The organism is Salinicola halophilus, from assembly GCF_003206155.1.
Lineage (GTDB): Bacteria > Pseudomonadota > Gammaproteobacteria > Pseudomonadales > Halomonadaceae > Salinicola > Salinicola halophilus.
The window spans coordinates 684,941-742,611 of the sequence record NZ_PZJV01000001.1 but is presented as its reverse complement, the minus strand read 5'-3'; the positions used below and the strand labels follow the sequence as shown (position 1 = coordinate 742,611).

Annotated in this window: 42 protein-coding genes and 4 tRNA genes (2 of these 46 running past the window's edge); 34 read left to right on the top strand and 12 right to left on the bottom strand. The window is 61.1% G+C overall.

The annotated features are described in order from the left end of the window. Nucleotides 1–360, bottom strand: the 5' end (the start) of a protein-coding gene (locus DOM33_RS03325; RefSeq protein WP_110667471.1) for a glycerophosphodiester phosphodiesterase family protein. Its footprint begins 429 nt before the window's first position; the window shows 360 of its 789 coding nt (coding positions 1–360); its start codon is at nt 358–360; its stop codon lies beyond the left edge, outside the window. Nucleotides 361–832: 472 nt separating this feature from the next. On the opposite strand from DOM33_RS03325, the gene DOM33_RS03320 reads away from it, so the two are divergent. The 4 genes from DOM33_RS03320 (at nt 833) to DOM33_RS03305 (ending at nt 5,180) form a co-directional block, all read left to right on the top strand. Further along, nucleotides 833–1,411: a hypothetical protein gene (locus DOM33_RS03320; protein WP_110665784.1), complete on the top strand. Its 579-nt coding sequence runs from the start codon at nt 833–835 to the stop codon at nt 1,409–1,411. Nucleotides 1,412–1,491: 80 nt separating this feature from the next. Further along, on the top strand, nt 1,492–2,469 hold the full coding sequence (locus DOM33_RS03315) for an NADPH:quinone reductase (RefSeq protein ID WP_110665781.1): 978 nt from the start codon (nt 1,492–1,494) through the stop codon (nt 2,467–2,469). A gap of 182 nt (nt 2,470–2,651) precedes the next feature. Further along, entirely contained in the window at nt 2,652–4,517 is a 1,866-nt protein-coding gene (locus DOM33_RS03310; RefSeq protein WP_110665779.1) for an SLC13 family permease, read from the top strand. A gap of 108 nt (nt 4,518–4,625) precedes the next feature. Then, nucleotides 4,626–5,180, top strand: coding sequence for a septal ring lytic transglycosylase RlpA family protein (locus DOM33_RS03305; protein WP_110665777.1), 555 nt, complete (start codon nt 4,626–4,628; stop codon nt 5,178–5,180). Between the two features lie 206 nt (nt 5,181–5,386). Here DOM33_RS03305 and DOM33_RS03300 read toward each other — a convergent pair whose 3' ends face one another. The 7 genes from DOM33_RS03300 to betI form a co-directional block, all read right to left on the bottom strand. Further along, nucleotides 5,387–8,074, bottom strand: coding sequence for an acyl-CoA dehydrogenase (locus tag DOM33_RS03300; protein WP_110665775.1), 2,688 nt, complete (start codon nt 8,072–8,074; stop codon nt 5,387–5,389). A gap of 224 nt (nt 8,075–8,298) precedes the next feature. Continuing rightward, nucleotides 8,299–11,394, bottom strand: a complete 3,096-nt coding sequence (locus DOM33_RS03295; protein ID WP_110665773.1) for an efflux RND transporter permease subunit — start codon at nt 11,392–11,394, stop codon at nt 8,299–8,301. Beyond that, nucleotides 11,391–14,549: an efflux RND transporter permease subunit gene (locus tag DOM33_RS03290; RefSeq protein ID WP_110665771.1), complete on the bottom strand. Its 3,159-nt coding sequence runs from the start codon at nt 14,547–14,549 to the stop codon at nt 11,391–11,393. The genes DOM33_RS03295 and DOM33_RS03290 overlap by 4 nt, the downstream gene beginning before the upstream one ends. Continuing rightward, nucleotides 14,546–15,802, bottom strand: coding sequence for an efflux RND transporter periplasmic adaptor subunit (locus DOM33_RS03285; RefSeq protein ID WP_110665769.1), 1,257 nt, complete (start codon nt 15,800–15,802; stop codon nt 14,546–14,548). The genes DOM33_RS03290 and DOM33_RS03285 overlap by 4 nt, the downstream gene beginning before the upstream one ends. A gap of 531 nt (nt 15,803–16,333) precedes the next feature. Then, on the bottom strand, nt 16,334–18,025 hold the full coding sequence (gene betA / locus DOM33_RS03275; protein WP_110665766.1) for a choline dehydrogenase: 1,692 nt from the start codon (nt 18,023–18,025) through the stop codon (nt 16,334–16,336). Between the two features lie 69 nt (nt 18,026–18,094). Then, nucleotides 18,095–19,564, bottom strand: a complete 1,470-nt coding sequence (betB, locus tag DOM33_RS03270) for a betaine-aldehyde dehydrogenase (protein ID WP_110665764.1) — start codon at nt 19,562–19,564, stop codon at nt 18,095–18,097. Nucleotides 19,565–19,692: 128 nt separating this feature from the next. After that, a complete protein-coding gene (betI, locus tag DOM33_RS03265) occupies nt 19,693–20,331 on the bottom strand; it encodes a transcriptional regulator BetI (RefSeq protein ID WP_110665762.1) in 639 nt (212 codons plus the stop codon). Nucleotides 20,332–20,633: 302 nt separating this feature from the next. On the opposite strand from betI, the gene DOM33_RS03260 reads away from it, so the two are divergent. From DOM33_RS03260 to DOM33_RS03240, 5 genes are all read left to right on the top strand, one after another. After that, nucleotides 20,634–21,656, top strand: coding sequence for a choline ABC transporter substrate-binding protein (locus DOM33_RS03260; protein ID WP_110665760.1), 1,023 nt, complete (start codon nt 20,634–20,636; stop codon nt 21,654–21,656). Nucleotides 21,657–21,762: 106 nt separating this feature from the next. Beyond that, nucleotides 21,763–21,839 (top strand) — tRNA-Met (locus DOM33_RS03255). 468 nt (nt 21,840–22,307) lie between these two features. Beyond that, a tRNA-Asn gene (locus tag DOM33_RS03250) sits at nt 22,308–22,383 on the top strand. 26 nt (nt 22,384–22,409) lie between these two features. Then, nucleotides 22,410–22,485, top strand: a tRNA-Asn gene (locus DOM33_RS03245). A gap of 31 nt (nt 22,486–22,516) precedes the next feature. After that, nucleotides 22,517–22,592: transfer RNA gene (locus DOM33_RS03240), tRNA-Asn, on the top strand. 398 nt (nt 22,593–22,990) lie between these two features. On the opposite strand, the gene DOM33_RS03235 is transcribed toward DOM33_RS03240, so the two are convergent. From DOM33_RS03235 to DOM33_RS03220, 4 genes are all read right to left on the bottom strand, one after another. Continuing rightward, entirely contained in the window at nt 22,991–23,302 is a 312-nt protein-coding gene (locus tag DOM33_RS03235; protein WP_110665758.1) for a hypothetical protein, read from the bottom strand. 60 nt (nt 23,303–23,362) lie between these two features. Then, entirely contained in the window at nt 23,363–23,875 is a 513-nt protein-coding gene (locus tag DOM33_RS03230) for a ferritin-like domain-containing protein (RefSeq protein WP_110665756.1), read from the bottom strand. Between the two features lie 321 nt (nt 23,876–24,196). After that, on the bottom strand, nt 24,197–25,072 hold the full coding sequence (locus tag DOM33_RS03225) for a DMT family transporter (protein ID WP_110665754.1): 876 nt from the start codon (nt 25,070–25,072) through the stop codon (nt 24,197–24,199). Between the two features lie 102 nt (nt 25,073–25,174). Next, complete coding sequence (locus tag DOM33_RS03220) at nt 25,175–26,920, bottom strand: sodium:solute symporter family protein (RefSeq protein WP_110665752.1); 1,746 nt, start codon at nt 26,918–26,920, stop codon at nt 25,175–25,177. Nucleotides 26,921–27,184: 264 nt separating this feature from the next. Here DOM33_RS03220 and DOM33_RS03215 point away from each other — a divergent pair, with 264 nt between their 5' ends. The 25 genes from DOM33_RS03215 to DOM33_RS03110 form a co-directional block, all read left to right on the top strand. Next, nucleotides 27,185–28,948 carry an SLC13 family permease gene (locus DOM33_RS03215; protein WP_110667469.1) on the top strand — a complete coding sequence of 588 codons (1,764 nt, stop codon included), beginning with the start codon at nt 27,185–27,187 and terminating at the stop codon, nt 28,946–28,948. Nucleotides 28,949–29,436: 488 nt separating this feature from the next. Continuing rightward, on the top strand, nt 29,437–29,856 hold the full coding sequence (locus tag DOM33_RS03210) for a DVU3141 family protein (protein ID WP_110665750.1): 420 nt from the start codon (nt 29,437–29,439) through the stop codon (nt 29,854–29,856). Nucleotides 29,857–30,051: 195 nt separating this feature from the next. Further along, nucleotides 30,052–31,797, top strand: a complete 1,746-nt coding sequence (locus DOM33_RS03205; protein ID WP_110665748.1) for a polysaccharide biosynthesis/export family protein — start codon at nt 30,052–30,054, stop codon at nt 31,795–31,797. Nucleotides 31,798–31,989: 192 nt separating this feature from the next. Continuing rightward, complete coding sequence (locus tag DOM33_RS03200; RefSeq protein ID WP_204352594.1) at nt 31,990–32,802, top strand: ABC transporter permease; 813 nt, start codon at nt 31,990–31,992, stop codon at nt 32,800–32,802. Between the two features lie 10 nt (nt 32,803–32,812). Beyond that, complete coding sequence (locus tag DOM33_RS03195) at nt 32,813–33,478, top strand: ABC transporter ATP-binding protein (protein WP_110665746.1); 666 nt, start codon at nt 32,813–32,815, stop codon at nt 33,476–33,478. An 8-nt stretch (nt 33,479–33,486) separates the two neighbouring features. After that, on the top strand, nt 33,487–34,614 hold the full coding sequence (locus DOM33_RS03190) for a KpsE/RkpR family capsule polysaccharide export protein (protein WP_110665744.1): 1,128 nt from the start codon (nt 33,487–33,489) through the stop codon (nt 34,612–34,614). Nucleotides 34,615–34,616: 2 nt separating this feature from the next. Next, nucleotides 34,617–35,015, top strand: a complete 399-nt coding sequence (locus tag DOM33_RS16110) for a hypothetical protein (RefSeq protein ID WP_162617878.1) — start codon at nt 34,617–34,619, stop codon at nt 35,013–35,015. Between the two features lie 24 nt (nt 35,016–35,039). Further along, nucleotides 35,040–37,838, top strand: coding sequence for a hypothetical protein (locus DOM33_RS16105; protein WP_162617877.1), 2,799 nt, complete (start codon nt 35,040–35,042; stop codon nt 37,836–37,838). A 29-nt stretch (nt 37,839–37,867) separates the two neighbouring features. After that, nucleotides 37,868–38,866 (top strand): UDP-N-acetylglucosamine 4,6-dehydratase (inverting), encoded by a 999-nt coding sequence (pseB, locus tag DOM33_RS03185; RefSeq protein WP_110665742.1) that lies wholly within the window; start codon nt 37,868–37,870, stop codon nt 38,864–38,866. Further along, nucleotides 38,866–40,023, top strand: coding sequence for a UDP-4-amino-4,6-dideoxy-N-acetyl-beta-L-altrosamine transaminase (pseC, locus tag DOM33_RS03180; protein WP_110665739.1), 1,158 nt, complete (start codon nt 38,866–38,868; stop codon nt 40,021–40,023). Before pseB ends, pseC begins: the two co-directional genes overlap by 1 nt. Further along, nucleotides 40,023–40,727: a pseudaminic acid cytidylyltransferase gene (gene pseF / locus DOM33_RS03175; RefSeq protein WP_110665737.1), complete on the top strand. Its 705-nt coding sequence runs from the start codon at nt 40,023–40,025 to the stop codon at nt 40,725–40,727. Before pseC ends, pseF begins: the two co-directional genes overlap by 1 nt. Nucleotides 40,728–40,735: 8 nt before the next feature. Continuing rightward, nucleotides 40,736–41,836: a UDP-2,4-diacetamido-2,4,6-trideoxy-beta-L-altropyranose hydrolase gene (gene pseG, locus DOM33_RS03170; RefSeq protein ID WP_204352593.1), complete on the top strand. Its 1,101-nt coding sequence runs from the start codon at nt 40,736–40,738 to the stop codon at nt 41,834–41,836. Nucleotides 41,837–41,845: 9 nt separating this feature from the next. After that, nucleotides 41,846–42,358 carry a UDP-4-amino-4,6-dideoxy-N-acetyl-beta-L-altrosamine N-acetyltransferase gene (pseH, locus tag DOM33_RS03165; protein ID WP_110665733.1) on the top strand — a complete coding sequence of 171 codons (513 nt, stop codon included), beginning with the start codon at nt 41,846–41,848 and terminating at the stop codon, nt 42,356–42,358. Between the two features lie 3 nt (nt 42,359–42,361). Beyond that, nucleotides 42,362–43,429: a pseudaminic acid synthase gene (gene pseI / locus DOM33_RS03160; protein WP_110665731.1), complete on the top strand. Its 1,068-nt coding sequence runs from the start codon at nt 42,362–42,364 to the stop codon at nt 43,427–43,429. Continuing rightward, nucleotides 43,422–44,492 carry a glycosyltransferase gene (locus DOM33_RS03155; RefSeq protein WP_110665729.1) on the top strand — a complete coding sequence of 357 codons (1,071 nt, stop codon included), beginning with the start codon at nt 43,422–43,424 and terminating at the stop codon, nt 44,490–44,492. The genes pseI and DOM33_RS03155 overlap by 8 nt, the downstream gene beginning before the upstream one ends. Further along, nucleotides 44,489–44,656, top strand: a complete 168-nt coding sequence (locus DOM33_RS16100) for a hypothetical protein (RefSeq protein ID WP_162617876.1) — start codon at nt 44,489–44,491, stop codon at nt 44,654–44,656. The genes DOM33_RS03155 and DOM33_RS16100 overlap by 4 nt, the downstream gene beginning before the upstream one ends. A gap of 120 nt (nt 44,657–44,776) precedes the next feature. Continuing rightward, complete coding sequence (gene glmM / locus DOM33_RS03150; protein ID WP_110665727.1) at nt 44,777–46,123, top strand: phosphoglucosamine mutase; 1,347 nt, start codon at nt 44,777–44,779, stop codon at nt 46,121–46,123. A gap of 77 nt (nt 46,124–46,200) precedes the next feature. Beyond that, entirely contained in the window at nt 46,201–47,367 is a 1,167-nt protein-coding gene (locus DOM33_RS03145) for a nucleotide sugar dehydrogenase (RefSeq protein ID WP_110665725.1), read from the top strand. Continuing rightward, the gene (locus DOM33_RS03140; RefSeq protein ID WP_162617875.1) at nt 47,368–48,255 is read left to right on the top strand and encodes a class I SAM-dependent methyltransferase; all 888 of its coding nucleotides are present in this window, start codon (nt 47,368–47,370) and stop codon (nt 48,253–48,255) included. A 211-nt stretch (nt 48,256–48,466) separates the two neighbouring features. After that, on the top strand, nt 48,467–49,258 hold the full coding sequence (locus DOM33_RS03135; protein WP_110665722.1) for a hypothetical protein: 792 nt from the start codon (nt 48,467–48,469) through the stop codon (nt 49,256–49,258). Between the two features lie 43 nt (nt 49,259–49,301). Then, nucleotides 49,302–50,165, top strand: a complete 864-nt coding sequence (locus DOM33_RS16095; RefSeq protein WP_162617874.1) for a glycosyltransferase family A protein — start codon at nt 49,302–49,304, stop codon at nt 50,163–50,165. 82 nt (nt 50,166–50,247) lie between these two features. After that, the gene (rfbA, locus tag DOM33_RS03125; RefSeq protein WP_110665719.1) at nt 50,248–51,126 is read left to right on the top strand and encodes a glucose-1-phosphate thymidylyltransferase RfbA; all 879 of its coding nucleotides are present in this window, start codon (nt 50,248–50,250) and stop codon (nt 51,124–51,126) included. A gap of 98 nt (nt 51,127–51,224) precedes the next feature. Next, nucleotides 51,225–53,906, top strand: coding sequence for a glycosyltransferase (locus DOM33_RS03120; RefSeq protein WP_110665717.1), 2,682 nt, complete (start codon nt 51,225–51,227; stop codon nt 53,904–53,906). 139 nt (nt 53,907–54,045) lie between these two features. Beyond that, nucleotides 54,046–56,208 (top strand): coiled-coil domain-containing protein, encoded by a 2,163-nt coding sequence (locus tag DOM33_RS03115; protein WP_110665716.1) that lies wholly within the window; start codon nt 54,046–54,048, stop codon nt 56,206–56,208. After that, nucleotides 56,205–57,671: the start of a glycosyltransferase gene (locus DOM33_RS03110; RefSeq protein WP_110665714.1), read on the top strand. It continues 1,614 nt past the right edge of the window; the window shows 1,467 of its 3,081 coding nt (coding positions 1–1,467); it begins with the start codon at nt 56,205–56,207; the stop codon falls past the right edge of the window. Before DOM33_RS03115 ends, DOM33_RS03110 begins: the two co-directional genes overlap by 4 nt.

Sequence of the window (57,671 nt, the reverse complement as noted above, 5' to 3'; positions counted from 1 at the left end):
GAGGTTGAGGCCCATGCCGAGCTCGTCGATCAGGGCGAGCATCTGCTCGAGGGTCGCCATCCGCTCGCCGCGAAACGACTCGCCGAACCAGGCACCAACGTCGAGCCGCGCGGCCCGTCTCACGTCGAGGTCGACCAGCTTGCCGCGGGCGTCGGAGCAGCGTTTGAGCCCGGCGTCGTGCCAGATCACCGGCGTGGCGTCACCGAGTAGCTGGACGTCGAGTTCGACCCAGTCACAGCCCGCCTCGTGTGCCGCGCGGACGGCCGCCAGCGTGTTCTCGGGGGCCTGCGCGGAGAGACCGCGATGGGCGATGTAGCGCGGGGCGTCGGCAAGCGTGGGGGCGAGGGGGGCGGAACTCATGCTCATGCAGTGACGGACTCCGGGCGGGCAAAGGGAGAGGCGGCGACGGCGAAGCGCTCGCGCGGCGCCTAGGGGCGGCGCTCAGCGGTTGACCTTCCATCACCGCGCCCGTGGCGTCAAGGCGGGAGACGCCCGAGGTACGCCCGTCTCGATGTTCGCGATGCGCGCCCTCGCAGACTCGAGCAGAAGCGTAGTGGCCGGCGATTGCCGCGGGATGACACGCGCGCTGATGAAGCGGCGTTCCACGTCGTCCTCGCCACGTCCGATGCCATCACGGCCGACCCCGTCAGGCTGGGTACCGCCCCGCTCGTCCTTCCGGATTCGATCGCCGTGCACTCGCCCGCACCCAGGCTGGCGGTGTCGGCCGGGCCGGTTGTGCTACGCTGCGCGCCTTTGCCAGCGTCTTTCCGCCCGCCGCCCCTGAGCGGGGTGGCGGGCGGAAAGCGATCCGAGAGTCGAAGCGGAGAGTCCGATGAAAGTCGTCCATGTAAAAGATCCCGATAGCCGTGAGGCGTGTCTCGCCCAGCTCTGCGCCGATGTCTACGGTCAGGATGCGGGGCTGACGCCGCTGGTCACCTTCGCCGGCACCCTCGGTGTGCTGTTCGAGCAGCAGGCCGCAAGACTGTTCGCGCTGACGGACGATGAAGGCCACGCCCTGGCGATGGCGCTGCTCTCGTCCGACGTGGACGGGCAGACCATGGAGCTGGCGATGCTCTCCACGCCGCCGGGCGATGGGGTACAGACCCACGGTCGCGAGCTGGTCGAACAGCTTGCCGCCAAGGCACCGCTTCGCGTTCTGGCTCAAGACGAGGCGGGCGAGGCTTTCTTCAAGAGCGCCGGCATCGAGCGCTGGGTCGACGCTGCCGAGGGTGGCCCTCGGGTCGGCCTCGGCCCGCGTCACCCGACGCCTGACGGCGATGCGCTGCCCAAGATGGTGCGCTTCGACGGCGAAGGGATCGTCAAGACCTTCAAGCAGCAGCCGGAGGCGTTCGAGAACTACAAGACGCGCTTTCTCGAAGCGCTCGAGCGCTATCCCCGCGTCACGCTCTGAGCCCGCCGTCGCCGCGGCTTGACCGGTGGCCCATTAGGCGCTTCGATGAACAGCGATCCATTCAACGGCAGGGACAGTCCATGGCCAAGCGTATCCAGTTTGCCCGCACCGGCGGGCCGGAAGTTCTCGAACTCATCGATGTAGAGCCCGCCGCGCCCGGCGCGGGTGAGGTTCGCATCAAGAATCACGCCATCGGCCTCAACTTCATCGACATCTACTTTCGCACCGGGCTCTATCCGGCGCCGAGCATGCCCTCGGGGCTCGGCACCGAAGGCGCGGGTGTCGTCGAGGCGGTCGGCGAAGGGGTCGATCATCTGGAGGTGGGGGACCGCGTCGCCTACGCGCAAGGCCCGCTCGGCTCCTACGCCGAAGTGCACGTGCTGCCGGGTGAGAAAGTGGTCAAGCTACCCGAGGATATCGACTTCGAGACCGCGGCGGCCGGCATGCTCAAGGGGCTGACCGTTCAGTACCTGCTGCGCCAGACTTTCCCGCTCGAGGGCGGCGAGACGATTCTCTTCCATGCCGCAGCCGGAGGGGTCGGCTCCATCGCCTGCCAGTGGGCCAGCGCGCTGGGGGTGAAAGTGATCGCCACCGTGGGCTCGGCGGAGAAGGCGGAGATCGCCAAGCGCAACGGCGCCTGGGCGACGATCAACTACCGCGAGGAGAACGTGGTCGAGCGGGTGCGCGAACTGACCGACGGGGCGATGGTGCCGGTGGTCTACGACTCGGTGGGCAAGGATACCTGGGCGATCTCGCTCGACTGTCTCGCCCCGCGCGGGCTGATGGTGAGTTTCGGCAACGCCTCCGGCGCAGTCGAGGGAATCAACGTCGGCATTCTCAACCAGAAGGGCTCGCTCTATCTGACGCGGCCGAGCCTCAACGGCTACGCGGACAGCCGCGAGCGGCTCGAGGAGATGTGCCTGGACCTGTTCGACATGCTGGAGAGCGGCAAGGTGCGCATCGACATCGGTCAGCGCTTCGCCCTTGCCGAGGCGGGCAAGGCGCAGGAGTCCCTCGCCTCGCGCGGGACCACCGGGTCGACCGTTCTCATCCCTTGAGAAAGCCCGTCGGCGCGCCGCTCATTCGATGAGCGTGCGCGCCGGATTCGTCCAGTCTCTTTTCAGAAAGGTCTAGGATAGCCGAGCCGGCGCCGCGACTTCGCGACGCCGGCTTTTTCGATGCCGCGCGGTCGTCGCCGCCCGTCGTCGTATCGGGATCTCATCGCGTCGGGAGAAGCGGCATGCAGGATGCGTACGTGGTATTCGCGATACTCGGGTTGACCCTGGTGGGCTTCGTCTGGGGGCGCTTTCGCTACGATCTGGTGGCGATGGCGGCGCTTTTGGCGAGCGTACTGCTCGGCGTGGTACCGGCGGAGGAGGCGTTCTCCGGATTCGGTCATCCGGCGGTGATCACCGTCGCCGCAGTGCTGATCTTGAGCCGGGGCTTCGAGCACGCGGGGCTGGTGGACTGGATCGCCGAGAAGACGCTCGCCGCCGCCAGCCATCCGACCTGGCAGCTGGCGGTGCTGACCGCGACGGTGATCCTGCTTTCGGCGGTCATGAACAACGTCGGCGCGCTGGCGCTGCTGCTGCCGGTGGCGGTTCGCGTCGCCCGCGAGCACGGCACCTCGCCGTCGATGCTGCTGATGCCGCTGGCCTTCGGCTCGCTACTTGGCGGGCTGATCACGTTGATCGGGACGCCGCCCAACATCATCATCAGCGCGTTTCGGGCGGGCCAGGGAGAAGGGGCGTTTCGCATGTTCGACTTTGCCCCGGTCGGCGGTCTGGTGGCGCTCGCCGGCTTCGCCTTCATGCTGCTGATCGGCTGGCGCTTCATTCCGCATCGCAAAGGGCAGGCCTCCGCGGACACGCTGTTCGAGACCTCGGCCTATCTGAGCGAGCTGACGGTGGCCGAGGACGCCAAGGCGGTCGGCTGGACACTGCGTCAGCTTCGCGAGGTGTGCAGCGACCCGGTGCCGATTCTCGCCGTGCTTCGCGGCGAGACCCGCCATCCCGGCCACCGCTTCTACGGCACGCTGGCGGCGGGCGACATCCTGCTGCTGGAGGCCGGCACCGAAGACCTGCAGCAGCTCGAGGACAAGGCGGGACTGACGTTCGGCGCCGCACGCGCGGCAACGGCAAACCCGCAAGCGTCGGGTGGGGCTGGCGAGGCCGATCAGCCAGCGACGGACGCGGCAGCGGCAGCGGCGGGCGACGGCGACGAGTCGACTGCGCCGCTGGACACGGAGGATCTGCAGCTGGTGGAGGCGGTGGTGCGAGCGGATTCGATGCTGATCAACCGCACGGTCGCCCAGCTGCGCCTGCTCAACCAGCACGGACTGCATCTGGTGGCGGTTTCCCGCGATGGCGCACGCCTGAAGCAGCGCCTGCGCGAGGTGCGATTCAAGACCGGGGACGTGCTGCTGCTCCAGGGCGACGAGAACGGACTCAGCGAGAGTCTCGCCGAGCTCGGCTGTCTGCCGCTCGCCAGTCGCAAGCTCACCCTGGGCCGGCCGCGTCAGCTGGCGCTCTCGCTTTGCATCTTCGCGCTTGCCATCGCCGCGATGCTGCTCGATCTGCTGCCGGCCGCAGTGGCGCTGTCGACGGCGGCGCTGATCACCCTGGCGGTCGGGGTCCTGCCGCTACGCGAGGGGTACGATGCCATCGAAGGCTCGGTGATCGTGCTGCTGGCGGCGATGCTGCCGGTGGGTCAGGCGCTCGACACCAGCGGCGGTGCCAGGATGATCGCTGACACCATGCTCGCGGTCGGCAGCGGCTGGCCGCCGATCATCACGCTCTGCGCGCTGTTTCTGCTGACGATGTTACTCTCCAACGTGGTCAACAACGCCGCCGCTGCGCTGCTGATGGCGCCGATCGCGGCGAGCCTCGCCAGCGGGTTTTCACTGTCGCTGGACCCGTTTCTGATGGTGGTGGCGGTGAGCGCCTCCTGCGCCTTTCTCACCCCGATCGGCCACCAGTCGAACACGCTGGTGATGGGCCCCGGCGGCTACCGGTTCCAGGACTACTGGAAGCTGGGCCTGCCGCTCTCGGCGCTGACGATGCTGGTGGCGATTCCATCGATTTTGCTTTTTTGGCCGCTTGCCTGAGCCGTGCATCGGGTATCATGCGGCGATCCCCGTTACCGGCGAGGCGCGTCGGGATCGCGCCGGCCATTTTCTTCGACGAGACGACGTCATTTTCGACGACACGACGCTATGAACCTTCACAACGATTCGGCCTCACCGACATCCTCGATTCGACGACGCGGTACTGCGGTAATCGCCGGGCTCTGCGCGGCACTGGTGCTGGCGGGCTGCGTCAGCACCTCGCAGCCCCACGAGCGTTCGAGCGGTCAGCCACCGGGCGTCGCCGCGCCGGCGAAACCCACGGCCAAGGCAGTGCCCAAGCGCAAGGTGTCGCCCCCGGTCGCCGACGACGCCCAGCGACAGCCGCCGAGCGAGCGACCGGTAGCCAACCAGCGTCGCCGGGTGGGCGAGGCGACCTACTACGCCAGCTATTTCCAGGGGCAGCCGACTGCCAGTGGCGAGCCCTACGACGGTCAGGCGATGACCGCTGCGCACAAGACGCTGCCGTTCGGTACCAAGGTTCGCGTCACGCTGCTCGACTCCGGTGAAACGGCCGTGGTGCGCATCAATGACCGTGGTCCCTTCGTTCCCGGTCGGATCATCGACGTCTCCGAGCGTGCCGCCGAACAGCTGGGGCTGGTGGATGCCGGGACGGCCGAGGTACGCCTGCAGGTGCTCGAGTAGTTCGAGCCGTTCAAACCGTTCGCGAGACGACCGAGACGATCGAACCGTTCGAACAGCGTGAGTCCGTACCGGGAGGGCAATGCGACGGCACGAACGACGACGCCCCGNNGGGGCGTCGTCGTTGAGAGTGGTGGTGGCGCGGGTGACGAAGGGCGCGACGTGTCCCGAGCGCCGACGGTTGCCGGCGCCCGAAAACTCATTGCGCCTCAGGCACCTCGGTCATCGCGGCGGTTCGAGGACGCTTCGCTCGCGGTGGTGGTCTCGTCGGAAACCTCGCCGGTACGGTAGGTGTCGGGCGAGGTGGGTGGTTTTTCCGCCGGCTCGCTCAGCGTCGGCGACACGGTGTCACGGTTCGCTTCTCCATGAGCCGTCTCGTCGCCCGCCGCGGTTTTCGGCGCATGGGGTTTGTGCGCATCGGGGTTGCGTCGGGTACCCGGTCCCTCAGTCGAGGCCACCGTGCCATCTTCATCCTTGCGCATGGCGAAGGCGTCGAAGGCGAAGTCGTCCACCGTCAGCATCTCCAGGACTTCGGCCTCGTGGGCGCGCATGAAGGCGGCATCCTCTTCGCTGAGCAGCCCCGACTCCTGCGCGGCGTCGATCCACTGCTCGGGATGCAGCGCCACTTCCGGCAGCTCCTTCTTCACCCGGGCCTTGCCCAGCGTGCGATAGATCGCCTCGGCGCGCTCGGCGTTGGCGAGCAGGGCGTCGTAGCGAACCATCGGGTTGTCCTGCTGGCCCTCTTCCCAAGTGTTCCAGGTGTTACGCGTCATCTTGTGGCGCAGAGCGCTGTCGGTGGAGACGGCGCGGGCGATCTCACGGGTGAGGCGATCCTGCGGCTTGTTCCAGCGACGCCCCAGCGGCATGGTGATCACCGACAGGGTCTTCGCCAGTGCGCGATTGGGCAGATTGTCGAACAGATCGATCATCGCCTGTTCGGCGCGGTTGAGCAGCATCCGGCAGCTGTAGTGAAAGAGCGCCGCTTCGCCGTCGACGCGATCGGTCTCGCGCCAGTGCTTGAGCACCATCGACAGCAGGTAGAGATTGGAGAGCACGTCGCCGAGGCGCGCCGAGATCATCTCGCGCTGCTTGAGCTTCGAGCCGAGGCTCGCCATCGCCGCATCGGCACAGAGACCGAAGGCCGAGGAGAGACGTGCCGCGTCCTGCGCGTACGGCGCGGCGGTGGCATCGAACGGCACCGCCGCGCGGCCGACACCGAACGCCTCGGTGAAGGCGCGGGCAGCGTTGCCGAAGATCAGCCCGATGTGGCGGAAGAAGAGACCGTCGAAGGCCTCGGCGTCGTCATTGTCCTTCGCCGCCAGCTCGTCGAGCACGTAGGGATGGCAGCGGATCGCGCCCTGACCGAAGATCATCAGGTTGCGGGTCATGATGTTGGCGCCCTCGACGGTGATCGACACCGGCGTGGCACTGAAGCCGATGCCCAGATAGTTGCGCGGCCCCAGCGTCACGGTACGTCCGCCGTGGACGTCCATGGCGTCGGTCATGATCTCGCGCTGGAACTCGGTGAGCTGGCTCTTGAGGATCGCCGACGGCACCGCCGGCTTGACGCCGTGGTCGATGGTGTTGGCAGTCTGCATTACCGCCGCCTGCGAGATGTAGGACTTGGCAGCGATACGTGCCAACGGCTCCTGCACGCCCTCCATGTCGGCGATGGCGATGTTGAACTGGCGACGAATGCGGGCGAAGCCGCCGGTCCAGCCGGTGGCGTAGCGGCCGGTGCCCGCCGCGCCGGAGGGCAGCGTGATGCAGCGGCCCACGGAGAGGCACTCGACCAGCATGCGCCAGCCCTGACCGGCCATCTCCAGCCCGCCGATCAGGTAGTCCAGCGGAATGAAGACTTCCTTGCCCTTGATCGGTCCGTTCATGAAGGGACTGCCGATCGGATGGTGGCGACGGCCGATCTCCATGCCCTGGGTGTCACGCGGAATCAGCGCACAGCTGATGCCGATGTCACTCTCGCCGCGTTCGAGCAGGTCGTCCGGGTCGAACATGCGAAACGCCAGCCCGACCACCGTGGCGATGGGGGCGAGGGTGATCCAGCGCTTCTCGAAGGTGAGCTTCAGCCCCAGCACTTCGCGGCCCTCGAACATCCCGCGGCAGACGATACCCACGTCCGGGATGGAGGTGGCGTCGCTACCGGCACGCGGGCCGGTCAAGGCAAAGCAGGGAATCTCGCGGCCGTCTGCCAGCCGCGGCAGGTAATGGTTCTTCTGCTCATCGGTGCCGTATTTCAGCAGCAGCTCGCCCGGGCCGAGCGAGTTGGGCACGCCGACGGTGCTCATCAGGGTCTCGTTGAAGGAGAGCTTCTGCAGCACGGCGGACTGCGCCTTGGCCGAGAACTCCAGGCCCCCGTAGGCCTTGGGGATGATCATCCCGAAGAAGCGCTCCTTCTTCAGGTACTCCCACAGCGCCTCGGGCATGTCGGCGCGCTCGCGGGCGATCTCCCAGGCGTTGCACATGCCGGCGGCGACGGCGCACTGATGATCCAGAAACGCCTGCTCCTCGTCACTCAGCCCGGCGTTGTCGAAAGCGATCAGCTTGTGCCAGTCGGGGCGGCCGCTGAAGAGCTCGCCGTCCCAGGCGACGGTGCCGGCATCCAGCGCCACGCGCTCGGTGTCAGAGACCTTCGGCGCGACCTTCTTGAACATCGCGAACAGTCTGGGGGAGAGCCATAGCCGACGAATCGGCTTGAGGCCGCAGGCAGCGACGCAGAGGGCGGCAAGCAGCAGGATGACCCCGATGACCTCGGCATCGAGAACGAGACCGAGAAGGCCGAGAACGGCGAGCACGGCAAGCGCCGGCGCCGCCCCCGCCTCCCGGCGCATGACGACGAGACAGCCGACGATGGCGGCAACCAGAAGCAGCAGTGTGATCATGGCGAACTCCGGAGGGGAAACGAAAATTCAGACGAGCGTTTGAATTTGAGTTTCAGACTAGCGGAATGCGCCTCGGGTGACTAGCGGGCGCGGCCTCATCCTTTGGGATAGTCAGCCACGAGCCACGAGCGACGAGCCACGAGCCACGAGCGATGAGCAAAAAGGAGAAGCGAGTGACGCCGCACCGGCCGCGGCGAGCAGGCCGCGGCCGGTGCACTCGAAGGTCAAGCGGGCGTTTCTGCCAGCCGGCGCGGGCGCAGGCGACGGTGAAGCCGGTCGAGGTAGAGATATACCACCGGCGTGGTGTAGAGCGTGAGAACCTGACTGACGATCAGCCCGCCGATGATGGTGATCCCCAGTGGGGCGCGCAGGGCGGCGTTCTCGTCGGTGCCCAGCAGCAGCGGCAGCGCGCCGAGGAGGGCCGCGAGCGTGGTCATCATGATCGGTCGGAAGCGCACCAGCGCCGCATGGCGGATCGCTTCCAGCGGTTCCATGTTCTCTTCGCGCTCACAGATCACGGCGAAGTCGACCAGCATGATGGCGTTCTTCTTCACCACCCCGATGAGCAGGATGATGCCGATCAGCGCGATCAGGGTGAACGGCGTGTCCAGCGCCATCAGCGCCAGCAGGGCGCCCACGCCCGCCGAGGGCAGCGTCGAGAGGATCGTCAGCGGGTGGATGTAGCTCTCGTAGAGAATACCCAGCACTAGATAGACCGTGACCAGGGCCGCGAGGATCAGCCACGGCATCGCCTCGACGCCGCTCTGGAACTGCCCGGCGCTGCCCTCGAAGTCCACCTGAACGTCGGTGGGCAGGCGCAGGTCCGCGACGGCCGCGCGAATGCGATCCGTCGCCTGGCCCAGCGAAACGCCGTCCTCGAGGTTGAACGACACCGTCGAGGCGGCGAACTGACCCTGATGATTCACGCTCACCGGCAGCGTCGAGCGCTCGACGTGACTGAAGGCCGATACCGGGATCATCTCGCCGTCGCGGCCGCTGACGTGGAGATCGGTGATCGCTTCCGGTGCCTGACGGAAGGGAGCGGCGACCTCCATCACCACGTAGCGCTGCTCGTCGGCTTCATACAGGCTCACCACCCGGCTCTGGGCGAAGGCGCTGCCCAGGGTGGAGTCGATGGTGTTCATGTCGACGCCGAGCCGGGAGGCGGTGTCGCGATCCACCACCAGCTTGGCCGCCTGCCCCTCGCCGCGGCTGTCGCTGTCGATCCCGGTGATACCCTCCACGCCCTCCATCGCCTGACTGACCCGCTTGGACCACTCGTCGAGCAGGGGGAGGCTGTCGCTCTTCAGGGTGATCTCGTACTCGGAGGCGCTGCTCGAGCGGCCGCCGACGCGGATATCCTGCAGCGGAAACATGAAGGTGTTGACCCCGGCCATGCCTTGCAGTCCTGCCATCAGCCGATTGCCGATCGCCTGCGTCGATCCCTCACGGTCGCCCTTGAGCGTGATGAACAGCGTCGCCGAGGAGCCGCCGCGCCCGGGACCGCCGCTCCCCATGAACCCCAACACGCTGTTGACCGCCGGGTCGGCGGTGAGACGCTCGCGTACCTGGCGCAGTTTGTCGGAGGCCGCCTCGAACGATACGCCCTGGTCGACGCGCATGGTGCCCAGCAGTCGGCCGGTGTCCTGATCCGGCACGAAACCCTTCTCCACGGCCGTGTAGAGATAGCCGTTGAGCACGATCACCGCGATCAGCGACAGCAGCGTCAGGCGCCGATGCTTGAGCGCGACATCCAGCGTCACCGCATAGGCCTTGAGGCAGCCACGGCCGAATCGGGTCAGGGCGCGCTCCCAGGCGGGCTCGCGTTCGCGCGGCGCCTGGGGCTTGAGCCAGCGCGCGCAGAGCATCGGCGTCAGCGTCAGCGACACCAGCAGCGACACCATGATCGCCAGCGACAGCGTCACCGCGAACTCGTGGAAGAGCCGGCCGACGAAGCCGCCGAGCAGCAGCAGCGGAATGAACACCGCCACTAGCGACACGCTCATCGCGGTCACTGTGAAGCCGACCTCCTTGGCGCCGAGCAGGGCAGCGGGGAAGGGTTTCATGCCGGCTTCGATGTGGCGGGCGATGTTCTCCACCACCACGATGGCGTCGTCGACCAGAAAGCCGATGGAGACGATCAGCGCCATCAGCGAGAGCGTATCCAGCGAGAAGTCGAACACCCACATCATCGCGAAGGTGCCGACCAGCGACACCGGGATCGCCACGCTGGGGATGATCGTCGCGCGGGCGTTGCGCAGAAAGAGGAACACCACCAGCACCACGAGCACGATCGCCAGGATCAGCGTTAGCTGGGTCTCGTGGAGCGAGGCGCGGATGCCCGGGGCGCGGTCGAGCTCGACGCTGAGCGTCGCGCTGGCCGGCAGCAGGCTGCGGATCTCGTCGAGCCGCTCGCGCACCCCGGCGATCGTCTCGATGATGTTGGCGCCGCTGGTGGGGCTGATCACCAGCAGTACCGCCGGCAGGTTGTTCTGAAAGCCGACGTTGTAGCGATCCTCGACGCCGTCGGTGATCTCGGCGACGTCGCCGAGACGGAGCAGCGAGCCGTCGTCGTCACGGGCCAGCACCACCTGACTATAGTCGCTGGCCTCGAGCAGCTGGGAGTCGGTGTCGACCTCCCAGCGGTGTTCGATGCTCGACACGAAACCGGTGGGCGACTGCGTCGTCGCCGCCCGCAGGGCGCCGGCCACGGCATCGAGGGTGATGCCGGCGTGGTTGAGTCGACGCGGGTCGAGGGAGACGCGTACCGCCGGCGACGAGCTGCCGCCCACGCCGACATCGCCGACCCCGGGCACCTGCGCGATGGGCGGGGCGATCTGGCTATCGGCGAGGCGGTAGAGCTCGCTGGTGGGTAGCGTGTCCGAGGTGAGCGAGAGGATCAGCACCGGCGCCGACGCCGGGTTGAGCTTGCGGTAGCGCGGTCGGCTGGTCATGGCGCTGGGCAGCAGCGGCTGGGCATCGTTGATCGCCGCCTGCACCTCCTGGGCGGCGACATCGATGTTCTTTTCCAGATCGAACTGCACCACGATCGAGCTCGAGCTGTCGCTGCTCGAAGAGGTCATCTGGCTGATGCCGGGAATTCGTCCCAGCGAGCGCTCCAGCGGCGTCGCCACGTTCGATGCCATCGTCTCCGGGTTGGCACCGGCGAGGCTCGCCGAGACCATGATCGTCGGGAAGGAGACGTTGGGCAGCGGCGCCACCGGCAGGCGCTCATAGGCCAGCGACCCCAGCAGCAGAATCGCCAATGCCAGCAGCACGGTCGCCACCGGCCGGCGGACGAAGGGCGCGGAGAGACTCACGTTCCGAGGCCTCCGTGCTCGCCGTTGCGTGCGTCGTCCGGTGCGCCGGGGCGATCCCTCGCGTCGTCGTCATCCTGCCGACGTCGCCCGAAACGGGTGCCCAGCCGGTCGAAGAACAGGTAGATCACCGGCGTGGTGAACAGCGTCAGCAGCTGGCTCAGCAGCAGCCCGCCGACCATGGTCATCCCCAGCGGCGCTCGCAGCTCGGCGCCGTAGCCGCTGGCGAACATCAGCGGCAGCGCGCCCAGGAGCGCGGCAAAGGTAGTCATCATGATCGGTCGGAAGCGCAGCAGGGCGGCGGTGTGGATGGCGTGGACCGCATCCATGCCGCGCTCGCGCTGCGCTTCCAGCGCGAAGTCGATCATCATGATGGCGTTCTTCTTGACGATGCCGATCAGCAGGATGATGCCGATCACCGCCACCAGCCCCAGTGAATTGCCGCTCAGGTTGAGCGCGAGCAGCGCACCGATCGCCGCCGACGGCAGCGTCGAGAGGATGGTCAGCGGATGGACGTAGCTCTCGTAGAGCACACCGAGCACGATGTACATGGTCACCACCGCCGCCAGGATCAGCCAGAGCGTGTCGCTGGTGGAGTCGGTGTAGGCGAGCGCCGCGCCGCGATACGCAAGCCGGGTCTGATCGCTGAGCGTTTCGCTCGCGGCGGTGTCCACTGCCTCGAAGGCCTGGGACAGCGAATGGCCGTCCGCCACCGCGAACGACATCAGCGCCGAGGGGAACTGATTCTGACGCTGCAGCGAGAGCGGGGTGCGCTGCTCCTCGAGCGTCACCAGACTCGACAGCGGTACCAAGGTATCGTCGCTGCCCGTGACGTAGAGCCGGGATAGCGCCTCGACGCCGTCACCGTCCGCCGAGTTGGCGGCCAGCACCACGCGGTACTGACTCGCCTGGGTGAAGATGGTCGAGATCAGGCGCTGACCGAACGCGTCGTAGAGCGCGTCGTCGATGTCCGCCACGCTGACGCCGAGACGCCCCGCGCGGGCGCGGTCGATGGTCACGGCGAGCTTGCGGCCGTCGTTCTGCACGTCGCTCGCCACGTTGGCGATGGCCGGGGATTGGCGCAGACGCTCGAGCAGCTTTCCGACATCGCCGTCGAGCACGTCGCGATCGCCCTGGGTGAGGGCGAACTGATACGGGTAGCGGCTGATGGTGTCCTCGAGGGTGAGATCCTGCACCGGCGAGAGCGCAAGCGTCAGTCCCGGGATGTCGGCATCGGCCTGGCGCAGCCGGGCGAGCACGGCATCGAGGCCGTCGCGCTCGCCCAGCGGCGTCAGGTTGATCGAGACCCGCCCCCCGTTGAGTGTGGTGTTGGTGCCGTCGATGCCGATACTCGAGGAGAGACTCGCCACCGCCGGGTCGTCGAGCAGTCTGTCGACCAGACGCCGTTGACGCTCGGACATCGCCTCGAACGAGGTCGACTGGGTGGCGGTGGTGATGCCGCGGATCACGCCGGTGTCCTGCACCGGGAAGAGCCCCTTCGGTGTGGCGACGAACAGCAGCGCCGTCACCGCCAGCGAGCCCAGGGCGACCAGCAGCGTCAGCGTCTGGTGGCGCAGTACCCAGTCGAGCGCGTGCTCGTAGCCGCGGGTAACGCGGCCGAAGAGCCCTCGGCGATTGCGTACCATCGCTTCGTCGTCGCTCTCGCCGACGGCATCCGGGCGATGCTTGAGCCAGCGCGCGCAGAGCATCGGCGTCAGCGTCAGCGACACGAACGCCGAGATCAGAATCGAGATCGCAAGCGTCAGCGCGAACTCCCGGAAGAGTACGCCCACCACGCCGCTCATGAAGACCAGCGGGATCAGTACCGCCAGCAGCGAGACCGTCAGCGAGACGATGGTGAAGGCGATCTGGCGTGAGCCCTTGAGCGCCGCCGCCAGCGGCTTCTCGCCCTTTTCGACGTAGCGGGTGATGTTCTCCAGGACCACGATGGCGTCGTCGATGACGAAGCCGGTGGCGATGGTCAGCGCCATCAGCGTGAGGTTGTTGAGACTGAAGCCCGCCAGATGCATGGCGCCGAACGTGCCCACCAGCGACAGCGGGACCGCGAGGCTGGGAATCAGCGTCGCCGGCAGGTTGCGCAGGAACAGGAAAGTGACCATGACCACCAGCGAGATCGCCAGCAGCAGTTCGAACTGAACGTCCTTCACCGCGGCGCGGATGGTGGTGGTGCGGTCGGTGAGCACCTCGACGTTCACCGCGGCCGGCAGCGTATTCTCGAGTCCCGGCAGGCTCTGCTTGATCGCATCGGCGACGCCCACCACGTTGGCCCCGGGCTGGCGTAGCACGTCGACCAGAATGGCCCCGCGGCGATTGGCCCAGGCGGCGAGATAGGCGTTCTCCGCGCCGTCCTCGACGCTTGCGACATCCGAAAGCCGCAGCACGCTATCGTCGTCGGCGGCGAGTATCAGGTCGCGATAGCCCTCGGCGGAGAGCAGCTGATCGTTGGCGTCGATGGTATAGGCACGGTACGGCCCGTAGAGCGTGCCCTTGGCCTGATTGACGTTGGCAGCGTCCACGGCACTTCGCACCGCGGCCATGTCGAGGCCATGGGCGGCGAGCTTGCGCGAATCCACCGTCACCCGCACGGCAGGCTCCTGGCCGCCGGCCAGCTTGACCTGACCCACGCCGCTGATCTGGGCGATACGCTGGGCCATGCGGGTGTCGACGAGATCGTAGACCTCGGTAAGCGGCAGGGTGTCGGAACTCACCGCCAGCGTCATGATCGGCGTATCCGCCGGATTGACTTTGGAGTAGCTGGGCGGCCGCGGCAGATCGCTCGGCAGCAGCGTCTCGGCCTGGTTCAGCGCCGCCTGCACCTCCTGCTCCGCCACGCCGAGATCGGCATCGAGAGAGAATCGCAACGTGATCAGCGACGCCCCGCCGGTGCTGGTCGAGCTCATGTCCTCCAGGCCCGAGATCTCGCCGAGCTGATCCTCCAGCGGCGCGGTGACGTGAGAGAGCATCACGTCCGGCCCGGCGCCGGGGTAGAGCGTGGTCACCTGGATGGTGGGAAAGTCGACCTCCGGCAGCGAGGAGATCGGCAGCAGGCGGTAGGCCAGGGCCCCGGCGATAAGAATCGCCAGCATGATCAGCGAGGTGGCGACCGGCCGCAGAATGAACAGGCGAGACGGATTCATGGCGTGCCGGCGTCTTCGTCAGTGTCGTTCGCCGCCGGGGTCGTCTCGCCGGCGGCGCTCTCCTCGTCGCTCGCTTCGCCCGGCAGGGCATTGCTGACCACGCGCACCTTGGCGCCGTCGCGAAGGTTGTCCACGCCGTCGACGACGACCCGGTCACCCGCTTCGAGTTCGCCCTCGATGACGCTCCGGTTGCGCTGGTTGGCGACCAGCGTCACCGAACGCTGGCTGACGCTGTCGTCGGCGTTGACCACGTAGACGTAGTTGCCGTCCTGTCCGGTCTGCACGGCGGGTTCGGGGACGATCAGCCGGTCGCGCAAAATCTGCGACACCAGGCTCACGTCGACGTAGGCGTTGGGGTAGAGCGCGCCATCGGGGTTGTCGAGGGTAGCGCGCATGCGCAGCGTCCCCGTGGTGCTGTTGATCCGGCTGTCGAGGCTCGCCAGTTCGCCGCTGTGAGTCTTGCCGCCGGCCGTGGTGACGGTGACGGTGGGGCGATCGCCGCTCGCCAGGCGCTCGCGCAGCGTATCGACGTAGCGGCTGGGTAGCGAAAAGATCACCGAGATCGGATCGAGCTGGGTGATGGTGACGATGGGATCGTCGTTGCCGAGCTGCACGATGTTTCCCGGGTCGACGTTGCGAATGCCCACCACGCCAGTGATGGGGGCGGTGATGCGGGTGTAGTCCACCTGGACCTCGGTGCTCTCGAGGCTGGCCCTGTCGCTCGCCACGGTGCCTTCGTACTGACGCACCAGCTGGCGCTGCTGTTCGAGTTCCTGACGCGAGACGTAGTTGGTCTCGATCAGCTTGTTGTAGCGCGCCAGATCCTCTTTGGCAGAGGCGAGCTGAGCCTGGTCCTGCTCGAGCTGGCCCTGGGCCTGGGCACGCTGCGCCTCGTAATCCCGCGGGTCGATACGTGCAAGGACCTGGCCCTTCTCGACGACCTCGCCCTCTTCGAAGGAGACCTCGGTGAGCTCGCCCTCCACCCGGGGCCGCACCTCGACGCTGGCCAGCGGCCGCACGGTGCCGAGCGCCGTCAGCCGGATCGGCAGATCGCCGCGGCTGGCGGTGACCGCGGAGACGGCAGAGGCCTGGGGGGCGCCCGCCGGCGTGCCGCCGGCGTCGGCGGTATCCGCGCTGTCGTCTGCGTCGTCGCGCAGCAGCCAGTAACCGGCAAGTGCCACGGCGATCAGGATCAAGACGATCAGGACCCAGCGCAGCGGACGGCGGGGGCGAGAAGAGGAAGAAGAGGACATAGACGAGCTCGATCCAGTGATATCGGGGCGGTGAAGCGTCGGCGGTGCGGCAGTGAAGGTACGTCGTCTCGACGCCAGGCGAACGGCTCATCGACGAGGCTCGAGCCGGCGCGGTCGAGCGCTCGCACGGTCGGCGCTCATACTAGACAGTTTCGCAGTCTAACAAAACGGTGTTCGTCAAATGCGCAAGGAGTACGCAACCGAAGGCCGCGCGGATGCCGGCGCCGCGCAAGGTCATGCAAGCGTCCGCGCAATCGGCGGCTCGAGGGAGGGCCGGCTTGGCCGGAATCTCGCCGTCGAATCGACAGGCGCCGATGCCCGGAACGGGGCCGCGACAGCAGGTCGAGAAGGAGATGCGAACCTGGCTCGCGCAAGCGACCGGGACGGCGAGCGCGTCGAAGAAGCGACGCCAGCGGGCGCCGCCGGGGCAGGGTCAAGCAGGGCGCCGCGAGGGAAGGCGGTGACAGCGCGAGCGAGGCCACTGCTTCGCCCGCGATGTGTCGTCCCGCCAACACGCGCGGCGCTGGAACCCTAGCGGTCGGCGGTCGCCGGGATATTGCGGGCCGGTACGCCGTTGGCGACGTAATAGTCGGTCGTCGACGGCGCTAGCGGCTCGCGACCGCGCACGCGGTCGGCGAGCTTCTCGGCGATCATGATCGTCGTGGCGTTGAGATTGCCGGTGACGATCTGCGGCATGATCGAGGCGTCGATCACGCGAAGGGCGCTCACCCCGTGGACGCGGCCCTCGTCATCCACCACGGCATCGTCGCCGTAGCCCATGCGGCAGGTGCCACAGGGATGATAGGCGGTCTCGGCGTGCTGCCGGACGAAAGCGTCGAGCTCCTCGTCCGTCTGGACGTCGGGCCCCGGCGAGATCTCGCGACCGCGATAGGCATCCATCGCCGGCTGCTCGACGATCTCGCGGGTGATGCGAATGGCGGCGCGGAACTCCGCCCAGTCGCGCTCGTGAGACATGTAGTTGAAGAGAATGCTCGGCGCGCTTCTCGGATTACGGTCGGTGAGCTGCACCCGGCCCCGGCTCATCGAACGCATCGAGCCGACGTGGGCCTGAAAGCCGTGGGCCTGCACCGCGCTCTTGCCGTTGTAGCTGATCGCGATGGGCAGAAAGTGATACTGGATGTTGGGCCAGCGCTCGGCGTCGTCGGTGCGGATGAAACCGCCGGCCTCGAACTGGTTGCTGGCGCCGATGCCCTTGCCGAGAAACATCCATTCGGCGCCGATCTTCGGCTGGTTGTACCACTTGAGCGAGGGGTACAGCGACACCGGCTGCTTGCACTCGTACTGGATGTACATCTCCAGATGATCCTGAAGGTTCTCTCCTACGCCCTTGAGATCGTGCACCAGTGGCACGCCGTGGGCCTCCAGCAGGGCGGGGTCGCCGATGCCGGAGCGCTGCAGAATCTGTGGCGAGGCGATGGCGCCACCGCACAGCAGTACCTCGCGCCGCGCGAGCGCCTGGCGTGGCTGTGACTTGTGCAGGTAGCTCACGCCGACGGCGCGCTTTTCCTCGAACAGAATGCGATCGGTCGTGGCGTGGGTGACGATGGTCAGGTTCTCGCGCTGCTTGGCGATATCCAGATACCCCCGCGCCGTGGACGAACGGCGACCGTTGGTCGTCGTGGTCCGATCCATCGGCCCGAACCCTTCCTGCTGATAGCCGTTCAGATCGTCGGTACGCGGATAGCCCGCCTGCACGCCGGCGTCGACGAAGGCCTGGTAGAGCGGGTTGTTGTCCGCCTTGGGCGTGGCGACGCTCAGCGGGCCGTCTCCGCCGTGAAACTCGTTGGGTCCGATGTCACGCGTCTCGGCCTTCTTGTAGTAGGGCAGGCAGTCGAGATAGCCCCACTGCTCGAGCCCGGGCATCTCGGCCCAGTGATCGAGATCCATGGCATTGCCGCGGATGTAGCACATGCCGTTGATCAAGGATGAGCCGCCGAGGCCCTTGCCGCGACCGCACTCCATGCGCCGGTCGTCCATGTGCGGCTCCGGGTCGGTCTCGAACGCCCAGTTGTAGCGCTTGCCCTGCAGCGGATAGGCCAGCGCCGCCGGCATCTGGGTACGAAAGTCCGCCCGATAGTCCGGACCGCCCGCCTCCAGCAGCAGCACCGTGACGCCGGGTTCCTCGGTCAGCCGCGTGGCGAGGACGTTACCCGCCGAGCCAGCGCCGATGATGATGTAGTCGAATTCACGAGCCTGATCCATACGCTTGTTCCTGGTTGAACAGAAGAGAGAAGAGCCGAGATTTCACCTGGACGAGTGAAGCGGCAATCGTCAGAACACCGACTCGAACGGCCCCATCTCGATCTGCACCGACTTCGTCTGCGTGTAGTGAGCCAGCGTCTCCATGCCGTTTTCACGCCCGATACCGGACTGCTTGTAGCCGCCGACCGGCATCTCGGCGGGGGAGTCGCCCCAGGTATTGATCCAGCAGATACCCGCCTCGAGGCGATGCACGACCCGATGAGCGCGGTTGAGCCCTTCGGTGAAGAGGCCGGCGGCGAGGCCGTACTCGGTGTCGTTGGCGCGGCGGATCACTTCGTCTTCCTCGTCGAAGACCAGCAGCGAGAGAATCGGCCCGAAGATCTCTTCGCGCACGATGCGCATGTCGTCATCGCAGTCGGTATAGACGGTGGGCGCGATCCAGGCGCCGTCGGCGAAGTCGCCATCCGTCATTCGCTTGCCGCCGATCAGCAGGCGAGCACCGTCCTGCTGGGCGATCTCCAGATAGCTTTCCACTTTCTCCCGATGCTCGAAGCTCACCAGCGGGCCGAAGTTCGTCTTCGAGGCGAGCGGGTCGCCGGCCCTGACGCGTTCGACGCGTTCGACGAGCTTCGCCTCGAACGCCGCCTTGACCGAACGGTGGACGAAGACGCGGGTGCCGTTGGTGCAGACCTGCCCGCTGGAGTAGAAGTTGGCCATCATGGCGGCATCGGCGGCGCGGTCGAGATCGGCATCGTCGAAGACGATCAGCGGCGACTTGCCGCCAAGCTCCATGGTGACTTCCTTGAGCGTCGACCCGGCAGCCGCCGACATCACCTTCTTGCCGGTGCCGACCTCGCCGGTGAAGCTGATCTTGGCGATGCCCGGATGTTCGGTGAGCATCGCGCCGACGCGGCCGTCGCCGTGAACGACGTTGAACAGTCCGTCCGGCAGGCCGGCCTCGGTGAAGATCTCGGCCAGTGTCATGGCGGTTAGCGGGGTGACTTCGCTGGGCTTGAAGACCACGGCGTTACCGGCGGCGAGTGCCGGCGCGGCCTTCCAGCAGGCGATCTGCACGGGGTAGTTCCAGGCGCCGATGGCACCCACCACGCCGAGCGGTTCGCGTCGGGTATAGACGAATGAGTCTTCGCGCAGGGGAATCTGGGTACCCTCGAGCGCCGGCGCCAGGCCCGCGAAGTACTCCAGCGCGTCCGCGCCGGTCACGATGTCGACGCTGGCGGTTTCGCCGATCGGCTTGCCGGTATTGCGCGTTTCCAGCTCGGCGAGTTCGTCGTTGCGCTCTCGCAGCAGCGCCACCGCCTTGAGCAGAATGCGCGAGCGCTCCATGCCGCTCAGTTTCGCCCACTCGCGCTGTGCCCGGGCGGCGCTTTCGACGGCCTTGTCGACATCGGCGGCGCTGGCCTGCTGAATGCTGGCCAGGGTTTCGCCGTTGGCCGGATTGACGACGTCGAAGGTCTCTGTGCTCGTCGCCGGCTCGCGGCGACCGTCGATGTAGAGCGTCTGGGTCTCGAATCGTGCCATGGAGTCTCTCCTGTAGTGCCCGGTTGGAAGCGCGGCTGGCGTCGAAGCGCCGTCATGGGAATCGGTCGTTCGATCTCGACCGTGCGGCCTGAATCGTGCAGCCGGGTGGGACGCTGGGCGCTGGGCCTTCAGTCAGGCTGCATCTCCCGGTGCCGTCGAGGCGTCGTTTCGGCGAGGGTGTCGCCGTGGGCGAGCTGCTCACGCACATAGTCATAGGCGAGCCGGCGCGCGCGTTCGACGTTGAGTCCCTCGGGGGCGAGCGCACCCCGCAACCACAGCCCGTCGATCAGTGCGGCGAGGCCGCGAGCGGCATCCCGCGCCTGGTGCTTTGGCAGCGCGCGGTGAAACTGTGCGCAAAGGTTCGAATACAGGCGCCGGTCGTTGACCCGCTGCAGCTTCTGCAGCGGCTTGTGATGCATGCTGCTGGCCCAGAAGGCGAGCCAGGTCTTCATGACCGAGCGGCTGGTCTGACTGCGGTCGAAGTTGCCATCGATGATGGCATGTAGATGCGCCCGCGGCGGGGCTTCGCCGAGTCGGGTGCGGCGCTCGTTCACCGCCGTGCCAAGGTCCGTGAGGATATGACGCATGGTGGCCTCGAGCAGACCGTCGCGGCCCTCGAAGTAATGACTGATGATGCCGGTGGAGACGCCGGCCCGCCTGGCAATACGCGAGATGGTGGCATCCGCCAGGCCGAACTCGTCGATGGTGGCGAGCGTCGCTTCGATGAGCTGACGACGGCGGATGGGTTGCATGCCGACCTTGGGCAAAGCGCGACTCCTTATCGACTACCGATCTTTATCTGCTACCGATCTTTCTCTTACCGATCTTTCACGACTATCGATGTTTCTGTGAATCGCTTCATCGTCGATCCGCCATGCGGCTCGGTTGGCATCGTCCACAAAGTCATCCTATTATGGAAATTCTTTATTGAACGGTCAATCAACAAAAAATCGCGACCGTTATGCAGTGCAGGAAACGCGTTTTCGAATAACGCGGAATGATTCATCTGCCTGGTCTCTGCCGAGGTCGGGTGTGCCATCAACGACAATCAACCATAGGCGATATCGAGATGACTTCACGAGACGATCTGGGCGAATTCCACGTAATCTCCTCCTCCCATCAGCGTGGTGGCACGCCGCGTTCGCGCCGAGTGCTCGTCGGCGCGGCGTTGACGGGCGCTGCGCTCGCCGCCGGTACCATCGGCGCTGCGCAGGCGGCGGTACCGGAGAGCTGCCGGACGGTGCATTTCGCCGAAGTCGGCTGGACCGATATTCAGGCGACGACCGCTCTGGCGAGCGTCGTGCTCGACGGACTTGGCTACGAAGCGAGTTCCGATACCGTATCGGTACCGGTGGCCTACGCCGGCATGAAAAACGGCGACTTCGATGTCTTCCTGGGCAACTGGATGCCTTCCATGGCATCGATCAGCGATCCCTACATCGAAGAGGGCGTCGTGGATCGCCCCCGCGCCAACCTGGAAGGCGCCAAATACACCCTGGCGGTGCCGCAGACCGTGCTCGACGCCGGCGTGACGTCCGTCGCCGACCTCGATGCGCATGCCGAACAGTTCGAGCACAAGCTCTTCGGTATCGAGGCGGGCAACGACGGCAACATGATCATCCAGCAGATGATCGACGACGACGCCTTCGGCCTCGGCGACTGGACGCTGGTGGATTCCAGCGAGGCCGGCATGCTCGCCGAGGCGAAAGCGCGCGCCCGCAGCGACGACTGGATCGTCTTTCTCGGCTGGGCACCGCATCCGATGAACACCAATCTGGAGATGGGCTATCTCTCCGGTGCGGATGACTACTTCGGGCCCGATTTCGGCGGCGCCACCGTCTATACCAACACTCGCGCCGGCTACACGGAGGAGTGCACCAACGTCGGCGGGCTGCTCGAGAACCTCAGCTTCACGCTGGACATGGAAAACGAGGTCATGGGCGCCATCATGAATGACGGCGAAGACGCCGAGGACGCGGCCCGCGCCTGGCTGTCCAGCAACCCCGAGACGCTCGACGCTTGGCTCGAGGGGGTGGAGACCGTGGAAGGAGAGCTGGGGCTGCCTGCCGTTCGCGAGTCGCTGAATCTCTGACTCTAAAAACGACTCGGCGGACTTGTGATCCCACGAGTCCGCCGGTATAGTGCGCCCCCGTTGCCTTGGCGGTTCTCCCCGAGCCCTGAATGAGGCGACGCTGGATGGCTACGTAGCTCAGCTGGTTAGAGCACATCACTCATAATGATGGGGTCCCCTGTTCGAATCAGGGCGTAGCCACCACTTTCAGCACTTCCTCTCGTACTTTCTTCAGCGTCTTCTCTCGAATCGAGGTTTTACACTCGCTTTCGCGAGCCGCTGGTGCCTAGCCCCCGCACCGACTTCCCTGCATTTTCATCGTGTCCGACGCTCGTCGGCGGTTGGCCGATTGATGGCCAGATGCAGTCGCGACGTGCCGCTCGAAGTGACCATTGCGATGCTTCATCGCCGATCGTTCGGAACATGCTCAATGGCCGCTTGCTGACCGACGCCGACGGCCGGGCGCCCACGAGCCGAACGGATGGCGTGATGTCGTCACGTGCGGCGTGAGCGCCACGTTCGAACCGCGCCAGCCGGGCATCGCCCGTCGCAAGAGCGCGATGCAGTCGCTTGATTGTGGACGAGAATTTGGCGCCGCCGTGCGTATCGAATTGCGGGTAGGGCTTGACGCCTAAAAACCAGCGCGTATACTACGCCGCGTGCTGAAGACGGTCCCCGATAGCTCAGTTGGTAGAGCAAATGACTGTTAATCATTGGGTCACAGGTTCGAGTCCTGTTCGGGGAGCCAACGACTTCAGCACGCGGTGAGACCGATCCCCGATAGCTCAGTTGGTAGAGCAAATGACTGTTAATCATTGGGTCACAGGTTCGAGTCCTGTTCGGGGAGCCATCATCATCGCCTTACATCGTTAGTGCATCGATCCCCGATAGCTCAGTTGGTAGAGCAAATGACTGTTAATCATTGGGTCACAGGTTCGAGTCCTGTTCGGGGAGCCAACGATGCCCTGCCTTTCGGCCAGCCGGCCACCGTTTGATACCAATTCGATTCGAAACACCCATTGATCGCCGCGAGCGATCTTTCGCGTATCTGGCTGTCACCGATCCCGTCGTGACCGTTTTTCTGCGTCTGCAGGAACGCTCGACGACGCCTCGTTCTGATTGCCACCTGGAACCGCTCGCCAATAGCCGAACCTCGGTCGTGACCGCCTGACGGGCGTGCGACAGGCTCGAAGCGTCGGAAGCGGTAGGCTTCAGTGAGTGCGTTTAGTCGCCGACCACGTGATCGCGCCATGACATCGATATCGACCGGGGCCGCAAAAATCGGGGCCGCAAAAAAGCCGCCGGGTGATCCGGCGGCGTTTTCCCGATGCTGGCGGTAATCGATGGCGTGTGTATCAGCCGTCGCTTTTCGACCCCGCCTTGTCGTCCTTACGGTCGATATGGCGCTTGTGCGCCTGCTTCTCTTGGCTTATCTGCGTACCGCGCACCGGGGTCTTGTCGCCCGAGGTATTCAGGCCGGGGTTTTGGCGGCTGTCGGGGTCTTTCTGATTATCGACGTTTTCGCCTTCGAGATAGGGCTTGGGCTCCTGCTCGGTCTCGTGACCGCGTTTTTCATTGGCGTCGTTGGGGACTTCCCGCTCCAGAGTCTTTTTCGCCTTGCGCGCTTCGTCTTCGGACTGCTTGGGGTGTTCGTGAGAATGGCTCATAAAGACTCCTTGATAGAGAGGCCGGTCAGGCGGCGCTCTTGAAACGTTCCAGCCTTCCGTTCAGCGTTTGGCCTCCGAGTCACCCTGTTCGGTGCGAGAGAGAAAGGTGCGAGTGACGTCGCCGAGGTTCTCTTCCAGCCACTGGGCCATGGCGAGCTCTTCGGCAAGGTTCTGTTCGCAGACGTCGCGAACGGTCTGTTCACCGAGGGCTTTGGCGGCCGCGATCAACGCCCGGTAGTTGGCGATCTCGAAATGCTCGAAAGCGTAGCTCGACACGCAACCCTTGACCGCCTCGTCGGAAACCATCGACCCGCCGATCGTCTGACCCATGGAGGCCAGCTTGCCGCCCAGGTCTTTCCACATCGACGTCCCTTCATCGATGCCATCGAGACAGGTTTCCAGGCGTCGCGCCTGACCTCGCGTCTCTTCGACATGCTGCTCGATCCGTGTGCGCATCTGCGGGTAGTGCTCCAGCCGCTCGGCCTGCGCTTCCAGCGTTTTCACCGCCTGTTCTTCCATGGCGTGCGCATCTCTCAACCAGGCATAGAATTCATTTCTCGATTCCGTGCTCATTGGGGTTTCTCCGGAAAGCCGGCGCAGGCTCATCGAATTGATGAGTGCCCGTTGCGCTGCTTTCCATCTCAAGATAGACGACTCCCGAGTGCTACGGTCAATTGCTTTGCCGAATCGTGATTCAAGGCGACTTTGCGAGCAGATACCCGCGCGTTCACGACTTTTGGGGTAACGAACGATTACGCTCGGTTACCCGTTTCACCCCCCGAGGAGCTCGAGGTGTCTTGTGGGCGTTCTGCCCGTCAGCGGGGCGATGCGTCGAGAGATCCCCGAGCCCTGACCGGTCACGTCACTCCCTTCGTCTCAGTGGGAAGGGTCAGGTCAGGCACCGGCCGGCCGGCGTAGCCCGAGCCAGGCGTTGACGAGTAGCGTCGCCAGCGTGAGCAGGCCGCCGTAGAGCGTGGCGGCAGGGGGTTCCTCGGCGAGGAACCACCAGACCCAGAGCGTGCCGAGGATCGCTTCGATCAGATAGAACAGCGCCACCTCGGCAGAGGGCAGGTAGCGCGTGGCGTTGTTGATCAGTGCCGTAGCCAGCGGCATCTGCAGCAGCCCCATGACCGCGAGCACGGCGTAGCTCGGCGGCTCCAGCGCCAGCGGACGCGCCATCGGCAGGGCGACGAGGGCGGTGATCACGCCGCCGCCGGCGATCAGCGGGAGGCGATCCAGCGTCGGGAAGCGCCGCAGCAGCGTGAGGTTGGCACCGACGGCCATCGCCGCGCCCAGCGCGAAGAGATCCCCGAGCAGCCCGTCACCGCTCAGCGAGCCGGCAAAGACGATCACCAGCCCAAAGGAGGCCAGCGCGATCGAAAGCCAGGTTCTCCCGGGCACCCGCTCGTGCAGGAAGAGACGCGTGAGAATCGCCGCGAACAGCGGCGCCGTACTCAGAATCACCACCACGTTGGCCACGCGGGTATGCATCACCGCCATCACGAACAGCAGTGAGATCGCGGCCAGTAGCCCGGCGGAGATCAGCGAAGCGACGCGATGCGCGTTCAGTGTCGCCAGTCGTCGCGGCTGGCAGTAGAAGACGCCAACGACGACCGCCATCAGCGCGCCTCGCCAGAACGCCACGTTCCAGCCGTCGGTCGCCGCCAGCCGCACCAGCAGGCTGTCGAAGCTCAGCACGAACACGCCCACCGCCGCGAGTGTCAGTCCGCGGGCGTGATCGCTCGCCAAGCGCAAAGACCCGATTGGCATACGGCTCGATTCCTCGATGGCGTGCTCGAATGACGACGACCGCACTGAATGTGGCCGTCGCCCCGGGACGGGTGACCGGCGCCTTGCACCGCGCCGGGTCGATCAGGCGCGCGAGGGCGCCCCCTGGCGCAGGCGGGCACTCCCGCGTCCGCCCGCCACGCGCAGGCCGACCGCCCCTGCGATCACCAGCATGCCGCCGCAGGCAAGCGCGAGCGCATAGGCGCCGAGTGTCGCCGAACGCGAAAGACCGTATTGCGCGGCGAAGCCGGCCAGCGTCTCCGCGTACTGAACCCAGAGGAAAGCCCCGACCGCCACGCCAGCCAGCATGGTGACCCCGGCGATAGCTCGCGTTCCGTTCTCCCAGGCTGTCAGTGACGTCTCGGACGGCGCGTGGAGCTGGGCCAGAAACGCGCGCTCGGCCGCGCTGACCGCCGTCAAACGCGATGCCACGGCGATGGCAATCACTGCCGCCAGCGTACTGATCACCACCGGGTGCAGATAGACCGGCAGGGTGAGCCACTCCGCCTGCACCGCCAGCGAAATCAGGAGATTGCCGACGAAGCCCACGGTCAGCCCCCAGCCGGCGCCCGCAGCGGTGATGCGTCGGCTCCAGATGCTCATCAGCGCCACCGGTCCCCAGGAAGACGCGAACAGCGTCGCCGCGAACCAGACCACCGCCATGACCGCCGGAGGCTGGAAGAGTGCCAGCACCAGAGCAACCAGGCCGGCTCCCAGCACCGCCAACCGGCTGGTGCGCATCGCGGTCTTTTCGCTGCGTGAGGGCGGCAGGATGTCGTTGGCGATGCTGAAGCCGATGATCGACAGGAACGTCGAGCACGACGACAGCCCGGCGGCGAACACCCCGGTGAGAATCACCATGCCCAGCCAGGTCGGCAGCACGTTCATCGCCGCCCATACCATGGCGCGCTCGGAATCCAGATCGGGGGTATAGAGATTGAGCGCGGCGCCGGTGAGCATCATCAGCGCGTAGAACACCGCCAGCGCGACGGCGGTGAGCATCGCCGAGCGCATCACCACGTGCTCGTTGCGCGCCATCAGATAGCGGCTGGACTGCCACGGGCTGGCCGCCAGTACCGCCGCCCATACCAGCCCCAGCGTGATTCCCCAGGTGGCCGCCTCGCCGGGTGTCGAGAACTCGGCGCCATCGCCTTCCAGCACCCCGTGCCAGAGCGCGATGCCCGGCTTGTCGCTCTGCGCCAGCAGCCCGTCGATCACGCCGTGCCAGCCGCCGAGATCGTCGATGATGTAGATCGAACCGCCGACCGCGGCCAGCGAGAAGATCACGAACATCACCGTGTCGGTGAGTACCACGCCGGGTGAGCCGGAGTAGAGAATGAACCCGGTGAAGGTCAGCCAGACCAGCAGCAGGCCGAGCCAGTAGGGCAGGTCGGTCAGCTCCTCGAACATGATTCCCGCGCCCTGCATCACGCCGAGCAGATAGGCGCCGAGCCCCACCACCGTGGTGAGCCCGGCGATGCGCTGCACCCGCTGCGAGGCGAAGCGCTTGCCGAAAAATTCCGGCACCGTCAGCGCCTCGCTGCGGCGCAGATAGCGGCCGAACGCCAGCGCGCCGAGCAGACAGCCTGAGGTGCTCAGCGCCGCAAAGATCAGCATGACGAAGGGATAGCCCGCATAGGCGAACCCCGTCTCGCCGAGAAACGCACTGGTACTGAGATAGCTCGCCACCAGCGTGCCGAGAATCAGGAAGGTCGGCGAGTTGCGCCCGGCGACCAGGTAGTCGTCGAGATGCTTGACGCGCCTGCCGGCCCAGTTGCCGATCAGAAAGTAGCCGACGAGGCTGAAGACGATGGCGAGGGTGTAAGCCATGAAAAATCCTGCTCGCGAGTTGTTGTTGGGGAAGCGTCGTGTCGCCAATCCTAAACCGCAGACAGCGAGTCTCTGTTCCCGTTGCGTCATCCGGCGAAACGTCGCCGACGCTTTCCACCGACAACGCGCCAAGCGCATGGACGCGCTGGAGTTTCCGAGACGGCCCTGCGTAGAATGCCGCATTTCTTCTCGGCGTCACGCTCGGTGCGCGCGAGACGATTCACGAGGCCGCTTGCGGGCGGCAGGCGCACGTCGGGGATGAGCATGGAAATCGACGCCTGGTTGAGCATCGCGACGGTCGGCGCCGTGCTGGGCACGCTGGTACTGACGCGGATCGCCCCGGACGCCATCGTCGTCGCGGCGATGGCGTTTCTGATCTTCGCCGGCGTCCTCACGCCCACCGAGGCGCTGGCGGGCTTTGCCAATACCGGCGTCATGACCATCGCCGCGCTCTACGTCGTCGCCGCCGCGCTCAAGGAAACCGGGGCGATCAAATGGATCGCCGGGCGCCTGCTGGGCCAGCCCGCCACCCTGCGCCGGGCCCAGTGGCGGGTGATGCTGCCGGCGTCGATTCTCAGCGCCTTCATGAACAATACGGCCGTCGTCGCCATGTTCATCCCCGCGATTCAAGACTGGTCGAAGCGGCTGGGGCTCGCGCCCTCCAAGCTACTTCTGCCGCTGAGTTACATCTCGATACTGGGCGGTACCTGCACGCTGATCGGCACCAGCACCAACCTGGTCGTGGACGGCCTTCTCCGGGATCGCCTGGGCGTATCGCTCGGGATGTTCGAGCTGACCTGGATCGGCCTGCCGCTGGTGGTGGTCGGCGGGGGCTTCATTCTGCTGTTGGCCAAGTGGATTCTGCCACGACGAGACGCCATCGACGCCCGCATGGAAGAGGCGCGAGAGTATCGCGTCGAGGTGATCGTCGAAGCGAGCGGGCCATTGGCGGGGCGGCGTATCGACGATGCCGGGCTGCGCAATCTGCAGTTCGGTCATCTCACCGCCATCGAGCGCGAGCACGACGTCCTCGAGGCGATTCCCGCCGATACCCGTCTGGTCGGCGGCGAGACGCTCATCTTCATCGGCGCGCCGGAGTGCGCCCGCGAGCTACGGGAGATTCGCGGCCTGGCGCCGGCGAGCGGCAATGTCGGCAAGCTCGGCGTCGCGCCGCATCATCGCTGCCTGGTGGAGGCGGTGATCAGCCCCGATTTCACCGGCATCGGCACGAGCGTGCGCGAGAGCCGCTTTCGCTCCCGCTTTCAGGCCAACATCCTCTCCATTTCCCGCCGCGGGCGGCGCCTGGATGGCAAGGTCGGCGACATCGAACTGCAGATGGGGGATACGCTGCTGCTCGAGACCGACCGCGACTTCGTCGATCAGTACCGCTACCGCAAGGACTTCCTGCTGGTTAGCCAGCTCAACGACTCCACGCCGCCCAACTTCGAGAAAGCGCCGCTCTCGCTCGGCATTCTTGCGGTCATGGTGGTGCTCAGCGCCAGCAACGCGGTGTCGATACTCGAGGCGGCCTTTCTCGCGGCCGGCCTGATGCTGATGACCCGCTGCTTGAGCATGAGCACGGCGCGGCGCTATATCGATCTCTCCGTCCTCGTGGTCATCGCCGCCTCGTTCTCTCTCGGCGCCGCCATGACCCAGTCCGGTGCGGCCCAGACCCTCGCCGAACAGGTGGTCATGCACATCGACTCGCCCTGGGTCGCCCTGGCGTTTGTCTACGTGATGACCGTGCTGTTCACCGAGATGATCACTAACAACGCCGCCGCCGTCCTCATGTTTCCCATCGCGCTTGCCGTCGCCGACCAGCTCGGCGTGAACTACATGCCCTTCGTCATCGCCATCGCCGTCGCGGCATCCGCGAGCTTCATGACCGCGCTCGGCTACCAGACCAACCTGATGGTGATGGGGCCGGGCGGCTATCGCATGCACGACTACCTCAAGCTCGGCGCGCCGTTGAGCCTCATCGTCGGCGTGATCGCGGTGTCGTTGATTCCGCAGATCTGGCCGTTCTGATCGCGACTGCCGGGCCGATGCTCGAGTGCCGTTGGAGCTGAAAAGGCAGGGCGAGGGAGGATGCTGAGACGATCAAGGGTGCGAGTTCGCCTCACGCGACGTGAGTCGTGAGTGAGGACGGTTTTGTAGGAAATTTGCCATTTCTGAGGCAGGTTTCTAACGCGTAAAATATTACGTAAGTTAACTAATTCGAGCGGGCCGATTGCCATATCCGCGCCTCGAGAGGTAGGCATCTCATCGAGAGCGCCATACAATCGTCGGGCTCCACGCCACGGATTCAGCCGAATCAAGGTATCACCATGACTGCGCTCGAAGGTCTCGGCACTCGCTTGCCATTCACGCGTATCGACTCCCTGCCTCGACGTTCGTATCAATACGAAGGCGCGCGAGCACGCGTCGCCATCGCGTCGTGAGAACAGCGCCGAACGAGACCCTCGCGCTTTCTTCATCCATCAGGTTGAACACACAGATCAGGTTGAACACACAAGATGTCTAACGTTCTCGACGGGGTGTCCGGCGGCTTCGGCCGGCTTACGAAATGGCTCCAGGTGGGCCTCATGGCCGCGGCGGTTACCGGCTGCGCCTCCCAGAGTCACTACGGCGGTAACGACGTCGGCGCCATGCCCGGCGCTGCCCCCGTTGGCCCGGAAATCTCTACCTTTCTCGACAATGCCACCCCCGGCACCATCGCCGCTTTCCCGAAGAGCCCTTGGGGTTCCAACGTCTCCGTCATCGTCAACGAGCGCTATTTCTCCGGTAGCGGGCGGCTCTGCGCGCATCTGGATGTCTCTCGCAGCGTCGGCGCTCAGAACGTGAGCCAGGCCGAAGTCGCCTGCGTGGTCGAAGACCAGGGCTGGTACACGCAGCGTCTCGTAACGCAAGTTCTCACCGGGTTCAGCAATCCGTAACCAAAATCGAATGCTGTTGCACCCCGCGCCGCGTGTAGAGTTTTCGGCGGCAGGGTAAGGCGCGTGAGCTGTCGGCATACGATGCACGCACTGATCGGCTGGCATGCCTTTTGCGCCTCGTTCGACGTGTCACATTCGCTCTGCAGTCGGGCCGCGCGGTAGCGCCCGACGCGACAACACAACAGGAAGTCTTGCATGAAACATGCAGCATCGTTCTTCCGGGCCGGGTGCCTGGTGGCGGTAGCGTGCCTGAACGCCCCCCTGGCCGGCGCGCAGACCTTCGGCACCGACATCGTGCCGCAGAACCAGCAAGCGCAGTCGATGACCAGCCAGAGCCAGGAGCAGGGGGCCAGCGGCCAGCAGGCCGGCCAGAGCGTCGACGACGCCCCCCGTGCCAACTGGAACAGCGCCAATTACGGCCCCGTCGACCCCAGCGCCGCGCCGGTCGACCCCAACATGCTGCCGCCGTTCGGCGCGAGCCTCTTCTCCGGCGGCTTTCGCGGCGTGATGGCAGACGGCCTGAACCCCGGCTACACCATCAAGCCGGGGGATCAGGTCAATCTGCGCGTCTGGGGCGGTACCGAGCTGCAGAGCGTGTTGACCGTCGACTCCCAGGGCAACATCTTCCTGCCCGGCATCGGCCCGCTCAACGTGCAGGGCACTTCCAACAGCGAGCTCAACTCGCGGGTCACCTCGGCGATCAAGTCCGTCTATCCGGAGAACGTCGAGGTCTACACCAACCTGCAGGGCGTGCAGCCCGTGGGTGTGTTCGTCACCGGGTACGTCAAGAACCCGGGGCGCTACTCGGGTACCCCGAGCGACTCGCTTCTCTATTTCCTTGATCAGGCCGGCGGTATCGACCAGGCGCTGGGCAGCTATCGTCAGATCGTGGTGAAGCGTAGCGGCCGGGTCATCGAGACCGTCGACCTCTACGACTTCCTGATCGACGGCGAGATGCCGCAGACCCAGTTCCGCGATGGCGACACCGTCGTGGTCGAAGAGCGCGGCCCGGCGATCGCCGTCGTGGGGGACGTGCAGAAGCCGTTTCGCTACGAGCTGGCCGGCGAGCGCCTCACCGGTGGTGACGTGACCGATCTGGCCCGTCTGCGCTCCGGCGTCTCCCACGTGCTGCTGCGCGGCGACCGGCCCGAAGGCCCCGTCGCCCGCTACCTCACGTTGAACGAGTTCCGCGATGCCGACGTGCAGCGCGGCGATGAAGTGGTCTACAGCTCGGATCAGCGCAGCGAGAGCATTGTCGTGCAGGTCGAGGGCAGCTATTACGGCCCCTCGCGCTACGTGCTGCCGCGAGACGCCCATCTGGGCGAGTTCCTCAACGCCATCAGCGTGCCCCGGAACATGACCAGCTACCGCGACGTCTCCATTCGCCGTGACAGTGTCGCCGAGCAGCAGGAAGAGTCGCTCAACGCGAGCCTCGACCGGCTGGAGCAGACCTACCTCGGCTACCCCTCGCGCACCGCGAAGGAGGGCGAGATTCAGGTACGCCAGGCCGAGCTGATTCAACAGTTCGTGCAGAAGGCGCGCCAGACCGAGCCCACGGGCCGGCTGGTGGTCGCGCGCAATGGCGACATCGCCGATATCCGCCTGCAGGATGGCGACGTCGTCACCATTCCCGAAAGTTCGGATTCCGTGCTGCTGAGCGGCGAGGTGACCATCCCGCAGGCCATGGTCTTCACCCCGGGCATGAGCGCAGAGGACTACATCCGTCAGGCCGGCGGCTTCACCCCGCGGGCGGACGATGACCAGGTACTGGTGGTTCACCGCAACGGCGCCGTCATCCGCGCCGGTGATACCGACGTACGCGCCGGCGACGAGATTCTCGTGCTGCCTGCCGCACCTACCAGCAACATCGAGCTGGCGAGTTCGATCACACAGATCCTCTACCAGGTAGCGGTGGCGACCAAGGTCGCGTTGGACCTCTAAGCCGGACCGGCCTTCATCAGCCCCGCTTTCACGCGGGGCTTTCTTTTGGGTTCTTCCAATGACTTTCGAGTTCTTTCAATGACCGTCTTCCGGGTTTTGACCAATGACCGCTTTCTGGACTTCTGACGCGAGCGAGTGTCGATCGAGCGTCCCACCGATCGCGTCTGACACCCACACCGAAAGGGAGCGTCGATGAGTGACATGACGCAACCCATGCCGCACGAGCCGCGTAGCGCCATGCGCGTAACGTGGGATGTGTGGTCGGCGATGACCCTGCGCGAGTTCATCGCTCGTACTACCGCCGACCGCATGGCCTGGTTCTGGATGATCTTCGAGCCGCTGGCGACCATCGGCATCATGATTTTCCTACGTACCTACATCCGGGGCTCCCGCCATATAGCCGGGGCGGAATTCATTCCCTGGCTGATCGTCGGCCTGATGGGCTTCTACATCTTCAAGGCCTGCATGACGCAGCCCATGGGGGCGATCGATGCCAACAAGGGGCTGTTCACCTACCGCCAGATTGCGCCCATCGACCCGGTGCTGGTGCGCTGCTGGGTCGAGGGGATTCTGCGCAGTTTCATCTTCCTGCTGTTCATCCTGATCGCCAGTCTGTTCAAGGTGGACATGACCGCCTACCACGCCGTCGGCGTACTACTGGACTGGCTCTCACTTTGGGCGCTGGGTTCCGGTCTGGGCGTGCTGTTCTCGGTCGTCGCGGGTCTGGTGCCGGAAGCCGGACGCATCATCAAAATGCTCTCTTTCCCGCTGCTGATTCTTTCCGGCGTCATCTTCCCGGTGACCTATTTCCCGCATCAGGCGCAGGAGTACATGCTTTACAACCCGATCCTTCACGGGCTCGAGAGCATGCGCATGAACTACTTCCAGTACTACCAGTCGATTCAGGGCATCGACATGACCTACCTCTGGTACTGGGCGCTGACCAGCATGGCGCTGGGGCTAATGATGCACATTCACTTCGCGCCGCGTTTGAAAATGCGCTAACGGGGCCGACATGATCGAAATTCGCAATCTCTACAAGCGCTACCACGGCCCCTTCGGCGGCGACTGGGTGCTGAAGGACATCAACCTGACCTTTCCCAGTAACGTGAGCGTCGGGCTGATCGGCCGTAACGGCGCGGGCAAGTCGACACTCCTGCGACTGATCGGCGGGATGGACTTCCCCGACCGCGGCGTCATCAATCGCCAGGCCCGGGTCTCCTGGCCCATCGGTTTGGCCGGCGGCTTCAAGGGCAGCATGACCGGGCGGCAGAACGTCAAGTTCGTCGCGCGGATTCACGGCGTGCGCCGCGATCTACACAAGCTGATCGAACGCGTGCAGGACTTCGCGGAGATCGGCAAGTCCTTCGATGAGCCGGTCAGTACCTACTCCTCCGGTATGCGCTCGCGCCTCGCTTTCGGTCTTTCGCTGGCGTTCGACTTCGACGTCTACCTCTCCGATGAGGCAACCGCGGTGGGGGATAGGGCCTTTAAGCAGAAGGCCAAGGATGCCTTCAATGAACGCGTCAACTCCGCCAGCCTCATCATGGTTTCTCACGGTGAAGGCATCTTGAAGGATCTCTGCCAGGCCGGCGTGCTGCTGGAAAAAGGCCACGCCACCTGGTTCGACGACATCAACGATGCCATCGAGCACTACCACAACACCTCGGGTAAGAAGTAAGCCTTCCTATGACACAGACTGCACCCGCGGCCAGCGCGCCGCACCGATGGCTGGATTTCGCCAAGCGCCAGATCCACTGGACAATCTGCCTGCTGCTCATCGTCATCGTCAGCTTCTACTGGGCGGTATGGGCCTCCGACCGCTACGTCTCACACGCTCACGTGATTCTCGAGAGCCCGCAGATCTCCACCCCGGAGCTCAGCTTCAGTTCCATTCTCTCCGGCGGGGGCGGCAAGAACAGCGCCGACATGCTGCTGCTGCGGGACTACATGCTCTCCACCGATATGCTGCATTTTCTGGAGGAGAACGCGGACTTTCGTGAGCACTACGCCAACAACGGCGATGTCTTCTCGCGGTTGAACGACGAGAGCGCGCCCACGGAAAAGCTGCTCGATTACTACCACAACATGGTCTCCATCGAATTGGATGAGTACGCCGGCGTACTGCGGGTGGACGTGAATGCCTTCACGCCGGAGAAAGCGAACCAGATCGCCAACCTGATTCTCCAGCAGGGTGAGCGCCACATGAACGACATGGGCCAGCGCCTGGCGCAGGAGCAGGTCAAGTTCCTGGAGCAGCAGGTCAACGTACTGGAAGAGCGTTTCGAAGAGACTCGGCAGGCTCTGCTCACGTTCGAGAACGAGAACGGCCTGGCGTCACCGACGACGACGGTCGAAAGCCTGAGTACCGTCGTCGCCAAGCTGGAAGGGGAGCTGGCCAGCCTGAAAGCGCAGCGCGCCGCTATGGCCAGCTACCAGAGCCAGAGTTCCGCCCAGATGGTCAGCCTGCAGAGCCAGATCACCGCGCTGGAAAACCAGATCGACGAAGAGAAGAGCAGGTTGGCCGCTCAGTCCGGCGACGCGCTCAATGCAGTTTCCAGCAAGTACCAGACCCTACAGCTCCGGGCCCAGTTCGCGCAGGAGGCCTACTCCGGCACGCTCGCCGCGTTGGAGAACACTCGCGTAGAGGCTGCTCGCCAGTTGAAACAACTCTCTGTATTGCAGTCGCCGACGATGCCGGAATATCCGGAAAAACCGGAGCGGTTCTATATGATTGCGGTATTCGCGGTGATCGCATTATTTGCAACATTGATTTTAAATATGTTGATTTTGATCGTGAAAGATCATAAGGACTAACGGTGAATAATCAGAAATTGGCCGTTTGTTTAAAGCGATGTAAGAGCTTTGATCGAAATTGGTATTTGGAAACGTACCCTGATGTGCTTGCGGCGGGTTTTTTGCCAGAGTTACATTACGCTAAATATGGATGCAAAATGCAAAGGCGTCCAAGTCTTAATTTTACATTCAGTGAGCTGGCTTTAGAAGTGGAGATGTTGAGCGGTATAAAACTGAAAATTTCAAGCACTGAAAGCCAAGGTTCTAACATTGATGGTCCCTCGATAGGGCCCAGCGAAGCAGCCGACATCAGTGAAACGGATGGACAGGAGCATACTGGCAACCTTTCAATGCTCTGTTTTTACGACAATCCTATTGAGAACTTCAAAAAAATATTACGCTGCATAGAAGTGCGAAATTAAGCGGTGAGTATAGTGAGGGTTGCAATGTCGCCAAGCCTATTTACATTATGTTTAGAAACCTTTGAGAAAGTTGCTTCGGTGATTGAGGGTAACGAAAACTATGCTCGAGTGATGGGGGGTAGGTTAGAGACTGCATTTTATAGAAGGCTGTCTAACGGTAATGACTTTTTAAGTCGAGAGATAGCTGTCAAAGCGTTTTGTGAAAGAGTAGATGTTCTTAAGGCACCTATTCTAATTCCTCAATCAATGCCTCTCGGTGAGGCCAATAAGATTAGTTTAATAGGCTACGGGAATACTAAAAACAATCGTAGAGAGTTTGATTTTTTATGTGCCAAGGCTGCTGAATATGGAGTGCCAGTAGCAATCTTAAATCTTGCGGACGCTAGTTGGAAGAAAGAGGGGAGGTTAGATAGCCATCTAACAGTCCCAATAAAGCATGCTTTTCAGGAATTTCTGACATCTAGGCAGACGCTTTCTTTAAGCGCTTATCACCAAATAAGTAACTGTGTAAGCGCAATCGCTCAAGCATACGAAATACTTAAAACGCATAAGGGGCGAATTTTTTTTGTGGCTAATGATCATTCTCCTCTACCTGTTGCTTATGCTAAAGTTGCAGAGTTTATGGGAATGAAAGTGGCTTATCTTCAGCACGCTTCAGTTACTAATATATTTCCCGCATTGGACTTTGATTATGCCATCCTTCGTGACACTGCTTCGCGTGAGATTTACGAGCAAAAAAGAGGATCAGTAAGGAGACATAGTCGCATAGCAGTTGTGAATCGGGATAAAGCAGTAAGCCCAGATGCTATCGAAGAACAGCGCCGAAGCATCTTAGAATCAAAAGCTATGGCAGTTGGTGTCTATGTTAGCTCAATATTTAACGCGGATAGTATTCGAGAAATTATAGAAAGTTTGAAGCAAAATCAATATGTAAAATCCCTATTCATTAAGTTTCATCCGTCGCAATCTGACTTTGAGGGTATTGAAGACTTACAGGTATACTCTCGACAAGACATTCAGTCCGTTCCCCACGTCGCCATATGTGGGAATACATCTGTTGTTCTCGAGTTGCTACAGAGAGGTAATGTAGTATTCTACACCAGCAAGTTAGACGAGATTGGAGAAGATTACTATGGATACATAAGGTCCGGTTTGATTGAGCAATTACCGGGGGGGCTGAGGTCGGAAGTTTTTTGGTCTCAAACTTCCCGTGAAAAGTTCAGCACGACATTATTAGCATATTACTGCGGAAATGTCATGAGCAGTGATAACTTGTCCAACGGCGATGAGTGCCGTAACCTCATCTTGTCAATTTTCGAGGAAGGGCTGAGTTTTGAAGATCTAAGTTTCATGAATTTCTGTCAAGATATTCTGTTTTATTATCCAGCGTTTGAACGGCTATCGAGGCGGGGGGGGACACCTTATTCGGATCAATTTTGCCTTTTAAGTTTAGAATCATTGTTTAATGCTCGAAACCCTTTATTGCAAAGCCTAATGTCTTCTGTTGCGGTTGAAGAAATAACGTCGTTTCTAGCTTTTTGGATGCAAGTTAAAAAGGTCGAGTGGAACGGAGAAAAGCTTACTAAGTTAAAATTAGATTCATTGATCGGTTTTTCGGAACGGTACAGCTCGGTAAAAAAGATTAAGAAGTGGCTGGAAACAAAGTGCTTAGATGTGATAATGAGGTGTGGTGATGTTTCTAGATTCTATTTTTTCATCGAAAGCTGCAAATATCTAAAGCTAGAAAATCTGAGCATTAATAGAAAAATATCCTGTCTTAATTTTGTTGCTTCTTTTGGAGAGTTTGATCGCCGTTACTACGAGCTGCGCAAAGATTTTTCTAAAAACCTGCATGCTTTCGATTTGCTAAAGTTGGCGGTTCAGGTACATGAGCCTCAGGGGGTGACCTCTAAGTATACAAGTTATAAAGAAATTGAAAAGGCGTTCATGACTAGCCTGCCACAGCTCGCTGAAGAGTATCAGAAGTTTGTTATTGAGCCATATTTAAAGTTTTCTGGTCGTGATAAATTCATTGACGTCAAATTCAAAGACGAGCAGAAAGAAAGCTTTTTGAGTCTGGTGGAAGCTAGGCTTAAAAATTATGCCGCTTTTTCTCTTATTCGATTGAGCGATGGAGAGGGTTATCTCTTTGGCGGTGAGGGTGAATTGTTTACGCGGCTTGATTCTGTTAATCGTGAGTTTCACTGGTGGGGCGATAGCCTCCCCGTGCACAAGTCAGATGTGATAAGAAAGGAAGCAATATCTGCGGCCTGCGAGGCGGATGTCATTGGTATACCAAGTGTTTACAGATTTTTGAGAGATCATAGCTCAAAATCAAAATCTCTTTTACAGAATTTACAGGGGCGTGGCTTAGCGGCTGTTTTAAAAGGTATTTCAGCTATAGATACACAAAGCAAGCTCTACGCAGACGATAAAATTAATATTGCCGTTTTTGATAAAATCACAATTTTGCGGCTGGCAAAGCTGGCAGATAAAACCATTGTTGTTTCGAGCTGTTCGAGAGAAGCTTTGCTAAACCTTTTTCCGGTTGATCTAAATCTAGAGATTGTAGAAATTCCGACCCACAACAAGACTAAAAAGAATAAAAAATATGTCCAGAAGGATGAGATACTGCCAAATGTGTATGAGGAAGTTGCGCTACATTTAAAAATGGCTGTGCGTCCAGGAGCTCTCGTTCTAATCGGTGCGGGGATTGTAGGTAAGATTTTTGCTGGAATTGCAAGAGAGAACGGTGGGGTCGCTCTTGATCTAGGTAGTGTAATGGATCAGTTGGTTGATGCGAATATACACTCGCTTTATTGAAAGCCTTTTAAACTTTTAAAGGAATAGTAATGTTTGATAATTCTACAATCCTCGTTACCGGTGGCACTGGGTCCTTTGGGCATAAGTTTTTACCTATGCTTCTTGAGCAATATAATCCTAATAAAGTTATCATCTACTCCCGCGACGAAATGAAGCAGTGGGAGATGGCGAAGCTTTTCAAGGATGATAATCGAGTACGTTTCTTTATCGGAGACGTGAGAGATCGCGATCGCATGTATCGGGCGCTTGATGGTGTGGACTATGTTGTCCATGCGGCCGCTACCAAGATCGTGCCCACGGCTGAATACAATCCCTTTGAGTGTGTCAAAACTAATGTGATGGGCGCCATGAACCTTATCGATGCCTGCATCGACAAGGGCGTCAAGAAGGTGGTTGCGCTTTCTACGGATAAGGCAAGCAGCCCGGTAAACCTCTACGGCGCAACCAAGCTGACCTCGGACAAGTTGTTTGTCGCAGGCAACTCTTATGCCGGTGGGCACGATACTAGTTTCTCCGTGGTACGCTACGGTAACGTCATGGGCTCCCGCGGTTCGGTTATCCCATTCTTCATGTCTGTCAAAGATAAAGGCATTTTGCCGATCACTGACCCGCGTATGACTCGCTTCATGATCTCATTGGAAGAGGGCGTCGAGCTGGTCTGGCACGCTTTTGAGGATATGGAGGGTGGCGAGATCTACGTCAAGAAGATCCCGTCGATGAAGGTGACCGATCTAGCGCGTGTCGTCGCGCCTGATGCCAAGCAAGAAGTGGTTGGTATTCGGCCGGGCGAGAAACTGCACGAGCAGATGATCGGCGAAGAAGATGCTATCTACACCTACGAGTATCCTGAGCATTACAAGATTCTGCCTGCCATCAACAATTGGGACAAAGATGTCAACCGCATTAAGGATGGTGTCAAGGTCAAGGATGACTTTAACTACTCCAGCGACAATAACGTCGAGTGGATGACTGATGCGCAGTTGCAGGCGTGGATTGACCGTAACTGGGAAAAGATTGGAGCCATCTAATGATTCCTTACGGTCAGCAGGAAATCGATCAAACTGATATCGATTCTGTGCTTTCCGTGCTGCAGTCAGACTTTTTGACGCAGGGGCCACAGGTGCCCCTGTTCGAAAAAAATCTGGCTGAGCACGTAGGCGCTCGACATGCATTGGCGGTCAACAGCGCTACGTCGGCGCTGCATATCGCCTGTCTGGCGCTGGGCCTGGGGGAGGGCGATTGGCTCTGGACCAGCCCAGTGACCTTCGTCGCTTCGGCCAATTGTGGCCTTTACTGCGGTGCACGTGTCGATTTCGTCGATATCGATCCCAAGACCTACAACTTGTGTCCCAAGGCGCTTGAGACCAAGCTTCTAGAGGCGGAGCGTCAGGGGTGCTTGCCCAAGGTGGTGGTTGCCGTGCATCTGTGCGGTCAGCCCTGCGAAATGCAGGCGATCCATGCGCTGGGTAAGCGCTTCGGCTTCCGTATCATCGAAGACGCTTCGCACGCGGTCGGCGGCAAGTATCAGGGAGAGTTCATCGGCGGCGGTCGCTACAGCGATATCACCGTGTTCAGCTTTCATCCGGTCAAGATCATCACCACCGCCGAAGGCGGCATGGCGCTGACTAACGACGATACTTTTGCCGAAAAAATGGCGCTGCTGCGCAGCCACGGCATTACGCGTGATCCGGCTTCCATGACCCATGAGGCCGACGGGCCCTGGTACTACCAGCAGATCGCGCTGGGCTTCAACTATCGTATGACCGAGTTGCAGGCCGCGCTGGGTGTCTCCCAGATCGAGCGGCTCGATCACTATGTGGCCGAGCGGCACCGTCTGGCGTCGCGCTACGACGCTGCACTGGCTGAGTTGCCGGTGGTGACACCCTGGCAGCATCCGGATAGCTACTCCGGGCGCCATCTTTATGTCATCCGGCTCGAGCTTGAGCGAATCTCGGTCTCTCACCGCGAGGTGTTCGAGGCTCTGCGCTCACGTGGTATCGGTGTCAATCTGCACTACATCCCGGTGCATACCCAGCCCTATTACCGAGCGCTCGGGTTTAGTGACGGAGACTTCCCCCAGGCAGAGCGCTATTACGCCGAGGCGATCAGTCTGCCTCTGTTCCCAAGCCTGAGTGAGTCTCAGCAGGACGAGGTGATTCGCGTGCTATCCGAGGTGCTGGTGTGATGCGGCTGGCAGTGATCCCAGCGCGGGGTGGTAGCAAGCGGATTCCGCGCAAGAATATCAAAGCCTTCTGCGGTAGACCGATGATCGCCTGGTCCATCCAGGTGGCGCTGGCGAGCCGCTGTTTCGATCGCGTTATCGTCTCGACGGACGATGAGGAGATCGCCGCGGTGGCCAGGGAATGGGGGGCGGAGACGCCCTTCATGCGCCCGGCAACGCTATCTGATGACCACACCGGTACGGTGCCGGTCATCGCCCACGCCATTACGGAGATTCAACAGGCGGGAGTCTCTCTTGAGGCAGTCTGCTGCCTTTATGCCACGGCCCCTTTTGTGTCTGCCGACGACCTGATCGCCGGGCTCGATCGCCTCAAGGGAGAGGACGTCGACTATGCCTTTTCGGTGACTAGCTACGCTTTCCCGATCCAGCGGGCGCTGCGCATGACGCCCGAGGGGCGGGTGGCGATGTTCGAGCCGGAACACTTCAACACCCGTTCCCAGGATCTGGAAGAGGCGTGGCACGATGCCGGCCAGTTCTACTGGGGGTGCCCGGCCGCCTGGATGGCGGGTAGGTCGCTGTTCTCGGAGCGCGCTGTGCCGGTCAAGCTACCGCGTCATCGGGTGCAGGATATCGATACGCCGGAAGATTGGCAGCGAGCTGAATGGTTGTTCAAGGCTTGGAAGGCGGCATCGGGAGAGAGTGTCTGATGGTTTGCGTGGCTTTTCGCGTCGATGCCTCGGTGGAGATCGGTACAGGCCACGTCATGCGTTGCCTGACGCTGGCGACGGCGCTGCGCGAGCATCACGCGGCGCGATGCTACTTCTTGTGTCGCGAGCTTCCCGGGCATTTGATCGGGCGTATCGAAGCAGAGGGGTTCGAGGTGCTGCGTCTGGCGGCGCCCGTGGCTGCAGGGACATCGCCCTCGGGCCTGGATGCATACGAGACCGCCCATGCGGCCTGGTTGGGCGTCGGCTGGTCGCAGGATGCCCGCGAGAGCGCGGACCTGCTCGCGCCACTCGACGCCGATTGGCTGGTGTTGGATCACTATGCCCTGGATGCGCGCTGGGAGTCGGCAGTGTGTTCGTCGTGCGCGCGGCTGCTGGTCATCGATGATCTCGCAGACCGTGAGCATATCGCCCATCTACTGCTGGATCAGAACTTGGGCAGGCTGGCAGAGGATTACGCCGACCTAGTGCCGGCAGACTGCCGGCTGATGATTGGCCCGGATTACGCACTGCTGCGCCCGGAGTTCGCCGAGTGGCGTCGGCCGAGTCTGGAAAGACGCGATAGCCAGCCAGGGCTGTCTCAGTTGCTGATTAGCTTGGGTGGGGTAGATAAAGACAATGTCACTGCTGAGGTACTGGGGGTTTTGCGCAATGCCGAGCTGCCGGGAACGTGCCGGATCACGGTAGTGATGGGGGGCACCGCGCCATGGATCGAGGCGGTGAAGCGTGTAGCGGAAACTCTCGAACAGCCCACCGAGGTCGTTACCAATGTCAGCGACATGGCGCGACGCATGGCCGAGGCCGATCTGGCGATCGGCGCGGCGGGCAGCACATCTTGGGAGCGCTGTTGTCTGGGCCTGCCGACCCTGATGCTGGTGCTGGCCGAAAATCAGCGCGATATCGCTGCCAATCTCGAACTTCGGGGAGCGTCCATGACCCTTGATCGGGAGGCACTGAAAGATAATATGATCGAGGCAATTTCCGAAATTAAAAACATCCAGCGTCTTTCTAGCCTTAGTGTCTGCGCTCGTGAGCTGACAGGCGGGCTCGGGGCATCTCGAATAGCTCGCGAGTTGACTCAAGCAAGTTGAGGAACATCAATGCTTACAAAGATCCGACCTATCCGGCGTGAGGATCTTTCTTTCGTCCTATCTTGGCGTAATCATCCAGATGTGCGTCAGTACATGTATACGCAGCAGGAAATCGCCTGGGAAGAGCATCTCGTTTGGTTTGAAAGCGTCTGCGCTAATGATGATCTTCATGTGATGATTTTCGAGAATAATGGCATTCCTTCTGGATTAGTTAATATTAATATTGTTTCTAAAAGTGATAAAAGGGCCGAATGGGGGTTCTATCTTTCCCCTATAGCTGCTAAGGGTAGCGGCACCCTTCTTGGGAATCAAACATGTGAGTTTGTGTTTGAGTCTTTAGATTTGCATAAGCTCTGTGGAGAGGTGCTGGCATATAATCACCGGTCAATAAAATTTCACGAGCGCTTGGGTTTCAAGCAAGAAGCAATATTGCGTGAACATTACTGCGATGGAAGTCGTTATCTTGATGTCATTGGCTTTGGGCTACTGGCTGCTGAATGGAAAGTGCAAAGGAGAAAGTAGATAATGCAAGCTCCCTTTATCGAAATAGCAGGTAGGCGTATTAGTGCGGACGACTCGCCATATATTATTGCTGAGTTGTCGGCCAATCATAATGGTAACATAGAGAATGCATTTCGTATCCTCGACGAAGCCAAAAAAGCAGGCGCTGACGCTGTCAAGCTCCAAACTTATCGTCCGGACACTATTACACTTGATAGTGACAACGAAGAGTTTGTAATCAAGGGTGGCTTATGGGATGGGCGTAAGCTATATGAGCTTTATGAAGAAGCTCATATGCCATGGTCTTGGCACAAGCCTCTGTTTGAGCGTGCGCGGGAGCTAGGCATCACAATTTTTAGCTCTCCTTTCGATGCCACTGCGGTCGATTTGTTAGAGGAGCTTGGAGCCCCAGCATACAAGATAGCCTCATTTGAAGCCGTCGATATTCCACTGATTGAGTACGTCGCGAGCAAAGGCAAACCGATGATTATTTCCACCGGCATGGCAGATGCGGAGGAAATTCAGGAGGCGATTCAGGCTGCTCAAGGAGCCGGTTGCAAACAACTGGCCATTTTGCATTGTGTAAGCGGTTATCCGGCGCCTTCTGAGGACTATAATCTTCGCACTATCTCTGACATGATTGAACGCTTTGGCGTGGTTACCGGGCTATCAGATCACACCATCGATAACACCACAGCGGTAACTAGTATTGCATTGGGTGCTAGTATCGTTGAAAAGCATGTGACATTGGACCGTAATGGTGGTGGGCCGGATGACAGTTTTTCACTGGAACCCGTCGAGCTAATGGCGCTTTGCCAAGATACAAAAACTGCTTGGAAAGCGATCGGTAATGTCGACTATGGCCGAAAATCCAGCGAGCAGGGAAATGTTCAGTTTAGGCGTTCTTTATACTTTATTAGAGATCTTGAAGTAGGGGATGCAATCACAGAAGACGCGGTGCGAAGTGTTAGGCCCGGATATGGCATTGCTCCAAAAATGTTGTCTAAAATAATAGGCAGAAAAGTCACGGCTAAGATTAGTAAAAATACACCTGTACTGCTTTCTGTGATGGAGGGGAACGGCTGTGACTGATCTGACAATAATTATTCCATGGTATAACTCCAAAGAAAAGTCTCTTAACCTTTTTCGCCAAATAGATAAATATTGTGGTAGTAAAAAAAAAGAGGCAGTATCATTCATCATTGTCAATGACGGTTCTGATAAGGATCAAAGTAGCTTTTTAGAGAAGAGATTTGATAATCTAGCACCGGTCTCAATAATTTCTCAGGTTAATAAAGGGCCAGGAGGTGCGCGCAATACAGGTCTTGAAGCTGCCAATTCAAAATATATATGGTTCGTAGATGCCGACGATAGCATCGACCTGGAGAATGTGGTTAGCGAGCTTAAGATTTTAGCCAGCGAGAGTGAGATAGATTTTGTAGATTTCAATATTGATAAAAAAGGTGTGTCTTCAAATTCTACAGGCTTAGAGGTAGGTGCTTATGGAGTTGAGTCAAGGCTAAAGCTTTTAAAACGTTTTGGTAGAGTGGTAACAAAAATTTTTCGCAGAAACTTTCTGCTCGATAACAACTACCTTTTTCCAGAGTTTTGTGTATTTGAAGATAACTACCTAATTTTATTACTCCCTCTTTCTGTTAAAAGATTTTATGTAAGCGGCAAGACTGCTTACTATCATAATGTTTCATCGCATTCTGTTACTAGGCAACCACTTCATCCTCGATACTACGATAGACTTTTTACTGCGTTGGCAGGTTGGGAAAGAGCCATTGAATTCAATTTAAGTGCTGAGTTCAATGAAGTATTAAAATATAAATTTCGAAGTTTGTTTTTTTCTATAACCTTGAAAAAAATGTTGCTCGATGAAGAGGGCAGGCAGTGCATAAGAGACCTAATTAAAAGTTATTTATTTGCAGTCAATAAAATAGAGCCAAATTCTGATATGAACTGCGAGCGTAAGTGGGTGAATAAGACTCTATTGGCTTGTGCTGATGAAAACCAATGTTTTTCCTGCATTAGTTCTTTGCCGGGTGAGAAAGGATGGTTGCCATCGAGTCATAGTCTTGAGGATTTTAAAAGAATACGGGACAGCGATTGGGGTAGCAATATCCTGTTTCCAGGGAGTGGAGTAAGATGAATACAGAAAGTTGTTCATCATCTTCTGATGAAATGTATCGTGAGATCCTAAGGCTACGTGAAACAGTCGCAGGTTTAAAATCTGAAGTGCTTAGCTTGAAAGTTGAGCTAAAAGATTGTTACGACCTTATGTACGAGGCGGCGGTGCTGTTGCAAGAAGCATAGTGGTCGGTATTTATATTGGCGCTTTGTGCGTGCAGTGCGATCTATTTTTTTTTTAAAACTCCGCCTGATCGCTGGTTTATTTTTATTCCGTTGTATCCGGTTAGCTGAGGGTTTTGCTTCGTGTCTTATTTTGGAACTGATGGTATACGGGCTAAAGTAGGCGAATTTCCTATGACCCCCTCAATTGTACTTGCCATTGGATGGGCGGCAGGTAGAGTACTCGCCGCTGAAGGGGTTCGTGAAGTCCTTATAGGGAAGGACACCCGCGCCAGTGGATACATGCTGGAGTCTGCACTGGAAGCGGGGTTTTCTTCTGCAGGTGTTAATGTCGCTTTGGTCGGTCCGCTTCCCACGCCAGCTATTGCTTATCTAACATCTACTTTCCGCGCCGATGCAGGTGTCGTTATCAGTGCGTCCCACAACCCGTTTTATGACAATGGCATCAAGATTTTCGGGAAGGGCGGTTTCAAGCTCAAGGATGCGCAAGAGCAAGAGGTCGAGCGCTACCTGCAAATTGCGCTCGATGGCGAAATGACCTGTGTTTCGCCGGAAAGGTTGGGTAAAGCTCGACGCATCGATGACGCTTCGGGGCGCTACATCGAATATTGCAAGGCGGCGTTGCCGGGCAATTTGAGCCTCGACGGCCTGAAGATCGTGGTGGATTGCGCCAATGGCGCTGCCTATAAGGTGGCGCCGGCCGTCTATCGCGAACTTGGTGCGGAAGTCATCGCTATTCACGCAACGCCAGATGGCTTCAACATCAACGAGCGCTGCGGTGCGACGTCGATGGAAAGCCTGTGCGAGGCGGTTGTATCCCACAAAGCGGATCTCGGTATTGCGCTGGATGGGGATGCGGACCGCTTGATGATGGTCGATCACACCGGTGCGGTCGTCGATGGGGACGAGTTGCTGTACCTGCTGACGCGTCAAGCCAAAGCGCGGGGCTACAGCGGCGGGGTCGTGGGTACGCAGATGACCAATCTCGGGCTGGAGCAAGCACTCGGGGCGTTGGGTGTGCCATTTTTGCGCGCCAAAGTGGGTGACCGCTACGTGATGGAACAGCTGGAGGCCAACGGCTGGCGCATCGGTGGCGAGACGTCCGGCCATCTGATCAATCTCGATCATGCCTCTACGGGGGATGCCATCGTTGCTTCCATGCAAGTGCTGGCGTGCCTGGTCTCGCAAAATCTCACCTTGTTCGATGCCAAGCAGGGCATGGACAAACTGCCGCAGACGTTGATTAACGTTCGTTACCAAGCGGGCCAGAGTAGTGATCCTCTCACCCAACCAGAGGTGAAAGAAATGGTCGCTGCAGTAGAGCGCGAGCTGGGTCATGATGGCCGCGTTCTACTGCGAAAGTCCGGCACCGAGCCGGCGATCCGTGTCATGGTCGAGGCGATCGACGCCGAAACCGCAGAGGCGTCAGCCACGAAGATTGCAGATCAGATTCGTCACTCTGTAGGCTGAGCCGTTTTAGTACGACGCCGGTGTCTCGCGGGGGCACTAGTCAAGGCATCGTGAAAGCATCGATAAGGAAGTTGAAAATGAAAATTGCCGTCGCGGGTACGGGTTACGTAGGTCTCTCTAATGCCGTTCTCTTGGCCCAACATCAAACAGTCGTTGCGGTCGATGTGGTGGCCGAGAAGGTCGAGCAGATCAATGCGCGCCAGTCGCCCATTGAAGACGCGGAGATCGAGTCGTTCTTCCGCGAGAAGTCGTTGAACCTCCAGGCGACGCTGGATAAGGAGTCCGCATACGCCAATGCGGATTTCGTGATCATCGCCACGCCCACGAACTACGACCCGGTCACCAATTACTTCGATACCTCCAGCGTCGAATCGGTGATTCAGGACGTCATGCGCGTTAACCCCAACGCAGTCATGGTGATCAAGTCCACCGTGCCAGTGGGTTACACCAAGGAAGCTTGCGAGCGCTTCGGCACCAGCAACCTCATCTTCTCGCCGGAGTTCCTGCGCGAAGGCAAGGCGCTTTATGACAACCTGCATCCGTCACGTATCGTGGTGGGTGAGCGCTCCGAGCGTGCCGAGCGTTTCGCGGCGCTGCTGAAGGCCGGCGCGGAGAAGCAGGATATCGCCACGCTGTTCGTGGATAGCACCGAGGCAGAGGCGATCAAGCTGTTCGCCAATACCTACCTCGCCATGCGTGTCGCCTACTTCAACGAGCTGGATACCTACGCTGAATCGCACGGGCTCAATGCCAAGCAGATCATCGAAGGTGTCGGGTTGGACCCGCGCATCGGCATGCATTACCACAACCCCAGCTTCGGCTACGGGGGCTATTGCCTGCCGAAAGACACCAAGCAGCTCCTCGCCAACTATGAAGATGTGCCCAACAACCTGATCGGTGCCATCGTCGAAGCCAACCGTACGCGTAAGGATTTCATCGCCGGTTCGGTTTTGAAGCGCAATCCGCAAGTCGTCGGCGTCTATCGGCTGATCATGAAGTCCGGTTCCGACAACTTCCGTGCCAGCGCCATGCAGGGCGTGATGAAGCGCATCAAGGCCAAAGGCGTCGAGGTCGTGGTGTACGAGCCGGTTTTGGAAGAAGACGAATTCTACAACTCCGAGGTGCTTAAGGATCTCGAAACGTTCAAGCAGCGCTGCGATGTTATCGTCGCCAATCGCTTGACCGACGAGATCGCGGACGTTCGCGAGAAGGTCTACACGCGGGATCTCTTCGGTCAGGACTGATTGGCCATCGGTCTGAAAGGATCGCCTGGCCCGGCAACGCCATCCAGGGGTAACGATATGAGCGACAACGAACACCCGGTCGATTCGATGCCACTCGACGAAAAGGCAAGTGACGATAGGTCGGCCGGGGTCATGTCAGCGCTGCAGGCGCTGGAGTCACGGATCGACAAGCTCGAATCCAATCTGCTTGCCAGGCAGCGGGAGTCGAACCTCCAGCTCTATCGTCAGTTCGAGGCGTTCCACTGGCTGACCCAGCGTCTCTCGATCAAGGGTCGGCTGCCACCGCTACGTGGCTGGCCGCTCTCGCCGGATATCCTGCTGGAACTGCACGAGACCGTCAGCGCGAATCGCCCTGGGCTGATCGTGGAGTTCGGCAGCGGTTCTTCCACGCTGGTCATCGCGGATGCGCTGGCGCAGATCGGGCAGGGCAGGCTCGTCTCGTTCGAGCACTCACCGCACTACGCGGAAGAGACGCGCCGCTCGCTCGAGCGCGAGGGTTTGCTCGAATGGGTCGATCTGCGCGTTGGTGAATTGGCGCCCTGGCAGGGCGCTCACCTGGCGTTTGAGACGGAAGAAGGGGCGAAGAGCACGATTGGAGATGAGTCGGTGCCCCACTGGTATCCGGTGCCCCTGTTGGAAGACCTTGACGCGATCGATTTCGTTCTGGTCGATGGCCCACCTGCCGGCACCTGTCGCTTCGCGCGATACCCAGCGCTGCCGGCCCTGGCTGGTAAGCTCGCATCGGGCTGTAGCGTCTGGCTGGACGACGCGGGACGGTGGGAAGAGAAAAAGATCATCGAGGCGTGGGCCGAGCATCAAGCGGCAACCGTCGAACAGCGGCCGATGGAAAAGGGGCTGGCGATCGTGGCCTTTGATGACGCCCCGTGACGAAAAGCATCGGATGAGACATCAGCGCCCGCCGGCTTGCCCTGCGGGCGTTTTGCCGTTTGCGGTATGCTTACCGCTTTGTCGGTCGATTCAAGCCGTTTGGGCAAGCCTGAGTGGCATGGTGATAGCCGCAAGATGCTCACTTTGTCTTCTGCCAAGATGGGGAAGAACGATAATTTTTCAATTTTTTAGCTAAGCAGGCGGGGTGTGTATGGCTGAGATGATCTATTTCTGCATATCGTTAAAGTCGCGCAAAAACGCTACTGATTGGGATGCTGTATGCGCTCTCTTGAGCAATACCATTGATTCGATAAAGAACTCGACCAGTAAAAATTACCATATCGTAATTGCAGGGCATGAGAAGCCGCAGTTCATCGAGGGGGATGATGCGGTTACCTTCGTCGAGGCGCCGTTTGCGCCCCCGGGCGCCAATACGAAAGGTAGGGGCAATGACAAGCACAAGAAAAGAAGGCTGGCTGCCGCATGGGTAAAAAGCCAGGGCAATCACACCAATCGACTTGGCTACATAGACGCCGACGATTTGATCGATAAGACACTGGTCGAGAAGGTGCTTTCGTCCGGCGGGGATGTTTCGGTCATTGTCAATTCAGGCTATAAGCTGGATATGCGTAACGGTGACATGGAGTTCATTTCCAAACGATTTTCGCGCTACTGTGGTTCCTGTTTTTTCCCGGTTTTTACCAATGAAGAGCTACCCTCATCTTGGGATGACGTCAATACCGTTTTTTCCCAATTTGACAAGCACCGAGAATTCGACATTCAGTGCAAAGCGCTTGGCAAGAAGGTCAAGAGCGTGCAGAGCGATGACGCGGGGTTCGTCGTCTATCTGGTGAATCATACCGATAGCCTCGAGTTTTCGAAGAAAGGAATGAAAAACGATACCGTCGACAATGGCCCGCAAGCAGAGGTGAAGCAGCGCGTGCTGGAAACGCGCTTTGGATTGCTCGATTTCCACGCCCTGTTCGAAGAGTCAAATGGCTAAACGTTTGGATTCGCTTTACTCGTCTTATTAATGGTATTTTTTAATGGAAAAATCCCAAAACATAACCAGTCGATTTGAAGAGCGCATGGCTTCATTCGTAAGCGAAGTCAATGCATCGGCTACTAGTCTAGTGGATCCACTTGTCGTATTTGGGATCTCCCTGCGCGCCAAGACGGCACCTGAGCAGTGGCAAGTGGTTCAAGAAAATCTGAATCAAACGATAAAAAGCTTGGAAAATCAGACGAACAAAAACTTTATCGTCTTGATTGCGGGTCATGATCGACCTAGTCTCAAGAAAAGAAGTGTCAATGTGCACTGGATTCGCGCTAATTGGGCGAGGCCAACGGAAGTGTCTAGATATAGCGGTGATAAGCAAAGAAAGAGACGCTTGACACTTGCAGCTTTGAAAAAGACTGAGCTGTCGGGTTTTTATTTTTTCATGCTCGATGCCGATGACTTGGTACATAAAGACGTTTGCGATTTCATTCTAACGGATGATAACCGAGCCGGGTATGTTGTCGACAAGGGTTACGTTTACGATGTGCCTTCAAAGACCCTTGGTGCCCTCAAAGGGACGACTCCTTTTTACGAGCACTGCGGCTCCTGTGCGGCAGTATGGCTGACGAAGGATGAACTCCCTGAAAGTTCTTCCGACAAAGAGACGCTGATTCATCGGATTCGCGATCACGTTACACTGCCAGAGACAATGCGCGAAAACGGCAAGTGCGCGCAAAAAATTCCTTTCTTCGCGGTTTTTTATTATCTCAACCACGGGGTCAATAACCTGGTCTTGAAAGGGGAGAAGGCTCAGCGCAAGTCGTCTCTGGCGGGAAGGCACAAGGTGCTGGAGCAAGTTAAAAAGGATAACATTGCCAAGGCGTTTTCGATTTCCAATTTCGATTTATAACGCTGTAATAAAGAATCTTGCTCGTGTTGGCGTCAGTGATTGCACTGGGTAAGTCATAGCTTTATACAATCTGGAGTGGTGGATGACACGTAAAGGAATCGTGCTGGCCGGCGGTACCGGCTCTCGGCTGTTCCCGATGACACTGGGGGCCTCCAAACAGCTGCTGCCGGTCTACGACAAACCGATGATCTACTACCCGATCTCGGTCCTCATGCTGGCCGGTATTCGCCACATCCTGATCATTTCGACGCCGGAGGCGCTGCCGCAGTATCGCCAGCTACTGGGTGATGGTAGCCAGTTTGGCGTCGTCTTCGAGTACGCCGAGCAGGCCGAGCCGAAAGGGTTGGCCGAGGCATTTCTCATTGGCGAAACCTTCATCGGTAATGACCCGGTCTGTCTCGTGCTAGGTGACAACGTCTTCCACGGCCAGCATTTCTCCGAGCAGCTGCGTCTCGCCTCCCAACGCGCGACGGGCGCCACCGTCTTCGGCCAGTGGGTGAAAGACCCGGAGCGTTTCGGTGTCGTCGCGTTCGACGAGCGTGGTCAGGTTTCGGGTATCGAAGAGAAACCGGCCCAGCCACCGTCGCCTTACGCGGTGACAGGGCTCTACTTCTACGACGCCGACGTCGTCGAGATCGCCCGCCGGGTGACACCCTCCGCACGGGGCGAACTCGAGATCACCTCCGTTAACAACGCTTACCTGGCGCGGGGGGATCTCTTCGTCGAGAAGCTGGGGCGTGGCTTCGCCTGGCTGGACACCGGCACCCCAGAGAGCCTGATGGAGGCCAGCCAGTACGTGCAGAGCATCGAGCATTGCCAAGGGCTGAAGATCGCCTGCCTGGAAGAGATCGCCTGGAATCAGGGCTGGATCGACGACGCCGCGCTCGGGCGTCAGGCCGAGCGATTCGCCAAGACGGGTTACGGTGACTATCTGTTTCGGCTCACCGAGCAGTGGCACTGAAGTCGAAGTGTTTCGTAATGGAGCCGCATCGAGCACGAAGGCTCGATGGGGAGTGACGGATTATTGACATCACGTCGAAGAGACTTAGGGATGACGGCATGTTTTTGAAGAAGATCGAGTTTCTACGCGACTCGGGTTTCGTCGATGAGAAGTGGTACGCCAAACGCTACCCGGACGTGAAGCGCTCGGGTCTGGATCCGGTGCTGCACTATGTGAAGTACGGGGAGCCGTGGGGGCGTCAGCCGTCGCCGTTCTTCGATCCCGCCTACTACCTGAAGAAGTACCCGGATGTGCGACAACAGGCATCCGGGCCGCTGCTTCACTACCTGATGCACGGCATGCGCGAGGGGCGTAAGCCCGCGCCGCGAGTCTCCGAACGCACTGTCCAGGCGACGCGACAGCAGAGCCGGCGCGCCAAGAAAAAGCAGGATCAGCGCATCAAGGATATCGTGGCGCGCATCTACGACCTGGAGTTCTCGCGCATCGCGGTGCCGGAGCTCGAGGCGATCGCCTGCGACGAAATGGGCTACCCTCGGCAGTTGGCACTGTGGGAGCTTGGCGTCTGGTACGCCGCCCAGCCGGGTGAAGAGATGCTGGAGAAGGCGCGGGTCGCCCTCGCAGCCTATATCGACTCCACCAAGGATGAGGCGCTGCAGGCCCGCGCCAGGCGTCTGCTGTCTCAGGTGCACGCCAACGCCGGGCGGCCGGCACAGGCGCTGACGGTACTCGCTGAGGTGCCGCCGTCCCTTCGGGATGACGACTGGACGCTGGCGCGCATCAACGCCCAGCCGGACATGACGGCGCGACTTGGGGTCGTGAACGCGCTCTACGCCGAGCACGGTCTCGAACCGGTATCGCTGACCTCAGCGGCGCACACGCAGGGCTTCTACGAGCGGTTGAGCGCTCACGCCGAGCCGTCACGGGCGTCTACTGCGCGGGTCAGCGTCATCATCCCCGTCTACAACGCGGCGCGCACGTTACCCACCGCGCTCGAATCGCTATTGGCGCAGTCTCATCGCGATCTGGAGATTCTCGTCAGTGACGATGCCAGTACCGATGAGACGGTGGCGGTCGCCGAGGGTTACGCCGCGCGCGATGCCCGCATCAAGGTGCTGCGCAACCCGGTCAATCAGGGGCCGTACGCGGCGCGCAATCACGCGCTGAACCACTGCACTGGCGACTACGTCACCACGCACGATGCCGACGACTGGTCCCATCCGCGCAAGATCGAGCTGCAGGCCGCGCAGCTGGACGCTAACCCAGAGGTCATCGCCAACCTCTCGCGCCAGATTCGCCTGGAAGAGGACGGGCGCATCTACCTGCGCCCGAAGTCCCGCACTTTCGTGCTGATGAATCTCTCGTCGCTGATGTTCCGGCGGGCGCCGGTGACGGAAGCACTCGGCTACTGGGACAAGGTGCGCTTCGCGGCGGATTCCGAATTCCTGGCGCGCCTGCGTGTCGCCTTCGGTGTTGAGGCCGTCGTCACCCTCGATGGCGCACCGCTCTGCTTTCAGCGTCAGGTGCCGGGGTCGCTCACTTCGGACAGCGCCTTCGGCTATCTCGGCTTCAAGACGGGGGCGAGGAAGGAGTACGACGAGGCTGCAGCCTATGCGCGGCGCCAAGCGTCGACGCTCCGCTACGCAGCCGACTCCGAGACGGATGGCGATCGTTTCCCGCGCCCCGCGCCGATGCTGCCGGACAAGGGCGTCAGTCGTACGCATTTCGATGTCATCATCGCGTCCGATTTTCGCCTGCCCGGCGGCACCAGTCACTCGAACATCGAGGAGATCAAGGCGCAGCGCTACTTCGGCCTGCGTACCGGGCTGCTCAATCTGCCGCGTTACGACCTCAACCCTGGCCGCAAGATCAACGAGAACATTCGTCGGCTGGTCGACGGTGAGCTGGTCTCGTTCGTCGTGCAGGGTGAAACGGTGACCTGCGATCACCTGGTGATCCGCCATCCGCCGGTGGTGCAGCGCCTGCAGGATCGAATCCCCAATGTGCAGGCCAAGCGCATCTCGGTGATCGTCAACCAGCCGCCCAAGCGCGAATACAGCGAAACCGGCGAGACGCTCTACGACATCCCCACCTGTCACCGACACATCGTCGAGACGTTTGGGGAGGGCGCGCGCTGGTACCCCATCGGTCCGCTGGTACGAGAATCGCTCTTCGAGCACCACCCGCAAGAGCTCGCGGATATCGACCTGGCCGAGGAGGATTGGGTCAATATCATCAATGTGGCGGAGTGGCAGCGCCCGGCGCATACGCCGGGCGGCCTGCCGATCAAGATCGGCCGCCACTCGCGGGATCAGTACGTAAAGTGGCCTGAGTCTCCTGAGGTATTGAGAACGCTCTACCCGGATGACGACCGCTATCAGATCCACGTTCTCGGTGGGGCGAGTGCCCCGACCACCGTGCTGGGGCAGCTGCCGGCTAACTGGGTAGTACATGAATTCGGCTCGATTCAGCCCGCCGAGTTCCTCAAGGACGTGGATTTCTACGTCTACTACACCCACTCCGACTGGATCGAGGCGTTCGGGCGGGTAATGTTCGAAGCGATGGCCGTCGGCGTCCCGGTGATCATCGATCCCAAGTACCGCCCACTGTTCCAGGACGCCGCCATCTACGCCGCGCCCGAAGCGGTGCAGGACACCATCGAACGACTGCACGCCGACCCCGAAGCCTATCGCCGCCAGGTCGAACGCTCGACCCAGTTCGTGATCGACGCGTTCGGCTACGAAGCGCATCGGGAGAGGCTCGGAGTCGGGCAGACTGTCTAGACGGCGGTCGCTGGGAATAGCAAATAAGAATCGTTAATTTCGAATAGAAGTCCAGAAGCAAGGGTAAACGATGAAGTTGAGCAAAAGTGCCAACAATGCACCTAGCAGTGCACCGCTCCAGTCCTTGGCGCGAGGGGCGATGTTCATACGCCCGGATCACCTGGAGCCGTCGTCCTGGCTCGAGCATTTGCCGTTCGTTTTCTGGCTGTTCGAGGTGGCGGCACCGGCGCGCGCGGTCACGCTGGGCGCCCGAAAAGGCAGCCCGCATCTGACGTTTTGTCAGGCGGTCAACCGGCTCGAGCTTCACGGCGAATGCTTGCTCGTCGCAGACCACAAAAGCCCTGACGCCGAAGATGTTCTCACCCTGGCAGATCGCCGCTACGGCGCACTGTCTCGAGACCTGCGGGTCGATCCGAGGCGAGCGGCCAAGCAGATCGAGCCCGGCAGCGTCGATCTGCTGGCGTTGGATCTCGACATCGATGATGAAGACATGGAGGACGTGCTGGATCGCTGGATCGATCGCGTCTCCGAGCGCGGCATCGTGCTCATTCCCGGCATCAACCGCCATGAGCCGGGCTGCCTCGCCCATGAGCAGTTTGCCAAGCTCCAGATGGTCTATCGTTCGATCACCTTTCATCACGGCGATGGCCTGGGCGTGGTCATGGTCGGTGAGCGACTGCCGGAGCTGCTGGAAACGCTGATATCCCGCTGGAGCGCGCCCACGGCGGCGAGAACTGTTCGCGAGGTTTTTGCACGGCTTGGCCGTGCCTGCGCGGACCAGGTACTTGCCGATCAGCAAACGGCAAGACTGCGCAGTGCCGATGCGCAGGTCGAAACGCTGATACAGGATCGTGACGACCGAGCGGCTACCGTCGCGCATTTGACGACGCAGCTCGAATCCCGTGACGAAGCGCTGAAAAGTCTGGAGTCCGACAAGCTTCACCTGGCTGAAGAACTGGCCGATGCACAGGGGTCGGCGCACTCGTTGCAGACGGAGCTGGCACAGCTTCAAACGCAGCTGAGTGAGAAAGGCGCAGCACTGCACGCGGCCGAGCATCGGTCTCAGGGGCTCGAAGCGCAGATCGCCGAGCGCGATCGCAATATTCAGACGCGCTTCGAAGATATCGCGACGCTGACCCAGATGTCGGAAGCGGCAAGCCTCGAGCGCGACCAGCTGCAAACCGATCTTACGGCGCTCGAAGCCCGGTTGACCGAAGTGACCGCGAGCCTGACGCAGGCGGAAAGCGAGAAGACGCGCCTCGAAGGTGTCATCGCCGAGCGCGACGAGAACATTCAGACGCGCTTTCGCGAACTGGCGACGATGACCAACATCGCCGAAGAGGCGGATCGTCAGCAGGAGTATTACAAACAGAGAGCGGAAGTTTACAACCAGCGTAACGAAGACAAGAAAGTCGAGATGAAGGAGCTTCGCAAGCTCCGTGACAAGCTGACTCGCCAACTCGAAAACACCTCGGCACTGTCATCAGCTGAAGGTAAAAGGATCGAGTCCGAGCTACAGCAGGCAAAGGTGGAGCTTGACAGCTCGCGCGCCGAAGTCGAGCGGCTACGTACTTATGCCCATGAAAAGGAGGCGGAAAAAACCGAAGTTATTGCTCGTCTCCAAGCCGACTTTGATCGACGCACCCTTGAAGCCGAACAGCTCCGTACAAGTTCCAGTGAGCGTGAGGCTCGGGACAGTGAAGTACTGATGCAGCTCGAGGCACGACTGGCCTCGGCAAAGAAAGACAAAAAATCGACCGAGCGAGATCTTGCCGAACTCAAGAAGCTACTTAAAAAGCGCGAGAAATCCCTGGCGAGCCGTTTCGACGAGCTCGGCGATCTCACGGCGGCGATGGAAGAGAAAGACCGCGAGCTGCAGTCGCTTCGCGAACAGTTGAATCCGACACCGGCTGGCGATCAGGCGCGGGCCCGCAAGTCGGGCTTCGCAGGCGGCAGGCTGCCGCTCCCCGGGCTGGGGGCGAAATCCGAAAAACGCCGCGAGCAGCTACGCCAGCGCAAGCGCCAGGAGGAGACCATCGCCGAGGTCGAATCCAGCGAACTCTTCGACGGCCAGTGGTACCTGAAGCAATACCCGGATCTCGCCAACGATGCCGACTACGCCAGCAAACCGGCCCTGCATTACCTGAAGTTCGGCGGCTTCGAAGGGCGTAACCCTTCGCCGCATTTCGACAGCGCCGGGTATCTGGAGGCGTATCCCGACGTCGCGCTGACCGGCATCAACCCGCTGCTTCACTACATTCGCGACGGTATCAAGGAAGGGCGCGAGCCGCGTCCGCAATGATCGCGTCGCTCAAGCGCTGGCTGAAGAGCGCGCCCCGGTGGCAAGAGGATGCCGCCGGGGCGTCCGCTCGCGTGGATTTCGACGCTGAGTGGTACCTGCACGCCTATCCGGACGTTGCCGCGGCCAAACTCGAACCGCTCGATCACTACCTTCGGTTCGGGCAGTACGAGGGACGCCTGCCGCGTCGCAACCGCGCGCTCGCCCGGGATTTTCATCTCTGGCGAGGGGCAGGGCCGGTGATGCTGGCTCGGCTAGAGCGGCTGGCGGACGATCATTCGGCAAGCCGCGAGGAGCGCCATCACGCCCGCTGGGCGCTGGCGCGCTGGACGGCCTGGCGAGGGCAGGCCGAGACGGCGCTGGGCTGGCTTTTCAGCGATGACGCGCTGATCGACTGGCCACGGGGTCCGGCACCGGCGCTGCTGGCGCTGGAGTGTCTGCAGCGCCTGGATGCGGATCCGACGCTTCAAGAGGCGATCGTCTCCGCGCTGGAGCGCGATTGGCCAGGCAGTGCAGAGGCGGCGCTGGCCCGGCTCAATCGGAACCTGGCAGCGGGAATGCCACCCGCGAGGGCGCTGGTCCCACTCAACGCCTGCTTCGAATCGTATCGCGTTTCCACGTTGACGCTGACGGAGGGGGCGGCACCGGCGCTCGATCGGCTGGTGGCGTTGAAGCGCTCGCGTGATCGACGCCGCGGGCCGCTCGTCAGCGTCATCGTGCCGGTCTACAACGCGGCGGAAACCGTCGCCACGGCGATTCGCAGTCTGTTTGCGCAGACCTGGCGCTCGCTGGAGATCATTGTCGTCGACGATGCCAGTCATGACGGCACCGTCGAGGTGCTGAATCGGCTGCGAGAGGAATGTCCGGCGTCGATGACTTATACCGTTATCTTGCAAGCCGAAAACCGCGGCGCGTACGCCGCCCGCAATGTTGGCTTGGCCACTGCGAACGGCGAACAGATCACGACGCACGATAGCGATGACTGGTCGCACCCGGACCGCATCGCGAGTCAGGTCGAGGCGTTAAACGACGCCGAAGCGAGGGCGAGAAAGTCACGCAAGAAAAGGGCCGTCACACCGGTCGCTGCGATCAGCCACTGGACGCGGGCCACGCCGGCGCTCTGGTGTCACCGCTGGCGACTGGAGGACGACGAGGGCTGGGTCCACCGGAATCTGTCGTCGCTGATGTTTCGTCGAGCGGTTGTCGACCGGCTCGGCTTCTGGGACGAGGTGCGCGTCAATGCGGATTCCGAATATCTCGCGCGCATCGAGGTGGCGTACGGGGTCGAGGCGATCGTCCCGGTAGCGCCAGCGCTGCCGCTGGCGTTCGGGCGGGCCTCGGAGACCTCGCTCAGCCAGCACGGAGAGACGCATCTCAGCAGCCAGTTTTTAGGCGCCCGTGGCCGTTACATGGCGGCCGCCCGACGCTGGCATGCTTGCGCCGATGGTGCGCTCTATCTACCCCGT

Bases quoted from the DNA above. Each gene is read 5' to 3' on its own strand.
- DOM33_RS03320 (WP_110665784.1), top strand. From the start codon at position 833: ATGAAAGTCGTCCATGTAAAAGATCCCGATAGCCGTGAGGCGTGTCTC.
- DOM33_RS03260 (WP_110665760.1), top strand. From the start codon at position 20,634: ATGACTTCACGAGACGATCTGGGCGAATTCCACGTAATCTCCTCCTCC.
- DOM33_RS03285 (WP_110665769.1), bottom strand. From the start codon at position 15,802: ATGTCCTCTTCTTCCTCTTCTCGCCCCCGCCGTCCGCTGCGCTGGGTC.
- pseC (WP_110665739.1), top strand. From the start codon at position 38,866: ATGATTCCTTACGGTCAGCAGGAAATCGATCAAACTGATATCGATTCT.
- DOM33_RS03195 (WP_110665746.1), top strand. From the start codon at position 32,813: ATGATCGAAATTCGCAATCTCTACAAGCGCTACCACGGCCCCTTCGGC.
- DOM33_RS03235 (WP_110665758.1), bottom strand. From the start codon at position 23,302: ATGAGCCATTCTCACGAACACCCCAAGCAGTCCGAAGACGAAGCGCGC.
- DOM33_RS03305 (WP_110665777.1), top strand. From the start codon at position 4,626: ATGAACCTTCACAACGATTCGGCCTCACCGACATCCTCGATTCGACGA.
- DOM33_RS03205 (WP_110665748.1), top strand. From the start codon at position 30,052: ATGAAACATGCAGCATCGTTCTTCCGGGCCGGGTGCCTGGTGGCGGTA.
- DOM33_RS16100 (WP_162617876.1), top strand. From the start codon at position 44,489: ATGAATACAGAAAGTTGTTCATCATCTTCTGATGAAATGTATCGTGAG.
- DOM33_RS03225 (WP_110665754.1), bottom strand. From the start codon at position 25,072: ATGCCAATCGGGTCTTTGCGCTTGGCGAGCGATCACGCCCGCGGACTG.
- DOM33_RS03215 (WP_110667469.1), top strand. From the start codon at position 27,185: ATGGAAATCGACGCCTGGTTGAGCATCGCGACGGTCGGCGCCGTGCTG.
- DOM33_RS03210 (WP_110665750.1), top strand. From the start codon at position 29,437: ATGTCTAACGTTCTCGACGGGGTGTCCGGCGGCTTCGGCCGGCTTACG.
- pseF (WP_110665737.1), top strand. From the start codon at position 40,023: ATGCGGCTGGCAGTGATCCCAGCGCGGGGTGGTAGCAAGCGGATTCCG.
- pseB (WP_110665742.1), top strand. From the start codon at position 37,868: ATGTTTGATAATTCTACAATCCTCGTTACCGGTGGCACTGGGTCCTTT.
- DOM33_RS03120 (WP_110665717.1), top strand. From the start codon at position 51,225: ATGTTTTTGAAGAAGATCGAGTTTCTACGCGACTCGGGTTTCGTCGAT.
- betB (WP_110665764.1), bottom strand. From the start codon at position 19,564: ATGGCACGATTCGAGACCCAGACGCTCTACATCGACGGTCGCCGCGAG.
- betA (WP_110665766.1), bottom strand. From the start codon at position 18,025: ATGGATCAGGCTCGTGAATTCGACTACATCATCATCGGCGCTGGCTCG.
- DOM33_RS03290 (WP_110665771.1), bottom strand. From the start codon at position 14,549: ATGAATCCGTCTCGCCTGTTCATTCTGCGGCCGGTCGCCACCTCGCTG.
- DOM33_RS03300 (WP_110665775.1), bottom strand. From the start codon at position 8,074: ATGATCACACTGCTGCTTCTGGTTGCCGCCATCGTCGGCTGTCTCGTC.
- DOM33_RS03145 (WP_110665725.1), top strand. From the start codon at position 46,201: ATGAAAATTGCCGTCGCGGGTACGGGTTACGTAGGTCTCTCTAATGCC.
- DOM33_RS03220 (WP_110665752.1), bottom strand. From the start codon at position 26,920: ATGGCTTACACCCTCGCCATCGTCTTCAGCCTCGTCGGCTACTTTCTG.
- DOM33_RS03135 (WP_110665722.1), top strand. From the start codon at position 48,467: ATGGCTGAGATGATCTATTTCTGCATATCGTTAAAGTCGCGCAAAAAC.
- pseI (WP_110665731.1), top strand. From the start codon at position 42,362: ATGCAAGCTCCCTTTATCGAAATAGCAGGTAGGCGTATTAGTGCGGAC.
- DOM33_RS03190 (WP_110665744.1), top strand. From the start codon at position 33,487: ATGACACAGACTGCACCCGCGGCCAGCGCGCCGCACCGATGGCTGGAT.
- DOM33_RS16105 (WP_162617877.1), top strand. From the start codon at position 35,040: ATGTCGCCAAGCCTATTTACATTATGTTTAGAAACCTTTGAGAAAGTT.
- DOM33_RS16095 (WP_162617874.1), top strand. From the start codon at position 49,302: ATGGAAAAATCCCAAAACATAACCAGTCGATTTGAAGAGCGCATGGCT.
- pseH (WP_110665733.1), top strand. From the start codon at position 41,846: ATGCTTACAAAGATCCGACCTATCCGGCGTGAGGATCTTTCTTTCGTC.
- DOM33_RS03315 (WP_110665781.1), top strand. From the start codon at position 1,492: ATGGCCAAGCGTATCCAGTTTGCCCGCACCGGCGGGCCGGAAGTTCTC.
- DOM33_RS03310 (WP_110665779.1), top strand. From the start codon at position 2,652: ATGCAGGATGCGTACGTGGTATTCGCGATACTCGGGTTGACCCTGGTG.
- DOM33_RS03230 (WP_110665756.1), bottom strand. From the start codon at position 23,875: ATGAGCACGGAATCGAGAAATGAATTCTATGCCTGGTTGAGAGATGCG.
- DOM33_RS03200 (WP_204352594.1), top strand. From the start codon at position 31,990: ATGAGTGACATGACGCAACCCATGCCGCACGAGCCGCGTAGCGCCATG.
- rfbA (WP_110665719.1), top strand. From the start codon at position 50,248: ATGACACGTAAAGGAATCGTGCTGGCCGGCGGTACCGGCTCTCGGCTG.
- DOM33_RS03115 (WP_110665716.1), top strand. From the start codon at position 54,046: ATGTTCATACGCCCGGATCACCTGGAGCCGTCGTCCTGGCTCGAGCAT.